The organism is Actinomadura sp. RB99 (assembly GCF_014706005.1).
In the GTDB taxonomy this organism is placed as follows: Bacteria; Actinomycetota; Actinomycetes; order Streptosporangiales; family Streptosporangiaceae; genus Spirillospora.
On the sequence record NZ_JABMCA010000016.1, the window covers coordinates 110,158 to 161,085 of the forward strand.

The following is a 50,928-nucleotide window of genomic DNA, read 5'->3' on the forward strand; positions in this document are numbered from 1 at the left end:
GGTGAACGGCATCTCCGCGCAGGACGCCGCGAAGCTGGGCGTCTGCTCCATCCCGGAGGGCCGGGGCGTGTTCCCGAACCTGACCGTCCGGGAGAACCTGTGGGCCGCGACCGGAACCGGCGCGAAGCTCGCCGACCTGGAGGAGAAGGCGTACGGCCGCTTCCCGATCCTCGGGAAGCGGCGGGACCAGCTCGCCGGGTCGATGTCCGGCGGCGAGCAGCAGATGCTCGCGCTGTCGCGGGCGCTCGGCACCGACCCCGCGGTGCTGCTGCTCGACGAGCTGTCCATGGGCCTCGCGCCCATGATCGTGACGCGGATGTACGAGACGGTCGCCGAGCTGGTCGAGGAGGGCCTGTCGGTGCTGGTGGCCGAGCAGTTCGCGCGCGCCGTGCTGCCGATCGCCGACACCGCGGCGCTGATGCTGAACGGGCGGGTCGTGGCGGCCGGCGCGCCCGCCGAGATCGAGGGCCGGATGGCCGGCGACTACCTGGGAGGTTGACGATGCTCACCGAGGAACGACGCGAGAAGTTCAAGGACGACGTGGCCCGGCAGAGGCTGAAGGCCGACGGCCCGCGCTTCGACGGGGCGCTCCGGATCGCCGGCGCGCTCGCGATGGTCGTCGGGGTGGTCGGCGCGTTCGTCGCCTACAACGTCTCGCTCGCGCAGGACGACATGCGCGACGTCGGGTCGCTGCAGACGCTCGCCACCGGCTTCCTGGCGGTGACGGTTCTCGGCGCCGCGCTGTACCTGGCGTCCGCCGTGACCCGCGTCCTGCGGCTGTGGCTGCTGCGGCAGCTGCTGGAGCAGCAGTCCCACACCGACCAGATCACCGCGGCGCTCGAATCGCGCTGAGGCCCGTCGCTCCCAGTCAGCGGGATGTCCGGAACGTCCGGGCATCCCGCTGATTAACGTCGAGGGGCACCCACCCGGGCCCGCGGCGACCCGCAAGACTCACCCAGGGAACTCGATGACCAAGGAAACCCCCGATGTGTTCACCCCGGCGAAGCTGGGGCCGATCACGCTGCGCAACCGCACCATCAAGGCGGCCACCTACGAGGGGCTGACCAGGAAGGGGCAGGTCACCGACGCGCTGATCGACTTCCACGTGCGGCACGCGCGCGGCGGCGTCGGGATGACGACCGTGGCGTACTGCGCGGTGGCGCCGGAGGGCCGGACCGACAGCCGGCAGATCCACTGGCGGGACGAGGCGATGCCCGGCCTGCGGAAGCTGACCGACGCCGTGCACGCCGAGGGAGCCGCCGTCCAGGCGCAGATCGGGCACGCCGGCCCCGTCGCCAACCCCAAGAGCAACAAGCTCCCCTCGCTCGCGCCGAGCCGCCACTTCCACCTGACGACGCAGACCGTCGCCAAGGCCGCCACGCACGCGGACATCGAGCGGGTCGTCGAGGCGCACGCCCGCGCGGGCCGGATGGCGATCGAGGCCGGGTTCGACTCGATCGAGATCCACATGGGGCACAACTACCTGACCAGCTCGTTCCTCAGCCCCAAGGTCAACCACCGCAAGGACGAGTACGGCGGGTCGCTGGAGAACCGCGCCCGGCTGGCCCGCGAGATCGGCCGCGCCGTCCGCGACGCCGTCGGCGACCGCATCGCGGTCACCGCGAAGCTGAACATGGACGACGGCGTGCCCGGCGGCTTCTGGATCGACGAGGCGATCCAGGTCGCGCGGTGGCTGGAGGCGGACGGCTCGGTCGACGCCCTCCAGATGACCGCCGGCAGCTCCCTCCTCAACCCCATGTACCTGTTCAAGGGCGACGCGCCGCTGCACGAGTTCGCCGCCGTCATGAAGCAGCCGACCAGGCTCGGCATCAAGCTGATCGGCAAGCACTTCCTGAAGTCCTACCCGTACCGGGACCTCTACCTGCTCAAGGACGCCCTGCAGATCCGCGCGGCGGTGAAGCTGCCGATGATCCTGCTCGGCGGCGTCACCGACCGCGCCGGCATGGACACCGCCATGGCGGAGGGCTTCCAGTTCGTCGCGATGGCCCGCGCGCTGCTGCGCGAGCCCGACCTGATCAACCGGATCAAGGACGAGCCCGCCACCGGGTCGCTGTGCATCCACTGCAACAAGTGCATGACGGCGATCTACGGCGGCACCCACTGCGTCCTGTCCACCGAGCCCGCCTGGGGAAGCGCGAGTGCGTGACGAGACGATCGCGGACCTGCTCCTGGAGAGGCTGGGCGACGAGCGGCCCGGCCTGCGCAGCCGCGAGCGGACGTGGACGTGGGACGGGGTCGTCAGGGAGAGCGCCGCGCGCGCGGCGCTGGCCCGGGGGCTGCGCCGGGACGGACCGTTCCACATCGGCGTGCTGCTCGACAACGTGCCCGAGTACGTCCTGTGGCTGGGCGCGGCGGCGCTGAGCGGCGCGACCATCGTCGGGATCAACCCGACCCGCACCGGCGCGTACCTGGAGCAGGAGGTCCGGCACACCGACCTCCAGCTGATCATCACCGACGCGGCCGGCGCGAAGCTGCTGGACGGCCTGGACGTCGGCGTCCCCCGCGACCGCTTTCTGCTGGTCGACGACCCCGGCTACGCGCCGCTCGTCGAGAGCCACGCCTGCGAGCCCGAACGCGACCCGGCGATCACCCCGAAGACGCAGATGCTGCTGCTGTTCACCTCCGGCACGACCGGGGCGTCCAAGGCGGCGCGCTGCTCGCAGGGGCGGCTCGCCGAGCTGGGCCGCGCCAACAGCGCCAAGTACGACATCAAGCGCGACGACATCAGCTACTGCCCGATGCCGCTGTTCCACGGGAACGCGCTGATGGCGCTGTGGGCGCCGTCGCTGGCCGCCGGCGCGTGCGTCGTGCTGACGCCGAAGTTCTCCGCGTCCGGGTTCCTGCCGGACGTCCGCTTCTACGGCGCGACGTTCTTCACCTACGTCGGCAAGGCGATCGGCTACATCCTCACGACGCCGGAGCGGCCGGACGACGCCGACAACACCCTCACGCACGGGTTCGGCACCGAGGCGTCGCCGGAGGACAAGGCCGCGTTCCTGCGCCGCTTCGGCGCGCGGCTCGTCGAGGGGTACGGGTCCAGCGAGGGCGCCGGGATGATCAAGCGAGTGCCGGACACCCCGCCGACCGCGTTCGGCGTCCCGATGCACGGCGGCGTCCGCATCGTGAACCCCGAGACCCGCGAGACGTGCGCCCGCGCCGTCCTGGACGGGCACGGCCGCGTCACCAACCCCGAGGAGGCGGTCGGCGAGATCGTCGACGTCGACGGCGCCGAGAAGTTCGAGGGCTACTACAAGAACCCCGAGGCCGACGCCGAGCGCGTCCGGCACGGCTGGTACTGGACGGGCGACCTCGGCTACATCGACGAGGCCGGGTTCCTGTACTTCGCGGGACGGTCCGGCGACTGGATCCGGGTCGACTCCGAGAACATCTCCGCGCTGCTCACCCAGACCGTCGTCCGCCGCCACCCGAAGATCGTGGACGCGGTCGCGTTCGGCGTCCCGGACCCGCGCTCCGGCGACCAGGTGATGGCCGCGATCGAGATCCCCGCCGACGTGGAGTTCGCCGACCTGGATTTCGCCGCGTTCCTCGCCGCCCAGGACGACCTCGGCACCAAGGGCGCGCCGCGCTTCGTCCGCGTCTCGCACGCGCTGCCGACGACCGGCTCCGGCAAGCTCAGCAAGAAGCAGCTGCAACTGGAGGGGTGGCGCACCACCGACCCCGTCTACCGGTGGGCCGGCCGCGGCGCGCCCGACTACCGTCCGATGACCGAGGCGGACAAGGCGGCGCTCCGCGCGGAGTTCGCCGCCAGCGGCCGCGAACGCTTCCTCCCCTGACCCGCCCCGACCCCCCGACCCCACCGGACACGACCCCACCGGACACGGCCGAACCGGCTCGACGACCACGAGAGGCGTACATGGATCTGCGTGAGTCCGCAGCGCATCAGGAACTGCGCGCGGAACTGAGGGCCTACTTCGCGGCCCTGCTGCCCCCGGACGTCCGCCGCCGGGCCGGCGAGGAGGGCGTCGGCGGCGGCACGTTCCGCGAGATCGTCAAGATGCTCGGCCAGGACGGCTGGCTCGGCTACGGCTGGCCCACCGAGTACGGCGGGCAGGGCAAGTCGATCGCCGAGCAGTACGTGTTCTTCGACGAGGTGCAGCGCGCGGGCCTGCCGTTCCCGTTCGTCACCGTGAACACGGTCGGCCCGACGCTGATGCGGTACGGGACCGAGGAGCAGAAGAAGAGGTTCCTGCCCGGCATCCTCGCGGGCGACATCGTCTTCGCGATCGGCTACTCCGAGCCCGACGCCGGCACCGACCTGGCCTCGCTGCGCACCAGGGCCGTCCTCGACGGGGACCACTACGTCGTCGACGGGAACAAGGTGTTCACCAGCGGCGCCAACACCGCCGACTACGTCTGGCTCGCCGCGCGGACGAACCCGGACGTGCCGAAGCACAAGGGCATCTCGATCCTCATCGTCCCGACCAGCGCGGACGGCTTCTCCTGGAGCCCGATCCAGACGGTCGGCGGGATGGTCGTGACCGCGACCTACTACAACGGCATCCGCGTCCCGGCGACCGAGGTCGTCGGGGAGGTCGACGGCGGCTGGCGGCTCATCACCACCCAGCTCAACCACGAGCGGATCGGGCTCGCCGCGCTCGGCGGCCGGATGATCCGGCTGTGGGAGGACGTCCGGGACTGGGCCCGCGAGAACGGCGTCATCGACCTGCCGTGGGTGCGCGCCGACCTCGCCCGCACCTACGCCCGGCTCGAGGCGATGCGGCTGATGAACTGGAAGATGACGATGGCGGTCGAGGCCGGGGAGCTGACCGGCGCGCAGGCCGGCGCGGCGAAGTCCTACGGCACCGAGACGCACATCTTCGTGCAGCGGACGCTGACCGGGATCCTCGGCGCGGCGGGCCGGATCCGTCCCGAGTCGCCGGGCGCGGTGCTGTTCGGGCAGATCGAGCAGCTGTCCCGGCAGGGCATCGTCAACACCTTCGGCGGCGGCGTCAACGAGGTGCTGCGCGACATGGTCGCCGTCCAGGGGCTCGGGCTGCCGAGGGTGAAGCGGGCATGAGCGGCGCCGGCGTGAGCGGGGACTACGAGGAGCGCCTCCAGGCATGGGTCGGGCGCGAGCTGGTCGCGCGGCGCCCCGGGCAGGACCCGGTCAACGTGCCGATGATCCGGCACTGGGTCGAGGCGATGGAGGACGCGAACCCGATCTACCTGGACGAGGACGCCGCGAAGGCCACCGGGCGCGACGGCGTCGTGGCGCCCGCGTCGATGGTCCAGGCATGGACGATGCGGGGCTACGCGGCGACCGTCCGCCCGCCGTCCGAGCCGAGCGGGTTCGACGAGCTGGTGGCGCTGCTCGCCGAGGGCGGCTACACCTCCGTCGTCGCGACGGACTCCGAGCTGGAGTTCGAGCGGGAGCTCGTCCCGGGCGACCACGTGTCCGTCGAGGAGCACGTCGAGTCGATCTCTCCGGAGAAGAGGACCGGTCTCGGGGCCGGGCGGTTCGTCAGCACGGTGAAGACGTACCGGGACGCGTCCGGCGAGGTCGTCGCGACGCAGCGGTGGCGGACGCTCCGGTTCCGCCCCGCCGAGAAGCCCGCCGAGCAGGCCGCCGAGAAGCCCGCCGAGCAGGCGGAGGAGAAGCCGAAGGCGCTGCGGCCGCGTCCCGCGATCAACCCCGACAACGCGTTCTGGTTCGAGGCCGCCCGCGAGCACCGCCTCGTCGTCCAGCGGTGCGCCGACTGCAAGTCGCTGCGGCACCCGCCCGGCCCCTGCTGCCCCCAATGCGGCTCGTTCGCGTGGGACACCGTCGAGTCGTCCGGCCGGGGCCACGTCTACACCTTCACGGTCAACCACCACCCGCGGCACCCCGCGTTCGACTACCCGCTCGTGGTCGCGGTGATCGAGCTCGCCGAGGGCACCCGCCTGATCGCGAACATGGCGGGCGTCGAGCCCGCGGACGTCGAGGTCGGCATGCCCGTCGTCCTCGACTGGATCGACCCCGACCCTGACCTTTCGCTGCCGGTGTTCCGCCCGGCCGCACACGAGGAGCGCTGATGGACTTCACCCTTGGCGAGGAGCTGGAAGCGGTCAGGGACCTGGCCCGGCAGATCTTCACCGACCACGCCACGCAGGAGCGGATCCGCGCCGCCGAGCGCTCCGGCACCGGCACCGACCAGGCGCTCTGGGGCGAGCTCGCGTCCGCCGGGCTGCTCGGCGTCGCGCTGCCCGAGGACGCGGGCGGCGCCGGCCTCGGCGTCGGCGCGCTGTGCGTCCTGCTGGAGGAGCAGGGCCGCGCCGTCGCGCCCGTCCCGCTGTGGCCGTCGCTCGCCGCCGCGCTCACCCTGGCCGCGCACAACACCTCCGGGCTGCTGGTGTCCGGCGTCGTCGACGGGACGGCCCGGCTGACGCTCGCGCTGGAGGAGTTCGCGCCCGCCGACCCGGCGGACCCGCGCTGCGAGGCCGCCCGCGACGGCGACGGATGGCGGCTCACCGGCACCAAGGCCGCCGTCCCCTACGCCGAAGGCGCCGACTTCATGCTCGTCGCCGCCCGCACCCCGGCCGGCCCCGGCCTGTTCCTCCTCGGCACCGGCGTCGACGGGGTGAGCTGGGAGCACGTCGACACCACCGCGCACGACGGCGCCGCCACCCTGACCCTCGACGGCGCGCCCGCGCAGCAGCTCCCCGCCGGGTCCCTCGGCACCGCGCTGCGGCTGTCGCGCGTCGCGCTCGCCGCCGTCCAGACCGGCGTCGCCGACGGCGCGCTCCGCCTCGCCGCCGACTACCTCTCCACCCGCGAGCAGTTCGGCCGCCCGCTCGGCACCTTCCAGGCCGCGCAGCACCAGCTCGCCGACTGCTACATCGAGATCGACGCGCTGCGCGTCTCCGTGTGGCACGCCGTGTCGCTGATCGACGCGGGCGAGGACGCCGACACCGCCGTCCTGGTCGCCAAGTGGTGGTCGGACGAGGGCGGGCTCAACGTCGTCCACCGCGTCCAGCACCTGCACGGCGGCATCGGCGTCGACGTCGACTACCCCGTCCACCGGCACTTCCTGTGGGGCAAGCAGATCTCCGGGATGCTCGGCGGCGCGTCCGCCGACCTCGAGGCCCTGGGCGCCGCCCTGTGAGCGCGACCGCGAGCCGGACCGCGAGCCGCGCCTACGACGAGGTCGCCGTCGGGGAGGAGCTGCCCGCGCTGCCGATCCCGCTGACCCGGACGATGATCGTCGCGACCGCCCTGGCGAGCCGCGACTACCAGGACGTCCACCACGACCCGGCGCTCGCCGAGGAGCGCGGCTCCAAGGACGTCTTCATGAACATCCTGACCACCAACGGGCTCGTCGACCGGTACGTCACCTCCTGGGCGGGACCCGCCGCCCGGGTGAAGGCGATCAGGATCCGGCTCGGCGCCCCCAACTACCCGGGCGACACCATGGTCCTCACCGGCACCGTCTCCGCCAAGCACGACGACGGCCACCGCGTCGAGATCGCCGTGCGCGGCGTCAACGCGATCGGCCCGCACGTCACCGGGACCGTCGTCGTCGAGCTTCCCGCCGGCCGAGAGCAGGGAGGCGCCGCGTGAGCGTCCTGCCCGGCGCCGCCGCGATCGCCGGCATCGGCGCCACCGAGTTCTCCAAGGAGTCCGGGCGCAGCGAGTTGCAGCTCGCCTGCGAGGCCGTCCTCGCCGCCATCACCGATGCCGGGCTCGAACCGTCCGACGTCGACGGCCTGGTCACCTTCACGGCCGACACCAGCAGCGAGATCCACATCGCGCGCAACCTCGGCATCGGCGAGCTGACGTTCTTCTCCCGCGTCGGGTACGGCGGCGGCGCCGCCTGCGGCACCGTCCAGCAGGCCGCGATGGCCGTCGCGACCGGCGTCGCCGACGTCGTCGTCTGCTACCGCGCGTTCAACGAGCGGTCCGGCGAGCGCTACGGCCTCGGCCAGGCGAACCGGCCGATGGACGTCAGCGCCGACCGCGCCGCCTACTCGTGGATGACCCCGTTCGGGCTGTCGACCCCGGCGCAGTGGGTCGCCATGTTCGCCACCCGCTACATGCACGAGTACGGCGCGACCAGCGAGGACTTCGGCCGCGTCGCCGTCGTCGACCGCGCGCACGCCGCCACCAACCCCAAGGCGTGGTTCCACGGGCGGCCCATCACCCTCGAAGAGCACCAGGCGTCCCGCTGGATCGCCGAACCCCTCCACCTGCTGGACTGCTGCCAGGAGAGCGACGGCGGCCAGGCCCTCGTCATCGTGTCCGCGCAGCGCGCCCGCGACCTCCCGCACCGTCCCGCCCTCATCTGGGGCGCCGCGCAGGGCTCGGGCAACGACCAGCACATGATGACGAGCTACTACCGCTCCGAGATCTCCGGCATCCCCGAGATGGGGCTCGTCGGACGCCAGCTCTACGCCCAGTCGAGCCTGACGCCCGCCGACATCCAGGCCGCGATCCTCTACGACCACTTCACGCCGCTCGTCCTCCCGCAGCTGGAGGAGCTCGGCTTCTGCGCCAGGGGCGAGGCCAAGGACTTCATCGCCGACGGCAACCTCGCGCTCACCGGCCGCCTGCCGTTCAACACCCACGGCGGCCAGCTCGGCGAGGCCTACATCCACGGCATGAACGGCATCGCCGAGGCCGTCCGGCTGGTGCGGGGCACCTCGGTGAACCAGCCGGGCGACGTCCACAACGTCCTGGTCACCGCCGGAACCGGCGTCCCGACCAGCGGCCTGATCCTGGGAGCGGACCAGTGAACGCCGGCGACTGGAAGGGCCGCGCCCTCGGCGCCCGCACCGTCGAGTACGACGAGACGCGCCCCATCCTCTACGCGCTCGCGGTCGGCGCGCACGCCACCGACCTCGACCTCGTCTTCGAGGAGAGGCTGCGGGTCCTGCCGACGTTCGCGCTGACGCTCGCGCAGTGGGCGCCCGACGCGCTCGGCTCCGCGGGCGCCTTCGACGTCCGGACGGCGGTGCACGGGACGCAGCGACTCCGCGTCCTCGCGCCCCTCCCGCGCGCGGGCGCCGTCGAGATGTCCGCGCACGTCTCCGACGTCTGGGACAAGGGCCGCGCGGCCGTCTTCGACGTCACCGTGACCAGTCCGTACTTCGAGGCGACGTGGTCGCTGTTCGCGCCCGGATCCGGCGGCTTCGGCGGCGAGCGGGGCCCGTCGGCGCGGCCCCGGCCGTCCGGGGCGCCGGACCTGTCCGTGCCCGTCCGGACGGACCCGGACCAGGCGGCGCTCTACCGGCTGCTGGGCGACCGGCACCACATGCACATCGACCCGGAGGCGGCCAAGGCCGCGGGCATGCCGCGGCCCTTCATGCACGGCCTGTGCACCCTGGCCGCCGTGACCCTGCCGCTGGCCGCCGCGGTCGGCGCCCACCCCGCCGACCTGGAGGAACTCGAAGCGCGCTTCGCCTCCCCGGTGTTCCCCGGCGACGAGCTCGCCGTCGAGGCGTGGAAGGACGGCGGCGCGACGGCCTTCGAAGCCTCCGTGGACGGCACCACGGTCCTGTCCGCCGCCCGGGCGGCCTTCACCGGGGCGCGTTAGGGTTCGAGGCGTGGTGAGGACGCGGATCGACGTCGGGCGGGTCCGGGCGGCTCGCGAGATGATCGATCCGGTCTTCCTCGACACGCCGCTGTACCGGTGCGAGGCGCTGGAGCCGGAGCTCGGGTGCGCGGTGAGCGTCAAGCTGGAGACCGCGAACCCGGTCCGCAGCTTCAAGGGGCGCGGCACCGAGGTGGTCGCGAGCCTGCTCGCCGGTCCCGGTCCCGGTCCCGGTCCCGGTGCCGGCGCGGGTTCGCGGGCCGCGGTGTGCGCCAGCGCGGGCAACCTCGGCCAGGCCCTCGCCTGGTCGGGCCGCCGCCGGGGGCTCGACGTCACCGTCGTCGCGTCCCGCTCCGCGCCCGCGGCCAAGCTCGACCGCATCCGCGCGCTGGGCGCCCGGCTGGAACTGGTGGACGGCGACTTCGAGGCGGCCCGCGAGCGTGCCGCCGACGTCGCGCGCCACGACGGCGTCCGGCTCGTCGAGGACAGCCTGGACATCGAGACCTGCGAGGGCGCGGCGACCATCGGCCTGGAGCTGGCGGACGCCGCGCCGGCGTTCGACGCCGTCCTCATCGCGCTCGGCGGCGGGGCGCTGGCCACCGGCGTGGGCCAGGTGCTCAAGGCCCTGGCGCCCGGCGTCGAGGTGATCTGCGTGCAGCCGCTGGGCGCGCCGGCGATGACGCTGTCGTGGCGCCGGGGACGCGTCGTCACCACCGGCCCGACCGACACGATCGCCGACGGCGTCGCGGGCCGGCGGCCCATCCCGGTCGTCCTGGACGACCTCCTCCAGGTCGCCGACGACGCCGTCCTGGTCCGTGAGGACTCGATCATCGCGGGCATGCGGATGCTCCTCGACCACGCGGGCCTGGTCGTCGAACCGTCGGCCGCGCTCGGCGTCGCGGCGGTCCTCGAAGACCGGGACCGCTTCGCCGGGCGGCGCGTGGCCACCATCGTGTGCGGCGGTAACGTCGACATGGACGCCTATCGCCGATGGGTCGGCATCGCTCCGGGCATCGCCTCCGGTCACGGGGCCTGAGGCGGGCGCCGGTCACGCCGGCTGCTCGTCCTCGGGCGCGAGCAGGGAGGCCAGCGCGGCGGCGGCTTCGAGGAGGGCTCTGGAGCGGGCGTCGATGGCCGCGTCACGGGCGTCGAAGGTGGCGGTCAGGTCGGCCCATCGCCGGGCGCGGCGCAGCTCCGGCATGAGGGCGCGGAGCGGGGCGATGCGGTGGCCGGCCAGGCGGAGCTGGTGGACGATCCGTGCGTCCCGGACGTCCGCGGGCGAGTACCTGCGCGCGCCGCTCGGACCGGTCCTGGCGGGGACGACGAGGCCCTCGGCGTCCCAGTGGCGCAGCGTGGACGTGCGGACGCCGAGGGCGGCGGCCAGCTCGGACACGGTCATCGCGTCGGACGGGCGGACGTCACCGATGGGCTCGGCCGTGATCGCCTCGGCGGCGTCCCGGGCGAGCGCGAGGTCCCGGCGCTCGGCGGCGAGGCGGGCGTGCGCCTCGTCCAGCAGAGCGAGCAGGCCGGAGCCGAGGTGGGCCTGCGCCGCGCGCATGATCGTCTTAGCCTCGACGGGGCCCGTGGCGGCGGCGAGGGCCCGGTAGGCGAGCGCGGACCGGACGTGGGCCTCGGTGTAGCGCCGGTAGCCCGAGGCGGTGCGCGACGCGGGCGGGAGCACGCCGTCGCGTTCGAGGTTGCGCACCTGCTGGACGGAGCACCCCGCGCGGCGGGCGACGTCGACCGTGCGCAGCGAGTTGCGACTTCTCACGGCGCGGCCTCGTGCTTTCCGTGTCGAAGTCTCCACAAGCACATGAATGTAACGCTAGAAGGCATGAGCATCGAGGAGATCATCGAGTTCGTCCGCGGCCTCGGAGGCGTGCTGGTCCTCCAACCCGGGCAGGACGACGGTTCGCCCGAGATCGCGTGGGGCGACGCGTTCTTCTACTACGCGCCGGACGGGGCCGTCCCGAAGGCGACGCAGCCGTTCGCGACGGTCGTGACGAAGGACTATCCGGGCGACGAGGAGTCGCGGCTGGACCGGCCCGGCGCGTTCCGGGTGAACATCGCCGCCGGTAAAGACGCCTTCGCGCGGTGGACGGCGCAGGGCCCCGGCGATCCGAGCGCGGCGGACGTCCTGCAGGCGCACCCCGTCTACGCGGACGCGGGCTGGCTCGCCGTAGTGAATCCGGGACCGGCGACCGGAGAGGCGATGCGGGAGCTGCTCCGCACCGCGCACGGCCAGGCCCGCCGCCGCTACGAGAGGCGCTCCGCCCTCCGCCGGCCGTAAGCGGGGCGAGCGGCGCGGTCAGTGGCGGCGGGTGAGGAACAGGTGGAGGAGGCAGAGGACGGCTAGGGCGGTGCAGGCGGCGAGGGCCGCCGTGGCGCCGTGGGGGAGGAGGACGCCGCCGAGGACGGTGCCGGCTCCGATGCCGGCGTAAAGGGCGGAGGCGTTCAGCCCGACGACGACGGCGGTCTCTTGCGGGGCGGCGTTGATGAGGCGGACCTGCTGGGCCGGGGTCTGGAACCAGGTGGTGGCGCCCCAGGCGATCATCAGGAGCGCGGTGACCGGGAGCCATGACGTGCCCGTCGCGGACGCGCAGGTGAGCAGGGCCAGGGTCGCGGCGAGGGCGGTGTAGCCGGCGGCCTGGACGCGGAGGGGGCCGTGGCGGTCGACGCGCGCCCCCGCCACCAGGTTGCCGGCGACGGCCCCGGCGCCGTAGAGGAACAGCAGCCAGGGCTCCGCGCTCCCGCCGGCGCCGAGTGCCCGCATGATGGGGACGGCGTAGGCGTACAGCCCGTAACCGGCGGCCATGCCGAGGACGGTGAGCGGCAGGACGGCGACGACGCCGGGGTGGCGCAGCGCGGCGAGCCGCCGGCGGAGCGGGATGCGGGGGCCGCCGGGGAGCGCGGGCATCGCGCGGAGCACGCCCGCGGCGGCGACCGCGCACAGGGCCGCGACGAGGGCGAGCGCGGCGTGCCAGTCGAGGGTCCGGGCGGCGAGGCTGCCGAGGGGGACGCCCAGGGCGGTGGCGACGGTGAGGCCGCCGATGACGACGGCCAGGGCGCGGGCGCGCTGGGCGGGGGCGACGAGCGAGGCGGCGACCGCTCCGGCGTTGGGGGTGAAGGCCGCCGCGCCGGCCGCGGCGACGACGCGCGACACCATGAGGGCCGTGAAGTCCGGCGCGAGCGCGGAGCCGAGGTTGGCGGCGGCCAGCACGGCGAGCGCGGCGACGAGCAGGGCGCGGCGGGGGACGCGGGCGAGGACGGTCGCGAGCACGGGGGACAGCACGGCGTAGGTGATCGCGAAGGCGGTGGCGGACTGCCCGGCGGTGCCTTCGGAGACGTGCAGCGAGGACGCCATGTCGGGCAGGAAGCCGGCGACCACGTAGGCGTCGGTCCCGACGGCGAAGGTGCCGAGCCCGAGGATCAGCGTGGATCCGAGCCCGCGCGGGGCGGGGTCCGCGGCCGGTGCGGACCGCGCCTCCCTCTGTCGATGTATCGGGGTATTCAATGTCCCTGTTTCCTCTCCAGAGAAGCCCAGGCCATGCGGCGGTCGGTGCGGTGGTCGGTCGGCGGGGGCGGTCGGTCGGCGGGGCGGTCAGTCGGTGAGGCGGCCGTAGTTGCGCCGGGTGCGGGCGCCGCCGTCGGGGGCGCGGTCCATCAGGTCGGCGATGGTGGTGCCGGCCAGTTCGCGGCGCCACGCCAGTTCGGCGCGGCGCATCAGGGCGGAGATGCCGCAGGGGGCGTCGAACTCGCGGCCGGCGTCACGGCCGCCGATCCCGCGCTGCCGGATCTCGGTGCAGCGGAACGCCTCGAGCGGCCCTTCGAGGGCGGTGACGACCTCCATCACCGAGATCCTCCCGGGCGGGCGGGCGAGCGACCAGCCGCCGCGCACGCCCGGCGCCGAGGTCAGGATCCCGGCGCGGGCGAGCGGCTGGAGGCGCTTCTTCAGGTACTCCTGCGGCAGGTCGAACCAGGCGGCCAGCCGCCGGATCGACACCGGCGCGCGGTCGTCCAGCCAGCCGAGCGTCACGCAGCAGTGCAGTCCCCACTCGACGCCCTCGCCCATCCTCATGAACCGGGACTATACATGTCCCCGTTTAGGCGGCGAGGCCCAGGGAGGCGATCAGGTCGCGCATCTCGTCCCGGTAGACGGCCGCCGGGTCTTGCACGAGCGGGCGGAGGTGTCCGTAGATCTCCAGCGCCATCAGCCCGTGCATCCGCCCCCACACCCGCAGGGTCAGCGCGAGCGCCTCGGGCGGCAGTTCGGGGAAGTCCTCCCGCACGTGGCCGACGAGCCCGGGGTCGAAGTCGTCCCAGGCGTAGCGGCGGCCGTCCGCCTGGAGCGCGGCGGCGGCCGGCCAAGCGGCGGCGACGAGGCCGACGAGGCCGGTGCAGGCGCGCAGCTCGGCGGCCTTGCCGGGGCCGTCGCCCGGCGCCTGGTACCCGGGCACCGGGTCGCCGTAGATCAGCCGGAAGCCCTCCGGGTTGGCCACCGCCCACTCCCGCATGGCCTGCGCCCAGGCCAGGATCCGGCCGCCCGGGTCGGACTCCGGGACGGCGTCGCGGGCGGCCTCGGCGGTGTCCACCGCCGCGCCGTACACGTCGCCGATCAGCGTCGTGACCAGGTCGTCGCGGGTGGCGAAGTAGCTGTAGATCGCGCCGGCCGTCATGCCCATCTCGCGGGCGATGGCGCGCAGCGAGATCGCGTCCGGGCCGCCCCCCGCCAGCAGCTTGAGCGCGATCGCCTTGATCTCGTCGCTGGTCTGCGCGCGCAGCCGGGCGCGGCGGCTCGGGGTCGGGTCGTTCACGCTTGACACTCTACAGCGTTGGACTACTGTACGGCGTGCTCTAACTGAACGGCGTGTAGTAAATCAACGGCATGTAGGAGATGGCATGGAAGGGCACCGGCCACGGCTCGCGCTGCTGGCATTGACGCAGCTCATCGTGGCTCTCGACTACAACATCGTGTACGTGGCGCTGCCCGGCATCGGGTCCGCGCTCGGCTTCGGCCCGTCATCCGTCCAGTGGGTGGTCAGCGCCTACTCGGTCGGGCTCGGCGGGCTCCTGCTGTTCGGCGGGCGGGCCGTGGACCGGCTCGGCGCCCGCCGGATGTTCATGACCGGCCTCGCGCTGTACGGCGCCGCCTCGCTCGCGGGCGGCCTGGCGTCCGGTGCGGGGACGCTCGTCGCCGCCCGCGCGGTGCAGGGCGCGGGCGGCGCCCTGCTGACGCCCGCGACGCTCGCCCTCATCTACCGCGGATTCGCCGAGGGCCCCGCGCGCAACAAGGCGCTCGGCGCCTGGGGGATGGCGGGCAGCGCGGGGCTCGCCGCCGGGTCCCTGCTGGGCGGCGTCCTGACCCACTACCTGGGCTGGGAGTGGGTGTTCTTCGTCAACGTGCCGCTGGCGCTCGGCTGCGCCCTCGCGGCGCCGCGGCTGCTGCCCGCCGACCCGGCCCGCGCGCCCGGCTCGTTCGACGTGCCGGGCGCGGTGCTCGCCACCGCGGGATCGGCGCTGCTGGTGTTCGGGCTGGCGAGCGGCCCGGACGCCGGATGGGCGTCCCCGCGCGGCGCCGGGTCGCTGGCCGCCGGCGCCGTCCTGTTCGCGGTGCTGCTCGCGGTGGAGGCCCGCACCCGCGACCCGCTCATCCCGCTGCGGCTGGCGCGCGGCCGCGGCCTCGCCACCACCATGGTCGTGATCGCCGTCTTCCAGGGCACGCTCGGCGGCGGCTACTACATCCTGACCTCCTACCTGCAGCCCGTCCTCGGCTACAGCTCGCTGGAGGCGGGGCTGACGTTCCTGCCGCTGACGCTGGTCTGCATGCTCGCCGCGCTCAAGGCCACCCCGGTGCTGCTCGGACGCTGGGGGATCCGCACCACGCTCGCCGTCTCGACGATCGGCACGGGCGCGGGCATCGCCGCGATGGTCGCCGGCACCACGGCCGGCGGCGGCTTCTGGACGCTGCTGCCCGGCAGCGTCGTCTGGGGCCTGTTCGGCGGCGTCGCGTTCGTGACGCTGTTCGCCTCCGCCGGCGCGGGCGTCCCGCCGGAGCAGCAGGGCGTCGCGTCCGGGCTGGCCAGCAGTGCCAAGGAGATCGGCGGCGCCCTCGGGCTGGCGGCGTTCGTCGCGATCGCCAACGGCCCGGGCGACCTCCTGCACGGCCTGCACGCCGCCGGCTGGGCCGCCGCGGCCGCCACCGTCGCGGGCGGCCTGATCGCCTTCGTCCTCGAACCCGCCCGTCCCGAGGTCCGGGACGGGGAGTCCACCTCTCTCGAAGGAGCCCTCCGATGACCGCGACCGACCTGATCAACGCCTACCTCGACATCTGGAACGAGCGGGACGCCGCCGCCCGGGAGTCGCTCATGGGATCCGTCCTCACCCACGACGCGCTCTACAGCGACCCCGACTACGCGGGCCTGCGCGGGCACGCGGAACTGTCGGAGGCGATCGGGCGCGCCCAGGCGAACTTCGGCGACCTGCGCTTCGCGCTCGGCGACGTGATCGGCGTCCACCACGACCGGGCGCTGTTCACCTGGCGGCTGGGCGAGGCCGCGACCGGCTACGACGTCGTCGAGTTCGACGGCGACCGCATCCGCGGCGTCGTCGGGTTCTTCGGATGACCGGAGACCGCTGCTGCGAGTACGGCGCCGTCGACCTGGGCGCGCTGTGACGTGCGGCCGGGGCCGTCCCCCGTGGGACCGGCCCCGGCCGGACGCGCGGGTCAGGGGAGGGTGGACAGGTCGATCGTCGACACCGCCGCGGCGTCGTGGCGGATCGTGTACCGCCCGCCGGCCAGCGACGGCAGGTCGGCCAGCGGGACGAGGTGCGGGAAGTCGGCGGTCGCCACGCGGACGCGGAGGCGGTGGCCCGCCGGGACGGTGGCGAACGCCGGCCGGATCTCGATGTCGTACCGGGTCACCGCCCCGGGCACGACCGGCCGCCGCGCCGCGCGGGTGAGCGGGTGGTACGGGTACACCCAGCCGCCGGACGCGCCCCTCCAGCTGCGCTTCCCGTCGACCGCGCGCATCGAGCCCATGAGCGCGCCGCCGCTGAGGTCGGTGGACGTCCCGTCGGGCGCGACGTCCTCCAGGGTGAGCGCCCACAGCGTCTCCGGGCGGGTGGACGCGGCGCGCAGCGTCACGCCGATCGGCCCGGCGAGTCTCAGCGGCGCGGCCAGCGCCGGTGACGTGTAGGTGGTCTCGCCGGGCCCCCTGACGGGTTCGCGCTGGGAGCCCGTGCAGGGCGAGGCGACGCCCGCACCGGCGAAGAGCTGCGACAGCAGCCCGGCGGCGAACTGGTCGGTGGACCGGGTGCACGGGTTCGACAGGCCGGTGAACGCGATGGGGTCGGCGGGTTCGGCGCCGGTCGGCCGCGCGGAGGTCAGGCGTCCCTGGGAGTGCAGGTACATCCGGGTCGGGCGCGCCTGCGCGAGGGGGTAGTCGGCGGTGTCGTAGCGCCGTCCGCCGGGCTCGATCACGTGGAGGGGAGTGGCGGTGGAGACGGTGCCGCGTCCCTTCAGCCAGTGGTCGAACCAGGCGAGCTGGATCGCGTCGAGGTCCTGCCCGCTGCCCATGTCGCCGTGCGTCCACGGGCCGTAGAGCAGCTGGTACTTGTCGGAGACGGGCTGGCCGGGCGTCATCGGCGCGGTCACCGGACGGCCCGCCGCCGCGTTCTGCAGCCCGCTGTAGAGCAGCGGTTCGCCGCGCTGGAAGACGTCGTAGAGCCCGCCGACGAGATGGACCGCGACGCCGTTGGCGACGATCCTGCGGAGGACGCTCTCGGGCGCCCGCTCCTTCCACCAGGCGTTGTCGTACCTGCGCGGGCCGTTGGTGAGCATGTCGCGCGCGATCGTCAGCTCGAACGGCCCGGCCTGCATGAGGTGCTCGTAGGCGAGGACGAGCGCGGCCGCCGGATCCTTGGGCAGCTCCACGAACGGCGTGGTGACCCGGGTGACCCCGTAGCCGAAGACCAGGCCGAGCGGCGACTCGACGTTGAGCGCGCCGCCGCTGACGAACAGGTCGCGGTACGGGTCGGCGGACGCCGCCATCGGGAAGATCGCCTTGAGCGGGGAGTGCGGGCCGACGGCGGCGGCGGTGAACAGCTGGTCGATCGCCAGGTACGACAGGCCGAGCATGCCGACCTCGCCGCTGGAGTTCGGCAGCCGCGCCGCCCAGTTCACGATCTGCGCGCCGGCCTGCGCCTCGGACGGCTCGAACAGGTCGAACCTCCCCTGCGAGCCGCCCGTCCCGGGGACGTCCACGACGAGTCCCAGGTAGCCGCGTTCGATGAGGTACGGGTTGAGCCCGCCGGTGCCGGGCGAGCCGGTCTCCGCCGACGGCGTCTTGCCGTACGGGGTGAACCCGATGATGACCGGGAACGGGCCGCGCGCCGGTTTCCCGGTGGCGCGGTCGGTGGGCACGTGCAGGTCGGCGCGCAGCAGCGTCCCGTCCTTGAGCTTCAGCGCGAGGTTGCGCCGCACGGCGATGCCGTAGGGCGCCGCCGGCGCGGGCGCCGCCGAGGCGGGGACGGCGAGCGCGGCGAGGACCAGGATCAGCGAGCACGCGGCTGCGAGACGGCGCATGGCGCGACTCCCGGGGTCGGAGGTGCTTGGGCGGGACGCTAACAACCCGCGCGCCCGCCGGGAACCCCAAACGAACAAAAATGTTTATTTGATGTCCTACCCGCCGGCCGCGCGAGCGTCTCGCGGGGTACCGGTGAGCGGGACGGTGTGGCGGATCCGGGGTGACCGGGGCCACCATGGGCTCTCATGGGCGAACTGACGATTCCGGCGGTGTTGGCACGGGCGGCGGAGGCGTTTCCGGACGCCGAGGCCGTGGTGGACGGGGACGTCCGCGTGACGTTCGCGGAGCTGCGGGACCGGGTGCGGGAGGCGACGGCCGCGTTCGCCGGCGCCGGGATCGAGCCGGGCGACCGGATCGCGATCTGGGCGCCGAACGGGCTGCCGTGGATCGTCACCGTCCTCGGCGCCATGGGCGCGGGCGCGACGCTCGTCCCGCTCAACACCCGGTACAAGGGCGACGAGGCGCGCTGGCCGCTGACCCGCGCCCGCGTGAGGATGCTGTTCGTCGCCGACGGCTTCCTCGGCATCGACTACCCCGGCATGCTCGGCGTCGACGCGACCGGCGCCTACCCCGGCCTGCCCGACCTGAAGGCCGTCGTCACGTTCAACGGCGAGGAGCGGCCGGGCGTGACGTCCTGGGCCGGGTTCGCCGGCAAGGCCGTCCCGCTCGCGGAGGCGGACGCGCGGGCCGCCGCCGTCCGCCCCGGCGACGTCGCCGACATCCTGTTCACGTCCGGGACGACCGGCAAGCCCAAGGGCGTGATGTGCACGCACGAGCAGAACGTCCGGACGTTCGAGGCGTGGGCCGCGCGGACCGGCGTGCACGCCGGCGACCGCTACCTCATCGTGAACCCGATGTTCCACTCGTTCGGCTACAAGGCCGGCGTGATCGCGTGCGTGCTGAAGGGCGCCACGATGGTGCTCCAGCCGGTGTTCGAGGTGGCGGAGACGCTGCGGATCATCGAGGCGGAGCGGATCACGGTGCTGCCCGGCCCGCCGACGATCTACACCTCGCTGCTGGACGCGCCGGGCCGCGCCGAGCGCGACCTGTCCTCGCTGCGGCTCGCGGTGACCGGCGCCGCCGACGTGCCCGTCGCGCTCGTCCGGCGGATCCGCGAGGAGCTGTTCCCGCAGGTCATCACCGCCTACGGGCTGACGGAGTGCTCCGGCACGGTGTCCGCCTGCTCGCTGGACGACGATGACGAGACGATCGCGACGACGTGCGGCCGGGCCATCGACGACGTCGAGGTGAAGATCGTCGACGACCGGGGCGAGCCGGTGCCGGCCGGTACCGACGGGGAGATCCTCGTCCGCGGCTACAACGTGATGAGCGGCTACCTCGACGACCCGGAGGCGACCGCCGAGACCATCCGGGACGGCTGGCTCGACACCGGCGACCGGGGCCGCCTGGACGAGCGCGGCAACCTGTCCATCACCGGCCGGTCCAAGGAGATGTTCGTCGTCGGCGGGTTCAACGTGTACCCGGCGGAGGTCGAGGACGTCCTCGCCCGGCACGCCGCGGTCGCCGAGTCCGGCGTCGTCGGCGTCCCGGACGCCCGGATGGGCGAGGTCGGCCGCGCCTACGTCCGGCTCCGCCCCGGCCGCACCGCGACCGCGGACGAGCTGATCGCGCACTGCCGGGAGCGGCTCGCGAACTTCAAGGTCCCCAAGGAGGTCGTCTTCGTGGACGACCTCCCCAAGACCGCCTCCGGCAAGGTCCGCCGCGTCGAGCTCAAGGAGCAGGCCGGCGCCTGACCCGTTCACCTGCGGCGGGTCGCTGTTCACGGTGCCTCCCGTGAAAGGCGACCCGCCGCGGGCCGAACGTCAGAGGGCGGCGACGACGCGGGCGCGGTGCTCGGAGGGGGTGCCCCAGGCCGAGTACAGGGCGCGGGCCTTGCGGATCCACAGGGACGGGTCGTACTCGTCGGTGTAGCCGATGGCGGCGTGCACCTGCAGCGCCGTCTTCGCCGCGAGGTACGACGCGTCGGACGCGGCGACCTTCGCGGCCGACGCGTCCCGCGCGAAGTCGCCCGTCCCGTACGACAGGGCCGCGCCGTAGACGAGCGGCCGCGCGAACTCCAGCTCCACCATCGCGGTGGCGAGGTGGTGCTTGACGGACTGGTACTCGCCGATCGGGCGCCCGAACTGCTGCCGGGTCTTCGCGTACTCCACCGACACGTCCAGCAGGGCGCGGCCGAGGCCGACCTGCTGCGCGGCGCACAGCAGCACGCCGAGGTCGGTGCGGCCGGACGGCGCGCTGTCCACCCGGAACAGGCGGCGGGCCGGGTCGAGGGACGCGACGCGCCCGCCGGCCCGCACGGCGGTCCCGTCGGCGGCGACGACCAGGTCCGCGACGTCGGCGTCCAGCGCGTGCGGGACGGCGACCGACACCAGCGCCTCGCCCTCGGCGATCCTCGCCAGCAGGTCCCCGTCGCCCAGGAACTCGGCCGCGGCGAGCGTCTCGACGTACGGGCCGGGCGCGGCGGCGCGCCCCAGCTCCTCCATCGCGACGGCCAGCTCGACGGGGAGCAGCCCGGCGCCGCCGTGCTCCTCCGGGACGGCCAGCGCGAACACGCCCGCCTCGGCGGCCTGCGACCACAGCGCCCGGCCCGGCGCCGCGTCGCCCGCCGCCCATGCGCGGACGGCCTTCGCGGTTTGCGCGCCGGCCAGCAGCCGGCGCAGCGTCTCGCCGAACATCCGCTGCTCGGCGGAGAGGACGAACTTCACCGGGACCCCCTCGGGAGGCCGAGCAGCCGCTCGGCGATCACGTTGCGCTGGATCTCGTTGGTGCCCGCGTAGATCGGGCCGGCCAGGGAGAACACGTAGCCCTCCAGCCAGTCGGAGTCGAGCTCGCCGTCCGGGCCGAGCAGGTCCAGCGCGGTCTCGTGCAGCGCCACGTCCAGCTCCGACCAGAAGATCTTGTTGAGGCTGGACTCCGCGCCGATGTCGTCGTCCCGGGAGATCGTCTCGAAGCCCTTCAGCCGGTACGCGCGGGACCGGATCCACGCGTCCGCGACCCGGTCGCGCAGCGCCGTGTCGGACGGGTCGGCGCGCTCCTTCCACAGCTCGACGAGCCGCTCGGTCGCGGCGGTGAACCGGCCGGGGCTGCGCAGCGTGAGCCCGCGCTCGTTGCCCGCGGTGCTCATCGCGACCCGCCAGCCGTCGCCGGGCGCGCCGATGACGTCCTCGTCCGGGACGAACACCCCGTCCAGGAACAGCTCGGCGAAGGCCGGCTTGCCGTCCAGCCGGCCGATCGGGCGGACCGTCACGCCCTCGGCGTCCAGCGGGAACATCAGGTACGTCAGGCCCTTGTGCCGCGACGACTCGGGGTCGGAGCGGAACAGGCCGAAGCCCCGGTCGGCGAACGCGGCGCGCGAGCTCCACGTCTTCTGGCCGTTCAGCAGCCACCCGCCGTCGGTGCGGGTCGCGGTGGAGCGCAGCGCGGCGAGGTCGCTGCCCGCGCCGGGCTCCGACCACGCCTGCGCCCAGATCACCTCGCCCGCGGCCATCGGCGGCAGCACCCGCGCGAGCTGCTCGGGCGTGCCGTGCTTGAGCAGCGTCGGCGCCAGCAGGTTGATGCCGTTCTGGCTGACCCGGCCCGGCGCGTTCGCCGCGTAGTACTCCTCCTCGAAGATCAGCCACTGGAGGACGGAGACGCCGCGCCCGCCGTACTCCTCCGGCCACGACACGACGCCGAGCCGCGCCCCGCCCAGCCGCCGCTCCCACTCCCGGTGGAGCGCGAAGCCCTCCTCGGTCTCCAGCGACGGCAGCGGCTCGGCCGGCACGTTCGCGCGCAGCCAGCCGCGTACCTCGGCGCGGAACGCCTCGTCCGCCGCCCCGAATTCAAGATCCATGCGGTGCCTCCCTCATGCTCCTGGCGTCCTGCCCGCCCAGCGAGTCGCCGCCGGTCTCCGCGTTGTGCGCGTGGGCGAGATGGTGCAGGCCGAACACCGCGTCCATGCCCGCGTGCATGCCCTGGAGGTCCTCGGCCTGGTTCACGGCCTTCTTGGTGAGCGCGAGGCCCATCCGGGGCATCGCGGCGATCCGCCCCGCGAGCGCGAGGGTCTCCTCCTCCAGCGCGTCGCGCGCGACGACCCGGTTGACCCAGCCCAGCTCGTACGCGCGGGACGCGGGCATCCGGTCGCCGGTGTAGAGGAACTCCTTGGCGACGCGCGGCGGCATCACCCACGGGTGCGCGAAGTACTCCACGCCCGGGATGCCCATCCGGACGACCGGGTCGGCGAAGAACGCGTCGTCCGACGCCACGATCAGGTCGCACACCCAGGCCAGCATCAGCCCGCCCGCCACGCACGCGCCCTGCACCGACGCGATCATCGGCTTCGGGATCTCCCGCCAGCGGCGGCACATCCCGAGGTACACCTCCGACTCGCGGGCGAACCGGCTCTCCGCGCCCGCCTTGCCGACGTGGTCCCACCACATCCCCGCGCGGCGCGGGAACGTCGCGTCGGCGTCCCGTCCCGGGGTGCCGATGTCGTGCCCGGCGGAGAAGTGCGGCCCCGCCCCGGCCAGCACGATCACCGCGACGCCGTCGTCCTCGGCGGCGCGGTAGAACGCCTCGTCGAGGGCGTACGTCATGGCGGAGTTCTGCGCGTTGCGGTACTCCGGCCGGTTCATCGTGACGACCGCGACGGCGCCGCGCCGCTCGTACTCGACGACCACGTCGCCTCCCTTCTTTCTAACAACTGTTTGGTAGAGTAGCCGCCGCCGTCCACCGCCCCCGCCATCGCCTCCCGTCCAACGGGATGCGCGCCCCGCCCGCGGTCGGGTGCCGCCGAATCCCGTTCCGGCGGGATCCGGTAAGAAGGGGCCGTGCCCGCACTGAGACTGGACGCGGCGGCGCTGCCGCCCGAGCTGGACGAGCTGCGCCGGGACGTCCGCGCGTTCCTCGCCGAGGAGACCGCCGCCGGGCGGATCGCCCCGCACGCCGACAACTGGCTGGCGGGCTGGGATCCCGCGTTCAGCCGGCGGCTCGGCGAGCGCGGCTGGATCGGCATGACGTTCCCCCGCGAGTACGGCGGGAGCGGGGCCGGGTCCCTCGCCCGGTTCGTCGTCACCGAGGAGCTGCTCGCGGCCGGCGCGCCGGTCGCCGCGCACTGGATCGCCGACCGGCAGTCCGGGCCGTCGCTGCTCACGTTCGGCACCGAGGAGCAGCGCCGCGCCTACCTGCCCGGCATCGCGCGCGGCGAGATCCACTTCGCGATCGGCATGTCCGAACCCGACTCCGGCTCCGACCTCGCGTCCGTCCGGACCCGGGCCGAGCGCGCCGACGGCGGCTGGACCGTCAACGGCGCCAAGGTGTGGACGAGCGGCGCCCACCTCGCGCACGCGATGATCGCGCTGGTCCGGACGGGACCGCCCGGGCCGAGCCGGCACGAGGGCCTCACCCAGCTGATCGTCGACCTCGGCGCGCCCGGCCTGGAGATCCGCCCGATCCGGCTGCTGACCGGCGAGCACCACTTCAACGAGGTCGTCCTCACCGACGTGTTCGTGCCGGACGACCGCGTGCTCGGCACGGTCGGCGACGGCTGGCGGCAGGTGACCGGCGAGCTGGCGTTCGAGCGCAGCGGCCCCGAGCGGATCCTCAGCACGTTCCCGCTGCTCGCGGCCGTCGCCGGACGGCTCGCCGAGCGCGGCGCCGACGCCGGCGACCGGGCCCGGATCGGGATGGTCGTCGCGCGGCTGTGGGCGCTGCGGCGGATGTCCCTCGCGGTCGCGGCGCGGCTCGCCGCCGGGGACGCCCCCGCCACCGAGGCCGCCGCCGTCAAGGACCTCGGCACCCGGTTCGAGGGCGCGCTGATCGAGACGGTCCGCCTGCTCGCCCGGGCCGAGCCCGACCTCGCGTCGTCCGATCCGCTCGCGCACCTGCTGGCGCGGTCCGTCCTGCACAGCCCCGGGTTCACGCTCCGGGGCGGGACCAACGAGATCCTGCGCGGCGTCGTCGCCAAGTCGGTGCTGCCGAAGGGGGAGACCCGGTGAACGACATCGTCCGGGACCTGGCCGAGACCGTGGACGCGGTGTGCGCCCGCCACGCCGACCCCGGCGAGGGCTGGAACCCGCGCCTCTGGGACGAGCTGGAGCGGGTCGGCGTGACGCTGCTGCCCGTCCCCGAGGAGCGCGGCGGCGCCGGGGCCGACCTCGCCACCACCGCCGAGGTGCTGCGGGTGCTGGGCCGGCGCGCGGCGGCCGTCCCGATGGTGGAGACCGCGCTGCTAGCCGGATGGCTGCTCGCCGCCGCAGGCGCGGACGTCCCGTCCGGGCCGCTGACCGCCGCCGTCGCGGGACCGGACGTCGCGCTCAGGCAGGACGACGGCGCGCGGACGCTGACCGGCACGCTGCCGCGCGTCCCGTGGGCGCGGCACGCGGAGGGCATCGCGGTCCTGGTCGCGGAGCATGTCGCGTTCGTCCCGCGCGGCGGCTACGAGGTCGACGAAGGTGCGAACCTCGCGGGCGAACCGCGCGACACCGTCCACCTGCACGGCGCCGCTCCCGCCCGGGTGCTCGCCTCGGCGGCGACCGCGCAGGCGTTCCGGGAGCGCGGCGCGCTCGGCCGCGCGGCGCTCATGGCCGGGGCGATGGAGACGGCCACCGACCTCGCGGTCCGGTACGCGGGCGAGCGCGTCCAGTTCGGCCGTCCGCTGGCGCGGTTCCAGGCCGTCCAGCAGCATCTCGCCGAGATGGCGGGCGAGACGCTGATGGCGACCGTCGCGGCGCAGGCCGCGGCCGCCGAGGGCACCGGCTTCGCGATCGCGGCGGCGAAGGCGGCGGCGAGCGAGGCCGCCGGGACGGTGTGCCGCCTCGCCCACCAGGTCCACGGCGCGATCGGGTTCACCGACGAGCACGGCCTCCGGCACGCCACCACCCGGCTGTGGGCGTGGCGCGACGAGTGCGGCAACGAGGCCGAATGGGGCGAGGCCCTCGGCGCCCGCGCCGTCGACGCGGGCACCGGAGGGCTCTGGGCCCTGATCACGGCGGGCGGCGACCTCTAGGGACGCGGCCCGGCGTCAGTCCGTCCGCGGCGCGGTACCGGGGGCGGCCGCTTCGCGGAGCGCCGCCGCCGTCCGGTCGAGCGCGCGTTCCCGGGCGTCGCCGGCCTCCGCCGCCGCGTCCGGGCGCATCCCGCGCAGCAGCAGCTTGATGGTGAGGACGGTGAGCGGCAGGCCGGACCGCTCCGTCGCGCCGGCGGCCCGCTCCATCGCGGCCTCCCGCTGGCCCGCGGCGATGGTCGCGTGGACGAGGACGGCCGCGAGCGACTCGGGGGGCTCCCCGGCGTCGACGTCGCCGCGCCGCTGCCCGGCCTCCAGCACCTCCGCCAGCGCGAGGACCGGGTTCGGGACGTCCTCGCCGAGGTGGTCCGACAGCCGCTCGGGCTGGTTGGCGATCCCGCGCATGATCGCGTCGCGCAGCGGGCCGGGCGCGGGCGCGGCGCGGCGCAGCGCCGTGAACGCGTCGCCGACGATGGCGCCGGTGCCCGACCCGGCGGCGAGGCCCGTGCGGCAGGCGTCCGCGAACGCGGCGCAGGTGACGATCGCGGCCTCCAGCACCACGTCGTCCTTGCTGGGGAAGTAGGTGAAGAACGTCCCCCAGCTCACGCCGGCCGCGGCCACGATGTCCTCGATCCGGGCGGCCTCGACCCCGGACCGCTCGAACTCGGCGATCGCCGCCTCGTAGACGCGGCGGCGCGTCTCGATGGCGCGGGCCTGGCGGGGACGGCGGGCGGTCGGCATGGAGAGGACCTCTGGTGCGGCGGGCCGGACGGTCCTATTCTGCCAAAGTTGATGCGCATCAACTTTTGGAGGTCGACGTGGACAGGGCAGGGCTCACGGAACGGCTCGCCGGGTCCGGCCGGGTGCGCGCGCTGCGGATGCTCTGGGGCGCGGGCAAGGGCTGGGCGGCCGCCGTCGCCCTGCTGGTCGTGGCGAACGCGGTGCTGCCGAACGCGAGCCTCGTCGCGCTCGGCTACGCGGCCGGGCGCATCCCGGCGGCCGCCGCCGCGCACCTGCACGGCGCCGCCGGGCGCGCCCTCGCCGGCGCGCTGCTCGCCGCCGGCCTGCTCTACGCGGCGACCCTCCTCACCGGCCCGTACCAGGAGTGGCTGAGCGCCTGCGTGAAGGCGCGCCTCGTGGACGACCTGCAGAGCCGGCTCATGGCCGCCGTCAGCGGCCCGGTGGGCGTCGCGCACCTGGAGGACCCGGAGATCCGGGACCGGCTGGAACTGGCCCGCGGCACGCTGACCGGCCACGTCCCGGCGGACGCGCCGGTCGCGCTCGCCGCCGCCGCGGGCTCCCGGCTCGCCGGGATCGGTGCGTGCGCCGTCCTCGCCACGTTCCGGTGGTGGCTCGGGCTCGCGCTGCTCGCGGTGTGGCTGCTGATCCGGCGCCCGCTGCGGAAGATCATCCTCGCCCAGATCGTCGGGTTCCGGACGAAGGCCGAGGTGCTGCGGCGCGCCTGGTACTTCCTCTACCTGGCGATCCGCCCGACCGCCGCGAAGGAGCTGCGCGTCTTCGGGCTCGGCGACTGGACGGTCGAGCGGTACCGCGAGCACTGGGCGGCGGGCATGGCGACGACCCGGGAGAGCTACGCCCGCCTCGCTCGCCGCGCCTACCTGCTCGCCGGCGCCGTGCTCGCCGCCTACCTCGTCGCGTGCGGCACGCTCGCGTACGCGGCGCTGCACCACCAGATCGGCTTGCGGGAGCTGTCGGTCATGCTGCCGCTGCTGCCCGCCACGATGTACGCGGGCACCGTCACCACGAGCGACATCTCCGCCGAGTGGATGGTCTCGGCGCTGCCCGACCAGGCCGCGCTGGAGGCGCGCCTGCGCGACGCCCGCGAGGAGCTCGACGGCGGCCGGGACCCGGCCGGGCTCCCCGAGCACGGGATCCGGCTGGACGGCGTCCGCTTCGCCTACCCCGGCGGCGACCCGGTGCTCGACGGACTCGACCTGGAGATCCCGGCGGGACGCTCCACCGCGATCGTCGGCGCGAACGGCGCCGGCAAGACCACGCTGGTCAAGCTGCTCGCCCGCATGCACGACCCGACCGGCGGGACGATCGCCGTGGACGGCGTCCCGCTCCGCGACCTCGACGCGGCGCGCTGGCAGCGCCGGTTCGCCGCCGTGTACCAGGACTTCGACCGCTACCCGCTGTCCCTCGCCGAGAACGTCGCGCTCGGCGCCGTCGAGCACCTCGACGACGCCGCCGGACGCGACCGCGCCGCCGCCCGCGCCGGGGCGCTCGACCTCGCCGCGGAGGTCGGCTGGGACACCGTCCTGTCCCGCCGCTACGAGGGCGGGACCGACCTGTCCGGCGGCCAGTGGCAGCGCGTCGCGCTCGCCCGCGCGCTGTTCGCCGTCGAGCACGGCGCGACGGTGCTCGTCCTCGACGAGCCCACGGCCTGGCTGGACGTCCGGGCCGAGGCCGCCTTCTACGACCGGTTCCTCGACCTCACGCGCGGCCTGACGTCCATCGTCATCTCGCACCGCTTCTCGACCGTGCGGCGCGCCGACCGGATCTGCGTGCTGGACGGCGGCCGCCTCGCCGAGCAGGGCACGCACGACGAGCTGATGGCGCTCGACGGGATCTACGCGGAGATGTTCCGCCTCCAGGCCGCCCGGTTCCGCGACGACGGCGACGACGGCGACGACGGTGACGACCGCGCCGAGGGCGCCGAGGGGGAAGAAGCATGACGAGGGTCCGCCGCACGTTCCGCGTCCTGGTCTCCGACGGGTTCCGCGCAGCGCCGCGCCCCATGGCCGTCGCCGCGCTCACCGTCCTCGCGACCGCGCTCACCCAGATCACCTACCCGCTCGGCATCCGCACGATGGTCGACGCGCTGCCCCGGCACGACGTCCCCGCGGGGATCGCCGGGACCGTCACCGTCGCCGTCCTGTTCACCCTGTCCTGGACGCTGATGATCGTGTCCGCCGGCCGGCTGACGGCGCTGACCGACGAGGTGTCGGTGTGGCTGTCGGCCCGGATCGCCGCGCTCGTCAACGCCGTCCCCGGCCTGGAGCACTTCGAGCGCCCCGACTACCTCACCGAGCTGGAACGGCTCGAACAGCGCCGCCCGATGCTCGCGTCCGGGCCCCGGCAGGCGCTCACGCTCGCGTCCGTCGCCGTCCGGACGATCGGGATCGCCGTCCTGCTCGCGACCGTCTACCCGCCGCTCGCGCTGCTGCCCCTCGCCGGGCTGCCCCCGTACCTCGCCGACAAGCGGTCCGTCGCGCTGCGCGAGCGCGCCGACGCCGCCGTCGCGGACCGGCGGCGCCTCGCCGGTGAGCTGTTCGAGCTGGCCGCCACCGCCGGGCCCGCCAAGGAGCTGCGGACGTACGGGCTCGGCGCGGAGCTGCGCGCCCGGCACGACCGGCTCACCGCCGCCGCGCGCCGCGCCACCGTCCGCGCCGCGTCCGCCGGCGCGCTGTGGAGCGCCCTCGGCTGGTTCCTGTACGCCGCCGCGTTCTCCGGCGCGATCGCGCTCATCGCCGTCCGGGCCGCGCGGGGCGACGCGTCGGCGGGACAGGTCGTCCTCGCGGTCAGCCTGCTGCGGCGCGCGCAGCTCACGGTGTCGCAGGCGTCCAACGCCATCGGGCAGGTCGTCACCACGGCGTCCGCCGCGCAGAGCCTGCTGTGGCTGGAGGACCACGCGGCCGCGCAGCGCTCCGGCGGCGCGCCCGCCCCCGACCGCCTCGACCACGGCATCACGCTGCAGGACGTCGCGTTCGCCTACCCGGGCACCGACGTCCCGGTCCTGCGCGGGGTGGACCTCGTCCTGCCCGCCGGCGGCACCGTCGCGCTGATCGGGGAGAACGGCGCGGGCAAGACGACGCTGGTCAAGCTGCTGACCGGCCTGTACCCGCCGACGAGCGGGCGGATCCTGCTGGACGGCGCCGACCTGGCGGACGTCGACCGGACCGCGTGGCGCGCTCGCACGTCCGCCGCCTTCCAGGACTTCGTGAAGTGGAACCTGCGCGCGGGCGAGGCCGTCGGCATCGGCGACCTGCCGCGCCTCGACGACGAGGACGCCCTGCGCACCGCCCTCGATCGGGCCGCCGGGACGAGCGTCATCGACGAGCTGCCGTCCGGCCTCGACACCCCGCTCGGGAAGTCGTTCCAGGGCGGCGCGGACCTGTCCGGCGGCCAGTGGCAGAAGCTCGCCCTCGGCCGCGCGATGATGCGCGACCACCCGCTGCTGCTGGTCCTGGACGAGCCGACCGCGAGCCTCGACGCGCCCACCGAGGACGCCCTGTTCCGCCGCTACCTGGACGCCGCGCGCCGCACCGCCGCCGGCACCGGCGCGATCACGATCCTGGTGTCGCACCGGTTCTCGACCGTCCGGATGGCCGACCTCATCGTCGTCATGGACGGCGGGCGGGTCGTCCAGGCCGGCGACCACGCCACGCTCCTCGCCGAAGGCGGGCTCTACGCCGAGCTGTTCGAACTCCAGGCCCGCGCGTATCTCTGAGGCCGTCGCCAGGCGCCGTCGCCAGCGGCCGTCTCAAGGCGCCGTCTCTAGGGGAGGCGGACGCCGACGAGCTTGGTGAGGAGCCGGTCGACCTGCTCCTCCAGCGGCTCCCACGGCAGGTCGGGCTGGTTGACGCGCATCGACACCGCGCCGTGCACGGCCGCCCGCAGGTCGAGCGAGACGGACGCCGCGTCGCCGGCGGGGGCGAGGCCCGCGTCCATGCAGCGCTGGACGGCCTCCGTGGTGCGCTTGCCCAGCTCCATCTTGAACGACATGTCGCACCGCTGGTTGACGGCGCTCTCGTGCAGCACCTTGTAGAGGCCGGGGTGGTCGTGTGACCAGCTGCCCATGACCTGCACGCGCGCGCGCAGCCCGCCCACCGGGTCGCCGGCCGCCGCCTCGGCCTCGTCGCTCGCCCGGACGAGGTCGGCGTGGCTGCTGCGCATCGCCGCGAGGACCAGCGCGTCCCGGTCGGCGAAGTGCAGGTAGACCGACGTCGCCGCGATGCCGATCTCGCGGGCCACCGCGCGCAGCGAGAGCGCCTCGTCGTCGCCCAGCTCCTCCAGGAGCCGCAGCGCGGTCGCCACGATCTCCTCGCGCAGCCGTTCGCCCTGGCCGCGCCGGTTCCGCCCGCGGGAGGGCGATGCCGTTCCCATGCGGGCATTCTAATGCGACGGCTCTTGCGCTACAGTCGTAGCGCTACAGCTGTTCAGTCAACGAAGGGCTCCGCCGTGACCACCACCGCCCACCACGAGGCGACGATCGCCGAGCAGGAAGCGAACAAGGCGACCGTCCTGGCCTTCTACGAGGCCGGGCTCAACCGCAAGGACTTCGACGCCGCCGCCCGGCTGATCGGGGACCGCTACGTCCAGCACAACCCGCGCATCGCCGACGGCATCGAGGGCTTCCGCGGCTTCGTCGAGGGCATCCGGGCCGAGTTCCCCGACCTGCGCGCCGAGGTCAAGGGCCTGTACGCGGACGGCGACCGCGTCATCGCGCACGTCCACGGGATCCGCGTGCCCGGCCAGGCGGGCACCGCGATCGTCGACATCTTCCGGTTCGAGAACGGCCGGATCGTCGAGCACTGGGACGTGATGCAGCCGATCCCGGACACCGCCGCCAACTCCAACGGCATGTTCTGAGGCGGCCGTGACCACGGAAACGGTTCCCGGAGAGCGGGAGGGCGCGGCGCGGACCGCGCCCGCCCCGCGGCGCTGGTGGGCGCTGGCCGCCGTCGCCACCGCCCAGCTCATGATCGGCATCGACATGACGATCATGAACATCGCGCTGCCGTCGCTGCAGCGCTCCCTGCACCTGTCCGACCCGGACCGGCAGTGGGTGATCACCGTCTACGCGCTCGCCTACGGCGGCCTGCTGCTCCTCGGCGGCCGGCTGTCGGACCTGATCGGCCGCCGCCGCGCGCTGCTGGTCGGGCTGACCGGGTTCGCGCTGGCGTCCGCGCTCGGCGGCGCGGCGCCCGGCCCGGCCCTGCTGCTCACCGCGCGGGCCGCCCAGGGCGCCTTCGGTGCCCTGCTCACCCCGTCGGTCCTCGCGACGCTGGCCGCGTCCTTCCCGGCCCCGGCCGAGCGCGGCCGGGCGTTCGGGATCTACGGGACGGTGATGGGCAGCTCGTCCGGGCTCGGCGTCGTGCTCGGCGGCGTCCTCACCGACTACCTCGACTGGCGCTGGTGCATGTTCGTGAACGTGCCGATCGCGGTCGCCGCCGGGGCCGGGGTGCTCTACGCGGTCCGCGCGGTGCCGCGCACGCCGGGCGTGAAGGTCGACGCCGTCGGGGCGCTGCTCGCCACCGCGGGACTGATGAGCCTGGTCCTCGGCTTCGCGCGGGCCGAACCGGACGGCTGGGGCGCCGCGACGACCGTCGGGCCGCTGGCCGCCGGCGTCGCGCTGCTGGCGGCGTTCGCGTGGGCGCAGACCCGGGTGTCCGGGCCGCTGCTGCCGCCGCGGGTCGTCCTCGACCGGCGGCGCGGCGGCTCGTACCTGGCGGTCCTCGGCCTGTCGGTCGGGATGTTCGCCGCGCTGTTCTTCCTCACCTTCTACCTGCAGAACGTCCTCGGGTACCCGCCGGTGCGGGCGGGCGTCGCGTTCCTGCCGCTCACCGCCGGGCTGATGATCGGCGTCCGGTGCGTGAGCCCCCTGCTCGTCCGCGCGCCGGTGCGGGCGCTGCTGGCCCCGGGCCTGCTGGTGATCGCCGCCGGGCTCGCGCTGCTCGGGACCGTCCGCGTCGACGGCGGCTACTGGACGCACGTGCTGCCGGTGTTCCTGCTGGTGGGCCTCGGCACCGGGTGGGTGCTCGTCACCGCCAACAGCACGGCCACGCTCGGCGCGGGACCCGACACGGCCGTGGCGGGCGCGACCGTCATGACGTCGCAGCAGATCGGCGCGTCCCTCGGCACCGCCCTGCTCAGCACCGTCGCGGGGACGGCCGCCGCGCACTACCTGCGGGCCCATCCGGGCGAGGCGGGGCGCGCGGCGGTGCACGGCTTCGACGTCGCGAGCCTCGGCGCGGCCGGCGCGCTGTGCGCCGTCGCGGCGGTGGTGTTCCTCATCACCGGCCGGGCGGCCGCCGCCCGGCCGTCATGAGGTCTCCTCCTCCTCTTCCTCGTCGTACTCCTCGTCGTGGACGGCGCCGGACAGGCCGTAGCGCTCCTGGTCGGAGGGGCGCGGGGCCTCCGGCCCGTCCCGGCCGAGCCGCAGCATCCGCGAGATGCGGACGGTGCGGAACTCGCGCCCCGCCGCCGTGAACGCGTGCCCGGTCGCCGCCTCGATCTGCTCGGCGGCCCGGTCCCACTCCGCCAGCTCGGCCGGCTCGGGCGGGTCGCCCTGGAACTCGCGCAGCCGCGGCAGCAGGTCGCCGAAGTAGCGGGCCAGCCGGTGCCGCGTCTCCTCCGGGTCGTCGCCGCCGGTCAGCGGCGCCCACCCGTTCTCCTTGACCTCGACCGCGATGAACGTGGGCGGCAGCAGCACCACGCCCGGATGCGTCCGCACCGCGTGCTGCGCCTCGGTCAGCACCGTCGCCGGGACGGAACCCGGCACCGGCATGAAGCCGACCAGGTTCAGCCTCAGCTGCGCCTCCCACTGGCCGGCCGGCGCCGCCGGCTCCAGCAGGTGGCCGCGGAGCATCCCGTCGCCGCAGGTGCCGGGCGTGTCGGTCGGCCGGGGCGGCTCCATCACCCGGTCGCCGAGCAGCGTGTACTTCTCCACCCGGATGATCCGGTAGCGCCGGTCGCCGATCTCCCACTCGTCCTTCGGGAGCTGGTCGCCCTCCTCGGGGTCGAGCCGGCCCGCCGCCGCGAGCATCGCCCGCGCGACGCCGGGCGGGTGGCCGCCGTCCGCCGCGTCCCGCCGCAGGTCGGCGGCCAGGCCGTAGCGGGCGGCGGACGGGTCGGTCGCGCCGAGGCAGCCGATGCGCCACTCCGCGCCGGTCTGCACCGCGTACCCGAAGTCGGGCGACCCGGCCGGGAGGAGCTTGGGGAAGGCGAGGATCGCGTCGCCGATCTCGCGGTCCCGCACGGCCGCGACGGGATCGAGGGAGGCGACCAGGTTGATGTGGTCGTACCCCTGCATCAACGGGAACGTCATGCCCTCATAGTCGGTTTCCGTGCGGCGGCCCGCAGGCGAATCCGCGGAACCGGACCCCCGCTGACGTGCGACTTCTCCCGATCGGCGGCTTATGTCCGGCAGATGATGCGGCGCCGCGGGGCCCGCACCGCCGCGGCCGGACACGGCTCGCGCGACCGCCGCCGTCCGGGGGAGGCCGCGTCTAGACTGGTGGCCGGATCGACACCGGGGGATGAGGCGATGGTCCCGGATGCCCGCGACACGGCTCGGACCGGCTCGGCTTGGACCGGCACGGCCCTGGCCGACTCGGCGCTGTTCGGCGCACTGGTCACCGAGGTGCCCTTCGGCGTCGCGTTCCTCGACGCCCGGCTGCGCCTGCGCCGGGCGAACGAGGCGCTGCGCGCGCTGCTGCGCGGCGGCGGCGCCGGCGGCCGCAACGGCGTGAACCCCGTCGGGCGGCGGCTCGCCGAGGTGCTGGACGGCGAGTTCGCGGCCGTCCTCGAACCGGCGCTGCGGGGCGTCCTGGACGACGGCCGTCCCGTCACCGGCCTGGAGGTCCGCGCGCCCGCACCCGCCGGCCCCGCGCCCGGCACGCCCGGAGCCGCCGTGCCCGACGCCGCCGCGCCGGACGCCTACGGCGAGCGGGTCTGGGTCTGCGCGTGCCTGCCGGTGCGCGGCCCCGGCGGCGCGATGCTCGGCGCGGCGCTGATCGTCCAGGACGAGACGGTCCGCCGCGCGGTCGAGGACGCCATCACCCGCCGCACCGAGCGGTACCGGTCGCTGGTCGAGGCGACGACCCCGGTGGTGTGGACGACCGCGGCGGACGGCGCCGCCGGCGAGGACGCGCCGCACTGGCGCGCCGTCACCGGCCAGACCCCCGAGGCGTACGCGCGGGGCGGCTGGATCGCCGCCGTGCATCCCGAGGACTACGACCGCGTCGCCGCCGAGTGGCGCGCCTGCATGCGCGACGGGCGCGTGCTGGAGGTCGACTGCCGCGTCCTCACCGCGTCCGGCGGGCGCCGGCACTTCGAGGTGCGGGCCGTCCCGATCCGCCGGGACGGCGCGGTGATCGAGTGGGTGTGCGCCGGGACCGACGTCACCGGCCGCCGCGACGCCGAGGAGATGCGCGGCAGGCTCACCGGCCAGCTCTCGGCCGCCGCGCTGCGCACCGCCCGGCTCCAGCAGGCCACCTCGATGCTCGCCGAGGCGCTGACCGTCGGCGAGGTCGTGCGGGTCATCGTGGAGGTCGGCCAGTCCGCGGTCGGCGTCGACCACTGCACGGTCGCGCTCCTGGACGAGGGCCGGACGCGGCTCACCCCGGTCGCCCCCGCCGACGACCCGTCCGGCGCGGACGCGGACTCCGGGCCGGACGGCTCGGACGCCTGGCCGGACAGCCTCGCCGTCGCGGAGCCGGGCGTGATGTCGGCCGCCGCGCGCGACGGCCGCCCGTTCGTCGCCGAGAACCCCGAGGAGCTGCGCCGGCAGCTGGGCGAGGCCGCCGCGGCGGCGGAGCGGCGGCGCGGCCCCGGCGAGCAGGCGTGGGTGGCGCTGCCGCTGCTGGCGGCGGGCGCGCCCATCGGGGTGCTGCGGTTCGCCTTCACCCGGACCCGGTTCCTCACCGAGGACGAGCAGGTGTTCCTGGAGGCGCTGGCGGGGCAGTGCGCGCTCGCGGTGGAGCGGGCGCTGCTGTTCGAGCGCGAGCACCGCACCGCCGAGCAGCTGCAGCGCAGCCTGCTGCCGGGCGACCTGCCGAGCTCCCCGGAGCTGCGGATGGCCGCGCGCTACGACCCGGTGACCCGGCACGTGCAGGTCGGCGGCGACTGGTACGACGTGTTCAAGCTGCCCGGCGGCCGGCTCGCCGTGGTCGTCGGCGACGTCATGGGCAAGGGCGTGCTGGCCGCCGCGATCATGGGCCGGGTGCGCAACGCGCTGCGCGCGCTCGCGCTCACCGACCCGCGGCCCGCCGCCGTCCTGTCCGGCCTGGACCGGCTGTTCAGCGCCACCGAGGACGCCGAGCAGTTCACCACCGTCGCCTACCTGGTGATCGACCCGTCCACCGGGCAGGGCCTGTACACCAGCGCCGGGCACCCGCCGCCGCTGCTGCTGCCCGCCGGCGCGCCGCCGGGCCTCAGCGACGTCGAGGCGGGCACCCCGCTGGGCTGGCCGAGCCACCGGCAGCAGGCGAGCTTCTCGCTGGCGCCGGGCGACACCGTCGTGCTGTACTCCGACGGGCTGGTGGAGAACCGCAGGCGCGGCGTCGACACCGGGCTCGGCGACCTGGTCGCGGCCGCGGCGGAGCTGCCGCCGGGCGCCGCCGCCGACCCGGGACGGCTCGTCGACCACCTGGTCGCCCGGCTGCTCGCCGGGTACGAGCAGTCCGACGACGTGACGCTGCTCGCGCTGCACGTTCCGGCATCGGGGGAGTAGGGCGGCCCGGCATGCCGGGTACGACCCTGCTTGGGGAGGCACCATGGAAATCGAGATGATCGTCGAGATCCCGCGCGGATCACGCAACAAGTACGAGATGGACCACCGGCTCGGGCGCATCCGCCTGGACCGGATGCTGTTCACCTCCACGCAGTACCCGGTGGACTACGGCTACGTGCCCGACACGCTCGCCGAGGACGGCGACCCGCTGGACGCGATGGTCCTGCTGGAGGAGCCCACGTTCCCCGGCTGCCAGGTGTCGGTCCGCAGCGTCGGGGTGTTCTGGATGCACGACGGCGGCCTGCCCGACGCCAAGATCCTCACGGTGCCGGCGCGGGACGTCCGCTACGAGTCGGTCCGCGACCTGAGCGATGTGCCGAACCACTTCCTGGACGAGATCGCGCACTTCTTCGACATCTACAAGAACCTGGAGCCCGGCAAGGACACCGACGTGCGCGGCTGGCAGGACCGCCTCGTCGCCGACCGGGAGATCGGCGACTCCATCGAGCGCGCCGCCGACGCCCACCTCGCCGGATCGCGCTAGCCGGGGCGCCGCGACGTGCGGTGCCCGGAGGCCGGGTGTGCGGTGCCCGGTGGCGTCGGTTCCGCGGCGATGTCACGATCCGGGCGGGCGTCCCGTCCTCGGTGGTGAGGGCGGGCGCGCGTGCCCGGCCGTGAAAGGCTGAACGATCATGTCTGATGTCTTCGAGGAGCACCGCAACCTGCTGTTCGCGGTGGCCTACCGGATGCTCGGCACCGCCGCGGACGCGGAGGACGCCGTCCAGGACGCGTGGATCCGCTGGTCCGCCGCCGACCGCTCCGACGTCCAGGACCCCAAGGCCTACCTCGTCCGGATCACCACGAACGTGGCGCTGGACCGGCTGCGGTCGGCGCGCGCGCAGCGCGAGACCTATGTCGGCCCGTGGCTGCCCGAGCCGATGCTGACCTCCCCGGACGTCGCGGCGGAGGGCGCCGAGCTGTCGGAGTCGGTGTCGATGGCGATGCTGGTCGTGCTGGAGACCCTCAGCCCGCTGGAACGCGCCGTGTTCGTGCTGAAGGAGGTGTTCGGCTACCCGTACGCGGAGATCGCGCGGGCGCTGGACCGCACGGAGACGTCGGTGCGGCAGCTCGGCACCCGGGCGCGCAAGCACGTCGAGGCGCGCCGCCCCCGGTTCGAGGCGGGCGGCGCCGAGCGGCGCGCCGCGACGGAGCGGTTCCTCGACGCGGTCGTCGGCGGGGACATCAACCGGCTCATGGAGACCCTCGCCCCGGACGTGACGCTGTGGACCGACGGCGGCGGCAAGGTCCAGGCGCCGCGGAAGATCGTGCACGGCGCGGACCTCATCGCCCGGTTCTTCGCGAACATCGCCACCCGCCCCTACGAGGGCGTCGCCCCCGAGGACTGGCGGCTGCGGCAGGTCGAGATCAACGGCGGGCCGGCCGTGGTCGTGGACGGCCCGGACGGGCCGATCAGCGTGATCAGCGCCACCGTCGGCGACGACGGGCGCGTCCGGGACATCCAGCTGGTGGCGAATCCGGACAAGCTCCGCGCGATCGCGGAGGGCCGCACGCTGCCGATGTGACGGGGACCCGCCGGCGGCTACTCGTCGACCCTGCGGCGCCTGCCGCCGAACATCCTCGGCGGCGGGCCCGCGGTGGTCGCCGGGGTCGGCACCGGACGCACCGTCGCGTACGCCTCCGGGTCCGGGTCGTCGACCGCGTCCACCGGGGTCAGCCGGATGATCCACGACTCGGCCGCCCAGGTCTCCGCCTGCCCCTCGTGGGTCCGGGCGTTCAGCCGCTCCTTGACCAGCAGCGGCACGACCTCGTCCCACAGCTCGCCGCCGGGCTCGACCCGCTCGCAGCCGGCGGTGAACGCGACCAGCCGGCCGCCCTTGTCCTTGCTGCGCAGGATCACCGTGACCCGCTCGGCGTCCGGCAGGCCCGGCAGCGGCTGCTCGCCCTCGCCGCCGGTCAGCACGTACGCCGACCCGTCGTGCCACACGTGCCACGCGGCGCGCGGCTGCGGCAGGCCGGGCAGGTCGAGCCAGAGCAGCCCCGACCTCTTCGCCGCCTCTTCGACCAGCGCGCGGTTCAGCTCACCCACGCCGAAAGCGTCTCATACGCGCTGGATAGCATCCGCCTCATGCGGTCTCGACGTACCACCCTCGCGGTCCCCGGCAGCAATCCCCGCTTCATCGAGAAGGCGCAGGGGCTCCCCGCCGACGAGATCTTCCTCGACCTGGAGGACGCGGTCGCGCCGTCCGCCAAGGAGGGCGCGCGCAAGACCGTCGTCGCCGCGCTCAACGACGGCGACTGGACGGGCAAGACCCGCGTGGTGCGGATCAACGACCTGGAGACCCACTGGGCGTACCGGGACGTGATCGAGGTCGTCGAGGGCGCGGGCGCGAACCTCGACGCGATCATGCTGCCGAAGGCGTCGGACGCCTCGCACGTGCGCTGGCTCGACCGGCTCCTCACCCAGATCGAGCGGGCGATGGGGTTCGAGGCGGGCCGCATCGGCATCGAGGCGCAGATCGAGGACGCCAAGGGCATGGTGAACATCGACGAGATCGCCGCGTCGTCGCCGCGGCTGGAGGCGCTGGTGTTCGGCCCCGGCGACCTGATGGCCTCGATCAACATGAGGACGCTGGTGGTGGGGGAGCAGCCGCCCGGGTACACCGAGGGCGACGCCTACCACTACATCCTGATGCGGATCCTCATGGCCGCGCGCGCCAACGACCTGCAGGCCATCGACGGGCCGTACTTCAACGTCCGGGACGTCGACGCGTTCACCCGGGTCGCGAAGCGCTCGGCCGCGCTCGGGTTCGACGGCAAGTGGGTGCTGCACCCGGCGCAGATCGACGCGGGGAATGCGGTGTTCTCCCCGTCGCAGGAGGACTACGACCACGCCGAGCTGATCCTGGACGCCTACGAGCACTACGTCACCGTGGAGGGGCGCGGCGCCGCCACGCTCGGGGACGAGATGATCGACGAGGCGTCCCGGAAGATGGCGCTCGTCGTCGCGGCGAAGGGGCGCGCCGCCGGGATGGCCCGGACCAAGCGCTTCGACGCCCCGGCGACCTGACGGGACGTACCATTCGTCCCACATGGGAGAACCGTCGCGGGGAGAGGACCAGGTGCCGATGGCAGGGGACGAGAACGGCTGGGCCCCGCTCGATCCCGGTATGTCGGACGGGTCCGAGGGGGTGCCGGAGCCGCAGGCCCCCGCGCCCGCGCCGCCCGCGATCGGCCCGCCTGTGCCGCCCGGCCCGCCCGGCCCGACCACGGATGGGCTGCCCGCGCCGACCGGTTGGACATGGCCCGCCGACCAGGGCGCCCAGCCCCAGCCGACGGCCCAGCCCCAGCCGATGGCCCAGCCCTATCCGGGCCAGTACGGCGCCGGCCCGTACCCACCGGCGTACGGCGCGCCCTACGGCCCCTACGCCGCGCAGGGGTTCACCGGGTACGGGCCGCCGCGCCCGAAGGGGCCGTGGACGGCCGCGCCGCCGCCCGGCACCCCGTTCCACCGGATGGCGCGGACGCCGCTGCACCGCTGGTGGCGGCCGCTCGTGGGCAGCGCGGCGATCATTGTCGCGGGCATGGCGCTGGCGATCGGCATGATGATCATCGGGATCGTGGTGCGGGTCATCGCGACCGGCGACGCGCCCGACGCCACCGGGAGCGGCGCCGACACGATCTTCGGGAACCCGACCGCCGACCTGGCGTTCAACCTGGCCGTCATCGCGGTCTTCCTGCCGATGGCGCTGCTGGCCGCGTGGCTCGTGCAGCGGCGCAGGCCCGGCACCCTCGCGTCCGTCGCGGGCCGGGTGCGCTGGCGCTGGCTGCTCACCTGCTGCGGCCTCGCCGTCGGGTTCTGCGTGCTGTCGTACGCGTCGTCGATCGTCGCGAGCGCGTTCCTCCCGGACGACTCGTCCGGCGGCGAGCACTGGGTCGGCTGGGGCCGGTTCGCGCCCGCCGCCCTCGTGATCGTCCTGCTGGTGCCGCTCCAGTCGTCGGCGGAGGAGGTCGTCTTCCGCGGCTGGCTGCTGCAGGCCGTGGGCGCCTGCACGCTGGAGACCCGCACCGGGCGGGTCGGGCGCGCGTTCAGCGCCGTGTTCCGCACCCCGTGGCCCGGGATCGTCATCGGGTCGGCCGCGTTCACGTCCCTGCACGGCTACACCGGCTGGGGCATCCTCGACATCTTCGTGTTCGGCGCGGTCGCGGCCTGGCTCGCGACGCGGACGGGCGGGCTGGAGTCCGGCATCGCCCTGCACGTGTTCAACAACCTGCTGGCGTTCCTCGGCCCGGCCGCCGTGGGGAAGCTCGACATCGATCAGGGGTCCGTGCCGTGGCAGGCCGTCGCCGCCGACGTAGCGCCGATGCTGCTGTACGCGGCGGTCGTCGTCTGGCTGGCGCGCCGCAAGAGGATCCAGACCGTGACGGCGGCCCCGGCCGAAGACCCGGGGCCCGGCGCGGTCCCGCAGGACGCCGAGCCCGCGTTCGTCTCACGGCCCCAGTAGGCCCCACGACTCCAGGGCCTCGACCAGGCCGTCCGTCAGCGGCAGCTCCCGCAGCTCCGCCGCGGTGACCCAGCGGGCGTCGGCGGCGTCGTCCCCGGCACGCAGGACGCCGCCCACCGCCCGGGCCTCGTAGTCGTGGATCTCGTAGACGACGCCTCCGGGGCCGGGACGCTCCACCGACCCGGCGAGCGCGCCCGCCACCACGTCCAGGCCCGTCTCCTCCTTCAGCTCCCGGACCAGCGCGGCGGCGTCGTCCTCGCCCGGCTCGACCCGTCCGCCGGGCACCGACCACAGGCCGGCGCCCGGCGGCCGACCGCGCCTCACCAGCAACAGCCGCCCGCTCCCGTCCCTTACGATCCCCCCGACGCAGCGCACCCTCATGTCACCATTTTGACGCGCCTTGCCCGGTCCGCTACCTCGGGGAACTTGACGGCGGCGGGAATCGGCGCGCAGGGTGGGTAGTCATGAGGTCGGAGCCCACATGCCCGCGATGCGCGGGCCCGGTGAGCGCGCCGGGCCTCTGGTCGAGCGACTGGAGCTGCGGCGTGCACGGCGCCGTACTACCCCGCCAGCCGTCCAAGCGCCCCGGCCCGGACGGGCTGGCGGCCGTGCTCCAGGACGCCAGGGTCCCGGTCTGGACGCCCTGGCCCCTTCCGCCGGCCTGGCTCGTCACCGGCTTCTGCGCGGTGGGCGACGAGCGTTCGGGCGCCCGGGCGACGGCCGTCGCGCTGTCCGGGCCGGGCCTGCTCAGCGGCCCGGCCGACCTGGTGCTGATCGCCGAGGAGCCCGGCATCGGGCTCGGCGGCCACTACGCCGGGCTGGACGGCGGCGACCCCGGCCCGGGGTTCGACGGCAGCCCGCCCGACGCCAAGATCGACATCAGCGGGCCCGCCGCGACCTGCGGCCACTCGGTGCCGATGTGGGTCGTCGGCAGCCGGCCCGACCGGGCCGTCTACGTCGGCGAGGCGATGGGCGACTGGCTGTGGGCGGTGCTGTGGCCCGCCGAGGCCGGCGTGCTGATGCTGGAGCGGCAGAACCTCCTCGACCTGCGCGAACCCGGCATGGACCTGGACCTTCCCTACGGCGCCTACAGTCCCCGGCTCGACGAGTAGGCGGACGGCCGCCCGCCCGCCGGGCCGGCGGCTGTTAGAAAGGGCGCATGCGCATCGACCTGCACAGCCACAGCGACGTCTCCGACGGGACGCGCCCGCCGTCCGAGGTCGTCCGGCGGGCCCGCGCGAACGGCGTGGACGTCGTCGCGCTGACCGACCACGACACGGTCGCCGGCTGGGACGAGGCCGCCGCCGCGCTGCCGGACGGGCTGACGCTCGTCCCCGGCGTCGAGCTGTCGTGCAAGCACGACGGGCGCAGCCTGCACCTGCTCGGGTACCTGTTCGACCCGTCCGAGCCCGCCCTCGCCGCCGAGCTGGCCCGGATCCGCGACGACCGCGTCATCAGGGCGCGGACGATGGTGGAGCGGCTGCGGGAGCTGGGCGCGGACGTGACCTGGGAGCGGGTCCGCGCGCTGGCGCGCGGCGAGGCGGTCGGCCGCCCGCACATCGCGCGCGCCATGGTCGAGGCGGGCGTCGTCGCGTCCCCGGACGAGGCGTTCACCCGCGACTGGATCGCCGAGGGCGGCCGCGCGCACGCCGACCGGTACGCGCTCGACCCGGCGCGGGCGATCCGGCTCGTCGGGGCGGCCGGCGGGGTGTGCGTGCTCGCCCATCCGCGGACCCGGCGCGGCGGCTACGTCTTCTCCGACGAGGTGATCGCGAGCCTCGCCGCCGCCGGCCTCGCCGGGATCGAGGTCGACCACCCCGACCAGGACGCGGGGGAACGCGCCGCGCTGCGCGGCCTCGCCCGCGACCTCGGCCTGGCCGCCACCGGCTCCAGCGACGACCACGGTGCCCTGACCGGCGACCGCCTCGGCGCGGAGACCACCGCCCCGGACGCCTACGCCGCCCTCGTCGCCGCGTCCACCGGCTCGGCGCCCGTCTCTTCGCCCGTCTCCGCGGGCGCTGACGCGGTGTCTTCGGGCACTGGAGCGGTGCCGCCCGGAACCGCCCCGGAAGCACGGTAGGGTGCCAGCGTGGACGCGCGCATCGAACAGGTGACGACGTCGGGGAAGCTCACCCTCGACGACACCGAGTACGACGTCGAGAACAACACCTACATCGTCGGCGACGACGACGAGGTCATCGTGATCGACCCGGCCTTCGACGCCGAGGCCATCCTCAAGGAGGTCGGCGAACGCGAGGTCATGGCCGTCCTGCTCACCGACGGCAACGAGCACCGCCTCGAGGTGGTGCTGGAGGTGGCCGCCGCCGGCGAGGAGGACGAGGAGAACTGGGCCCCGATCGCGCTGCACCGCGGCGACCGGGTGCTGTGGCGGGACTACTTCGGCCGCCTCGCCCGCGAGGAGAAGGACGAGGACGACGCCAAGGCGCTGCGCTCCCTCGAACCGGACATCTGGCTGGAGGATGGCGGCATCTTCGAGATCGCCGACTCCCAGCTGGAGGTGCTGCACACCCCCGGCCACACGCCCGGCAGCGTCAGCGTGATCAGCGAGCAGCTCGGCGTGCTGTTCTCGGGCGACACCCTGCACCGCGGCCGCCCCGGCTCGATCGGCGGCGTGTACGACGAGCTCGGCAAGCAGCTGAACTCGATCGGCGCGCTGCTCACCCCGCTGCCGAAGGACCTGCGGATCCTGCCCGGCCAGGGCGAGGAGACGACGGTCGGCGACGAGGACGCCCGCTGGGAGACCTGGGGTTCGCTCGCCCGCGAGCAGGACGACGACTGATCCGGTGGCCGGGGCCGAGCAGCTGGGCTTCGACGGCATGCCCCAGCGGCTGTACGCGTGCACGCCGTCCCGGCTGAACACCTGGCTGGACTGCCCCCGCCGGTACCGGATGACCTACCTGGACCGTCCGATGCCGCCGAAGGGCCCGCCGTGGGCGCACAACAGCGTCGGCGCGGCCGTGCACAACGCGCTCGCCGGCTGGTGGCGGCTGCCGCCCGCCGAGCGGACCCCGGAGGCCGCCGGCACCCTGCTGGCGCGCGGCTGGCTGACCGACGGGTTCCGGGACGAGGCGCAGTCCGCGCGGTGGCGCGAGCGCGCCCGCGAGATGACCGAGCGGTACGCGGCGGGCCTCGACCCGGCGGACGAGCCGGTCGGCGTCGAGCGCACCGTCGCGGCCCGCACCGACCGCATCGCCGTGTCCGGCCGCATCGACCGGCTCGACGCCCGCGGCTCGGAGCTCGTCGTCGTCGACTACAAGACGGGCCGGCACGTGCAGACCGCCGACGACGCGCGCGGCTCGCTCGCGCTGGCGATCTACGCGGTCGCCGCGTCCCGCGTGCTGCGCCGCCCGTGCCACCGCGTCGAGCTGCACCACCTGCCGTCCGGCGAGGTCGCGGTCTGGGAGCACACCGACGAGTCGCTGCAGCGGCACATCAGGCGGGCCGAGCAGATCGCGGCGGAGGCGTCCGCCGCCGACGACGCGTACCGGGCGCGCGTCCCCGCCCCGCGTCGCGGCGAGAACGCCCGGACCCGCGTCGGCGCGCAGAGCCGCGACACCGGACCGGGCCGCGACGCGCCGCCGGTCGACCACGCACCGTTCGACGAGCAGTTCCCGCCGCGTCCCGGCCGGCTGTGCTCGTGGTGCGACTTCGCCCGCCACTGCCCCGAAGGCCGCGAGGCCGCCCCTCGCAAGGAGCCGTGGGCGGCCCTCGGCGAAGACGCCTGATCAGGCGGCGGTCAGGGCCTTCCGGGACTTCCAGCGGCGCGGGTCGCGGAGGCCGTAGAGTCCGCGGCTGACGTCGTAGCCCTCGGCGGCGAGGTTCTGCCGGGCGCGTTCGAGCATCTCGCGGGTGGGCTTGGCGAACGCGTAGTCGTGCAGCTTCTCCGGCACCGAGTTCATCGCGAGGCGGAACGAGCGGAGCGCGGCGGTGACGGCGGGCTGCGGGACCTCGGGAAGCGCCCCGTACATCTTGCGGGCCCAGTCGGGCAGCGAGTAGTAGCAGAGCGCGCCGAAGGGGAAGTAGCCCGGCTTTCCAGGGGCGAGGAACTTCAGGTTCTCCGGCATCGTGGGCCACATCAGGAACCTGACGGTGGCCGCCGCCTCCTCGGTGACGCGCAGGTGCGGGCGCATGCTCGCGAGGTACTGCTCCATCTCCGCGACGCTGCCCGGGACGTCCTCGGCGTGCAGCCCGACGTAGGCGGCGGTGCTGCGCTGCTCGTGCAGGTACCGGTCGGCCATGGCGTCGGTGAGCAGGAGACCGGCGCGGCGGGCGACCTGGAGGTAGGAGTAGACCTCGGCGCAGTGCACCCAGAGCAGCAGCTCGGGCTGGTCGAGGCGCTCCTTCTTCCCGGTGTCGTGGTTGAGGATCCGCAGGCTGCGGTGGATGTCGCGGACCTTCCGGGCCAGCGCGTCGATCTCCTCGCGGGTGCCGAACGTGGCGACGCCGACGAAGTCGGCCGTGCGCTGGAGCCGGCCGAAGGGGTCCTCCTGGAAGTTGGAGTTCTGCCAGACGCCCCACATGGCCATCGGGTGCAGGGCCTGCAGCATGAGGCTGCGCACCCCGCCGACCCACATGGACCGGTCGATGTGGACCCGCCAGGTCACGCTCTCGGGGGGCTGGACGGTCGCGGACATTCCCACCTCACCAGACGTCGTGCGACAAACCGATGTAAGTGTCTCATTACCCGGCCATGGCCGCGACACCGGTCCCGGTGTCGCGTCCCGTTCGAGGTGACGCGGTCGAGTGTCGCCGGATCCCGATCGAGATATGCATAAAGGCTCTATATAAAGCTGCTATGCTTCACCCATGAGTCGCCAAGGCGCCGCGCACGACGCTTCCGATGCCATCGGGTCGGCCCTCTACGATCTGGCCACCAGGGCCGTGAGACGCCTTCCCCGCGACATGAGCCTGACGTCCGCCGCCACCCTGGCCACCCTGGACAAGACCGGCCCGCGACGGATCACCGATCTGGCGGCGGCCGAGGGCGTCACCCAGCCCGCGATGACCGTCGTGGTCCGGGTGATGGAGAAGTCCGGGCTGGTCGAGCGGACGGGCGATCCGTCCGACAGGCGGGTGACGCTGGTGCGCCTGACCGAGGCCGGCGCGTCGTACGTCCGGACACGGCGCCAGGCGGGCGTCGACGCGTACGCGCGGCTGATCGACGGACTCACCGGTGACGAGGTCGAGGCCCTGGCAGCGGCCCTCCCGGCGCTGCTGCATCTGGCAGAGCTCGAAAGCCACGCCCGAGAGGAGTCGGACCGGTGACCGCGGCCCCGGGTCACGACCGGCCCATGAGCACAGCCCCGGCGCGTTCCGAGGCACGCCTGCTGGTCCCCGCCCTGATGTTCATCGCCCTGGTCGTGGCGGCGGTCGGCAGCCTCGGGACGCCGCTCATCACCAGCGTGGCGACCACGTTCCACGTCTCCCTCGACAGCGCGCAGTGGACGCTGACCATCGCCCTGCTCAGCGGCGCCGTCGCCACGCCCGTCCTCGGCCGGCTCGGCGCCGGTCCGCACCGGCGGGCCACGATCCTCGCCACGCTGGCGATCGTCGTCGTCGGCAGCGCGCTCACCGTGCTGCCGCTGCCGTTCGCCTGCCTGCTCGCCGGCAGAGCGGCCCAAGGCACCGGACTCGGCCTCACGGCGCTGATGATGGGCGTGGCCCGCGACCATCTCCCCGAGCGGCGCGGCGCGGCCACGATCGCCCTGATCTCGGTGGTCTCCATCATCGGGGCCGGCGTCGGCTACCCGCTGGCCGCGCTGCTCGCCGAGTTCGGCGGACTGCGGGCCGCCTACGGCCTCGGCCTGCTCGTCACCGCCGTCGCGTTCCTGACCGCTTGGCGCTCCGTGCCCGCGGCTCCCGAAGGCCGCTCCGCTCACGTGAACGTGGCCGGTGCGCTCGTCCTGGCGGGTGGACTGCTCCTCGTCCTGTTCCTCGCCGGCGAGAGCAGCCTGTGGAGCCGGCACCTCGCCGTGGCGGTGACCCTCGCCGTCGCCGCCGTGCTCCTGCTGTGCGTCTGGACCGCCTCCGAGCTGCGCAGCACGACGCCTCTGGTCGACGTCCGGGCGGTGCGGCACCCGGCGGTCGCCGGGGCGAACATCGCCATGTTCGTCGGCGGGAGCGGCATGTACCTGCTGCTCACGCTCATCACCCGCTACGCCCAGACGCCGCACGGCGCCGGCTACGGGTTCGGGCTGAGCACCTTCGTAGCGGGGCTGGTCCTCATCCCCTTCTCCGTGCTGGGGTTCGTCGCCGGCAAGCTCACGCCCCGGGTCCGCGAACGGATCGACGGCCCCCTGCTCCTGGCCGGCAGCGCCGCCATCGTCGGCGGCGGGTTCGTCCTGTTCGCGGCGGCCCGGTCCAATCTGGCCGAACTGCTCGTGGCCATGGGCGTGCTGGGGTTCGGCGTCGGCAGCTTCTCGGCCGCCATGCCCGGCGTCATCCTGGCCGTCACGCCCAAGAGCGAGACGTCGAGCGCCATGAGCTTCAACTACGTCGTCCGCAGCGTCGGGTACTCCTTGGGCAGCGCCATCGGCGGTCTGGTGCTGGCCGCCGGCACCGGCACCGGCCGCGTCTTCCCGAACGACGGCGCCTACACCACCGCCGCGCTGGTAGGCGTCGCCGCGATGGCGATCACGACGATGACCAGCCTCGTCCTCGCCCGCCGACGCTCAGCCGAGACGGATCCGATCGCGGATCCGGCCGGTTGACCGAAGCCGTCCGAACACAGGAGGTCACCATGGCCAAGGGCTACTGGGTCAGCGTCTACCGCACCATCGCCGACCCCGAGAAGCTCGCCGCCTACAACAAGCTGGCCGGTCCGGCCGTCAGGGCCGCGGGCGGGCGGGTGCTCGCCCGCGACGGCCGGGTCGTCGCGCACGACGCCGGAATCGCCGAGCGCACCATCCTGATCGAGTTCGACAGCTTCGAACAGGCGGTCGCCGCACGCGCGAGTGCGGCCTACCAGGAGGCGCTGGCCGCACTCGCCGACGGCGTCGAGCGCGACTTCCGCATCATCGAAGGTCTCGACTGACGACCGATGCCGGGCCGGGTTCCGTGGGACGCGACACCTGGCGCGGTCCCGGCCCCGGTACCGGTCCGTTCGAGCGCCGGGTCTTCTTGGTCAGCCCTTGATCTGCGTCCAGGCCTGCGTCCAGCGCGCGTAGTCGACGCAGTCGTTGCCGCGGTCGTCCCCGCAGTCCTTCACCGGCGTGCGCCAGAACGCCAGCCGCTTGTAGAAGGCGGGATCGCCGACGTGGTACGTGGAGCAGAAGCCCTTCGCGGTGTACGCGCACGCCTTCGGGTTGGCCGGCGCCTCACCGAAGTACTGCGCGACCTGCGCCTGCACCCTCGGCTTGATGATCCAGTTCATCCACTTGTACATGCACGCGGGATGCTGCGCCTTCGACGAGATCATCCACGTGTCGGACCAGCCGGTGGCGCCCTCCGTCGGGATCGTGGTCGCGACCGGTGACCGCTGGTCCATCGCCAGGTTCGCGGTCACCTGCCACGCGGTGCCCGCGTAGTTGTCGGCGCTCTTGAACGACTGGAGCTCGTCGAGGTAGTTCGCCCAGTACTGGTTCACGTTCGGCCGCTGCTGCTTCAGCAGGTCGATCGCCGCGCCGAACTGCTTCTCGTCCAGCTCGTACACGTTCTTGATCTTCAGGTCCGGGCGGTGCGCCTTCAGGTACAGCGCGGCGTCGGCGATGTAGATGGGGGAGTCGTAGGCGACGACGTGCCCCGACGCCGGGGAGTCCTTCCTCCACACGACGTCCCAGGACGTGGGGCGCTGCGCCAGCTTGTCCGTCCGGTACATCAGCATGTTGGCGCCGTAGCCGTGCGGGACGCCGTACATCCGCCCGTCCACCGAGTTGTACGGCTGGTTCTTCAGGAACCCGGCGATGTCGCCGTACCCGCTGAGCAGCCGCGTGTTGACCGGCGCGACCGTCCCGCCGTAGACGAGCCGCAGCGACGCGTCGCCGGACGCGGACACGCCGTCGTACTTGCCCGTCTGCATCAGCGCGACCATCGAGTCGGACGTGTCGGCCACCTTCGCCTCGACGCGGCATCCGGTCGCCTTGGTGAACGGGGTGACCCAGTCGACCTTCGGGTCGTTCGACCCGTTCTCGGCGTAGCCCGCCCAGACGACCAGGTCGAGCCGGCCCTCCGAGGCGCCGATCTCCTGCTGCGTCGGGATGTCCGGCGGCGGTGCCGCGCCGGTCGAGCCGCCGCCGCACCCGGCGGTCAGGGCGGCCACCACGAGCGCGGCCGCCGCGAGCGGGCGCCGCACCCGGTGCGCGTGGTTCGGGGTGTTCGCCATCACGCTGAGAGATCGTAGGGCTATTTTTGGTCACGTGCGCACACAAAATGTGATGATCTGGAAACTGTCGACACACGGCGCGGGATCGCCCTAGGCTTCCGTCCGTTCCGCGGCGACCTCCCCGGTTCCGCTCGAACCTTGTGGGTTCCGCCCGGACCTTGTCGGCCCCCACCTGCCCCCACGAGCGAAAGTCGTCACCGAAGTGCCAAAACGAGGCCGCTCCTCGGACCCCGCCGCCGGCCACCGTCGGGTCCCCAAGGCGTCGCGGTTCCGGTCCATCCGGTTCAAGGTCGTCCTGATGGTGACCGTCTCGGTCGTCTCGCTCGGCGTGCTCTGGGCCTTCGCCGCGAGCATCGCGCTCGGCCAGGGCCTCAACCTCCGGCACGTCGAGACCGTCCAGGACCACTTCGGCTACCCGTCCGGCGCGCTCGGCAGCGCCCTGCAGAACGAGCGCCGGCTGTCGATGGTGTACCTCGGCAGCCGCACCGACGGGGACCGCGCCGCGATGGAGTCGGGGCGGCTCGTCACCGACCGGCAGGCCGAGCTGTTCCGCCGCCTCGTCCAGGACCCCGGCGCCCGCGGCGCCGCGCCCGCGCAGGCCCGCCGGCTCGCCGACCGGATCGGCGGCGAGCTCGCCGCGCTCGGCACCGGGCGGCGCGCCATCGACGCCGGCGCCACCGGCCGCGCCAAGGCGTTCGCCGACTACACCGCCCTGCTGTCGGACGTCGGGTCGCTGCAGGGCTCCCTCGCCACCCTCGACAACTCCGAGGTCGCCAAGGACGCCCGCAACGAGGCGTCGCTGTCGCGGGCCCGCGAGACCCTCGCCGAGGAGGACGCCGTCCTCGCCGGCGCGCTCGCCGCCGGGCGGATGACGCCCGCCGAGCACGCCCAGTTCGTCAAGCTCGTCGGCACCCAGCGCGCCCTGTACGGGTTCGCCTCGTCCGAGCTGCGCGCCGACGACCAGTCCTACTACCAGCGCGTCACCGGCATGCCGGAGTACGCCCGGCTCCGCGCGCTGGAGGACCGGTTCGTCGCGTCCCGCACGCTCGTCCGGCCGTCCACCGACTCCGGGACGCTGTGGAAGACCACCGCCGACTCCAACCTCACCCGGCTGCGCGGCCTGGAGCTGTCGGTGGCCGCGGGCGCCGAGCAGCGCGCCAAGCCGATCTCCGACGGCATCATCACCCGGGTCGTGCTGGCCGGCGTCCTCGGCCTCCTCGCCGTCGTCGCGTCCCTGGTCATCGCGGTGTGGGTGGCGCGGTCCGTGATCCGCGAGCTGGCCCGGCTGCGCCGCGAGGCCATCGACCTCGCCGACGTCCGGCTGCCCGGCGTGATCCGCCGGCTGCGCCGCGGCGAGGAGGTCGACGTGGCCGCCGAGGCGCCGCCGCTGGCGTTCGGCACCCGCGAGATCGACCAGGTCGGCGAGGCGTTCAACGCCGCCCGCCGCACCGCCATCCAGGGCGCGGTGGAGGAGGCGACGCTGCGCCGCAACGTCAGCGACGTCTTCGTCAACCTCGCCCGCCGCAGCCAGACGCTGCTGCACCGCCAGCTCAAGCTGCTCGACTCGATGGAGCGGCGCATCGAGGTCCCCGACGACCTGGAGGATCTGTTCCGGGTCGACCACCTCGCCACCCGCATGCGCCGGCACGCGGAGGGCCTCATCATCCTGTCCGGGCAGGCGCCCGGCCGCGGCTGGCGCAGCCCCGTCGCGATCGTCGACGTCGCCCGCGCCGCCGCGTCCGAGGTCGAGGACTACACCCGCGTCAACGTCGCGCCGATGACCCGCGCCGCGATCGTCGGGCCCGCCGTCGCCGACGTCATCCACCTGCTCGCCGAGCTGATCGAGAACGCCACCGCGTTCTCGCCGCCGCACACCACCGTGCAGGTGCACGGGCAGGCCGTCTCGCACGGCTTCACCCTGGAGGTCGAGGACCGCGGGCTCAGCATGGACGAGCCGAGCCTCGCCGCGGCCAACGAGCGGCTCGCCAGCGGCGGCGAGTTCGACCTGTCCGACGCCTCGCAGCTCGGTCTGTTCGTCGTCGGCCGGCTCGCCCGCCGGCACGGCGTCAAGGTCACCCTGCGGACCTCCCCGTACGGCGGCATGACCGCGATCGTGCTGCTGCCCGAGGACCTCGTCGTCCGCGCCGACGCCGAGGCGCTGGAGGCGCCGCCCGCGCTCACCACCCGCCGCGCCGAGGACGCCCTCGTCCCGGTCGGTGCCGTCGTCGGCCGCCGTCCGGACGGCCCCGACGACGACGGGCCCGGCGGCGCCGTGCTGCGCCTCCCGGCCGGACGGCACGCCGCGGCGCCGCGCCCGGAACCCGCCGAGGCCCGTCCCGCGGAGCCGCTCGCCCGCCCGCCGAGGTTCGGCGACGACCCGCTCGGCCCGCTCGCCGAAGACCCCTTCGGCGACGACCCGCTCGGCGCGGGCCCGGGCGGCGGCGCGGC

The 50,928-nt window shown here is 74.5% G+C and carries 49 protein-coding genes (1 of these 49 only partly in view); 34 read left to right on the forward strand and 15 right to left on the reverse strand.

All coding sequences use genetic code 11. The features are described from left to right. The 11 genes from amrb99_RS17375 to amrb99_RS17425 form a co-directional block, all read left to right on the forward strand. A protein-coding gene (locus amrb99_RS17375) for an ABC transporter ATP-binding protein (RefSeq protein WP_190857026.1) crosses the window boundary here: on the forward strand, positions 1-499 show its 3' portion. Its footprint begins 221 nt before the window's first position; 499 of the gene's 720 nt are visible here — the last part of the coding sequence; its start codon lies off the left edge, out of view; it ends in the stop codon at positions 497-499. A 2-nt stretch (positions 500-501) separates the two neighbouring features. Beyond that, the gene (locus tag amrb99_RS17380) at positions 502-852 is read left to right on the forward strand and encodes a hypothetical protein (RefSeq protein WP_190857027.1); all 351 of its coding nucleotides are present in this window, start codon (positions 502-504) and stop codon (positions 850-852) included. Between the two features lie 115 nt (positions 853-967). Then, positions 968-2,167 carry an NADH:flavin oxidoreductase gene (locus amrb99_RS17385; protein WP_190857028.1) on the forward strand — a complete coding sequence of 400 codons (1,200 nt, stop codon included), beginning with the start codon at positions 968-970 and terminating at the stop codon, positions 2,165-2,167. Then, positions 2,160-3,815 (forward strand): AMP-binding protein, encoded by a 1,656-nt coding sequence (locus amrb99_RS17390; RefSeq protein WP_190857029.1) that lies wholly within the window; start codon positions 2,160-2,162, stop codon positions 3,813-3,815. Before amrb99_RS17385 ends, amrb99_RS17390 begins: the two co-directional genes overlap by 8 nt. Before the next feature lie 80 nt (positions 3,816-3,895). Next, positions 3,896-5,059, forward strand: a complete 1,164-nt coding sequence (locus amrb99_RS17395) for an acyl-CoA dehydrogenase family protein (protein ID WP_190857030.1) — start codon at positions 3,896-3,898, stop codon at positions 5,057-5,059. Beyond that, positions 5,056-6,054 carry a bifunctional MaoC family dehydratase N-terminal/OB-fold nucleic acid binding domain-containing protein gene (locus amrb99_RS17400; protein ID WP_190857031.1) on the forward strand — a complete coding sequence of 333 codons (999 nt, stop codon included), beginning with the start codon at positions 5,056-5,058 and terminating at the stop codon, positions 6,052-6,054. The genes amrb99_RS17395 and amrb99_RS17400 overlap by 4 nt, the downstream gene beginning before the upstream one ends. After that, positions 6,054-7,124 (forward strand): acyl-CoA dehydrogenase family protein, encoded by a 1,071-nt coding sequence (locus amrb99_RS17405; protein ID WP_190857032.1) that lies wholly within the window; start codon positions 6,054-6,056, stop codon positions 7,122-7,124. Before amrb99_RS17400 ends, amrb99_RS17405 begins: the two co-directional genes overlap by 1 nt. Further along, positions 7,121-7,579 (forward strand): MaoC family dehydratase, encoded by a 459-nt coding sequence (locus tag amrb99_RS17410; protein ID WP_347256719.1) that lies wholly within the window; start codon positions 7,121-7,123, stop codon positions 7,577-7,579. The genes amrb99_RS17405 and amrb99_RS17410 overlap by 4 nt, the downstream gene beginning before the upstream one ends. Further along, positions 7,576-8,751, forward strand: a complete 1,176-nt coding sequence (locus amrb99_RS17415; protein WP_190857033.1) for a lipid-transfer protein — start codon at positions 7,576-7,578, stop codon at positions 8,749-8,751. Before amrb99_RS17410 ends, amrb99_RS17415 begins: the two co-directional genes overlap by 4 nt. Next, entirely contained in the window at positions 8,748-9,551 is an 804-nt protein-coding gene (locus amrb99_RS53180; RefSeq protein ID WP_190857034.1) for a MaoC/PaaZ C-terminal domain-containing protein, read from the forward strand. Before amrb99_RS17415 ends, amrb99_RS53180 begins: the two co-directional genes overlap by 4 nt. Before the next feature lie 10 nt (positions 9,552-9,561). Beyond that, positions 9,562-10,584, forward strand: a complete 1,023-nt coding sequence (locus amrb99_RS17425; protein ID WP_190857035.1) for a pyridoxal-phosphate dependent enzyme — start codon at positions 9,562-9,564, stop codon at positions 10,582-10,584. A gap of 12 nt (positions 10,585-10,596) precedes the next feature. Here amrb99_RS17425 and amrb99_RS17430 read toward each other — a convergent pair whose 3' ends face one another. Continuing rightward, on the reverse strand, positions 10,597-11,319 hold the full coding sequence (locus amrb99_RS17430) for a MerR family transcriptional regulator (RefSeq protein ID WP_347256720.1): 723 nt from the start codon (positions 11,317-11,319) through the stop codon (positions 10,597-10,599). Between the two features lie 63 nt (positions 11,320-11,382). Between amrb99_RS17430 and amrb99_RS17435 the strand changes: the two genes are divergently transcribed. Further along, positions 11,383-11,838 (forward strand): DUF6194 family protein, encoded by a 456-nt coding sequence (locus amrb99_RS17435; RefSeq protein WP_190857036.1) that lies wholly within the window; start codon positions 11,383-11,385, stop codon positions 11,836-11,838. A gap of 18 nt (positions 11,839-11,856) precedes the next feature. Here the strand turns inward: amrb99_RS17435 and amrb99_RS17440 are convergent, their stop codons facing one another. The 3 genes from amrb99_RS17440 to amrb99_RS17450 form a co-directional block, all read right to left on the reverse strand. Continuing rightward, positions 11,857-13,062, reverse strand: a complete 1,206-nt coding sequence (locus amrb99_RS17440) for an MFS transporter (protein WP_194736916.1) — start codon at positions 13,060-13,062, stop codon at positions 11,857-11,859. Positions 13,063-13,149: 87 nt separating this feature from the next. After that, positions 13,150-13,626, reverse strand: coding sequence for an Rrf2 family transcriptional regulator (locus amrb99_RS17445; protein ID WP_190857037.1), 477 nt, complete (start codon positions 13,624-13,626; stop codon positions 13,150-13,152). A 25-nt stretch (positions 13,627-13,651) separates the two neighbouring features. After that, positions 13,652-14,362 carry a WHG domain-containing protein gene (locus tag amrb99_RS17450; protein WP_190857038.1) on the reverse strand — a complete coding sequence of 237 codons (711 nt, stop codon included), beginning with the start codon at positions 14,360-14,362 and terminating at the stop codon, positions 13,652-13,654. Positions 14,363-14,447: 85 nt separating this feature from the next. Here amrb99_RS17450 and amrb99_RS17455 point away from each other — a divergent pair, with 85 nt between their 5' ends. Both amrb99_RS17455 and amrb99_RS17460 read left to right on the forward strand, forming a co-directional pair. Continuing rightward, complete coding sequence (locus tag amrb99_RS17455) at positions 14,448-15,842, forward strand: MFS transporter (RefSeq protein WP_190857039.1); 1,395 nt, start codon at positions 14,448-14,450, stop codon at positions 15,840-15,842. Further along, positions 15,839-16,171, forward strand: a complete 333-nt coding sequence (locus amrb99_RS17460) for a nuclear transport factor 2 family protein (protein WP_190857040.1) — start codon at positions 15,839-15,841, stop codon at positions 16,169-16,171. The genes amrb99_RS17455 and amrb99_RS17460 overlap by 4 nt, the downstream gene beginning before the upstream one ends. 101 nt (positions 16,172-16,272) lie before the next feature. Here amrb99_RS17460 and amrb99_RS17465 read toward each other — a convergent pair whose 3' ends face one another. After that, positions 16,273-18,132 carry a CocE/NonD family hydrolase gene (locus amrb99_RS17465; RefSeq protein WP_190857041.1) on the reverse strand — a complete coding sequence of 620 codons (1,860 nt, stop codon included), beginning with the start codon at positions 18,130-18,132 and terminating at the stop codon, positions 16,273-16,275. A gap of 186 nt (positions 18,133-18,318) precedes the next feature. On the opposite strand from amrb99_RS17465, the gene amrb99_RS17470 reads away from it, so the two are divergent. Further along, positions 18,319-19,887, forward strand: coding sequence for a FadD3 family acyl-CoA ligase (locus amrb99_RS17470; RefSeq protein ID WP_190857042.1), 1,569 nt, complete (start codon positions 18,319-18,321; stop codon positions 19,885-19,887). 69 nt (positions 19,888-19,956) lie between these two features. Here the strand turns inward: amrb99_RS17470 and amrb99_RS17475 are convergent, their stop codons facing one another. Genes amrb99_RS17475 through amrb99_RS17485 form a run of 3 tightly spaced genes read right to left on the reverse strand, consistent with a single transcriptional unit; the run spans position 19,957 to position 22,812 of the window. Then, entirely contained in the window at positions 19,957-20,859 is a 903-nt protein-coding gene (locus amrb99_RS17475) for an acyl-CoA dehydrogenase family protein (protein ID WP_190857043.1), read from the reverse strand. Continuing rightward, positions 20,856-21,986, reverse strand: a complete 1,131-nt coding sequence (locus amrb99_RS17480; protein ID WP_190857044.1) for an acyl-CoA dehydrogenase family protein — start codon at positions 21,984-21,986, stop codon at positions 20,856-20,858. The genes amrb99_RS17475 and amrb99_RS17480 overlap by 4 nt, the downstream gene beginning before the upstream one ends. Then, positions 21,976-22,812: an enoyl-CoA hydratase gene (locus amrb99_RS17485; RefSeq protein WP_347256721.1), complete on the reverse strand. Its 837-nt coding sequence runs from the start codon at positions 22,810-22,812 to the stop codon at positions 21,976-21,978. Before amrb99_RS17485 ends, amrb99_RS17480 begins: the two co-directional genes overlap by 11 nt. Positions 22,813-22,962: 150 nt before the next feature. Between amrb99_RS17485 and amrb99_RS17490 the strand changes: the two genes are divergently transcribed. Both amrb99_RS17490 and amrb99_RS17495 read left to right on the forward strand, forming a co-directional pair. After that, complete coding sequence (locus amrb99_RS17490) at positions 22,963-24,129, forward strand: acyl-CoA dehydrogenase family protein (RefSeq protein ID WP_190857045.1); 1,167 nt, start codon at positions 22,963-22,965, stop codon at positions 24,127-24,129. After that, complete coding sequence (locus amrb99_RS17495; RefSeq protein WP_190857046.1) at positions 24,126-25,139, forward strand: acyl-CoA dehydrogenase family protein; 1,014 nt, start codon at positions 24,126-24,128, stop codon at positions 25,137-25,139. Before amrb99_RS17490 ends, amrb99_RS17495 begins: the two co-directional genes overlap by 4 nt. Before the next feature lie 15 nt (positions 25,140-25,154). Here amrb99_RS17495 and amrb99_RS17500 read toward each other — a convergent pair whose 3' ends face one another. After that, the gene (locus amrb99_RS17500) at positions 25,155-25,877 is read right to left on the reverse strand and encodes a TetR/AcrR family transcriptional regulator (RefSeq protein ID WP_190857047.1); all 723 of its coding nucleotides are present in this window, start codon (positions 25,875-25,877) and stop codon (positions 25,155-25,157) included. A gap of 77 nt (positions 25,878-25,954) precedes the next feature. Here amrb99_RS17500 and amrb99_RS53185 point away from each other — a divergent pair, with 77 nt between their 5' ends. Then, on the forward strand, positions 25,955-27,835 hold the full coding sequence (locus tag amrb99_RS53185) for an ABC transporter ATP-binding protein (RefSeq protein WP_190857048.1): 1,881 nt from the start codon (positions 25,955-25,957) through the stop codon (positions 27,833-27,835). Further along, a complete protein-coding gene (locus tag amrb99_RS17510) occupies positions 27,832-29,610 on the forward strand; it encodes an ABC transporter ATP-binding protein (protein WP_190857049.1) in 1,779 nt (592 codons plus the stop codon). The genes amrb99_RS53185 and amrb99_RS17510 overlap by 4 nt, the downstream gene beginning before the upstream one ends. Before the next feature lie 47 nt (positions 29,611-29,657). On the opposite strand, the gene amrb99_RS17515 is transcribed toward amrb99_RS17510, so the two are convergent. Continuing rightward, positions 29,658-30,266, reverse strand: coding sequence for a TetR/AcrR family transcriptional regulator (locus amrb99_RS17515; protein WP_190857050.1), 609 nt, complete (start codon positions 30,264-30,266; stop codon positions 29,658-29,660). A 75-nt stretch (positions 30,267-30,341) separates the two neighbouring features. On the opposite strand from amrb99_RS17515, the gene amrb99_RS17520 reads away from it, so the two are divergent. Next, complete coding sequence (locus tag amrb99_RS17520; protein WP_206699977.1) at positions 30,342-30,752, forward strand: ester cyclase; 411 nt, start codon at positions 30,342-30,344, stop codon at positions 30,750-30,752. Between the two features lie 7 nt (positions 30,753-30,759). After that, positions 30,760-32,211 (forward strand): MFS transporter, encoded by a 1,452-nt coding sequence (locus amrb99_RS17525; protein WP_347256722.1) that lies wholly within the window; start codon positions 30,760-30,762, stop codon positions 32,209-32,211. On the opposite strand, the gene amrb99_RS17530 is transcribed toward amrb99_RS17525, so the two are convergent. Beyond that, complete coding sequence (locus tag amrb99_RS17530; protein WP_190857052.1) at positions 32,206-33,210, reverse strand: DUF5954 family protein; 1,005 nt, start codon at positions 33,208-33,210, stop codon at positions 32,206-32,208. The two genes, amrb99_RS17525 and amrb99_RS17530, sit on opposite strands and share 6 nt — an antisense overlap. A gap of 219 nt (positions 33,211-33,429) precedes the next feature. Between amrb99_RS17530 and amrb99_RS17535 the strand changes: the two genes are divergently transcribed. The 3 genes from amrb99_RS17535 to amrb99_RS17545 all read left to right on the forward strand — a co-directional run bounded on the left by amrb99_RS17535 (position 33,430) and on the right by amrb99_RS17545 (position 37,199). Beyond that, a complete protein-coding gene (locus amrb99_RS17535) occupies positions 33,430-35,616 on the forward strand; it encodes a SpoIIE family protein phosphatase (RefSeq protein ID WP_190857053.1) in 2,187 nt (728 codons plus the stop codon). Between the two features lie 43 nt (positions 35,617-35,659). Next, positions 35,660-36,160 carry an inorganic diphosphatase gene (locus amrb99_RS17540; protein WP_190857054.1) on the forward strand — a complete coding sequence of 167 codons (501 nt, stop codon included), beginning with the start codon at positions 35,660-35,662 and terminating at the stop codon, positions 36,158-36,160. 148 nt (positions 36,161-36,308) lie between these two features. Beyond that, positions 36,309-37,199 (forward strand): RNA polymerase sigma-70 factor, encoded by an 891-nt coding sequence (locus amrb99_RS17545; RefSeq protein ID WP_190857055.1) that lies wholly within the window; start codon positions 36,309-36,311, stop codon positions 37,197-37,199. Positions 37,200-37,216: 17 nt separating this feature from the next. On the opposite strand, the gene amrb99_RS17550 is transcribed toward amrb99_RS17545, so the two are convergent. Further along, the gene (locus amrb99_RS17550) at positions 37,217-37,723 is read right to left on the reverse strand and encodes a hypothetical protein (RefSeq protein WP_190857056.1); all 507 of its coding nucleotides are present in this window, start codon (positions 37,721-37,723) and stop codon (positions 37,217-37,219) included. A 39-nt stretch (positions 37,724-37,762) separates the two neighbouring features. On the opposite strand from amrb99_RS17550, the gene amrb99_RS17555 reads away from it, so the two are divergent. Then, positions 37,763-38,704, forward strand: a complete 942-nt coding sequence (locus amrb99_RS17555; protein WP_190857057.1) for a CoA ester lyase — start codon at positions 37,763-37,765, stop codon at positions 38,702-38,704. Between the two features lie 22 nt (positions 38,705-38,726). Next, a complete protein-coding gene (locus amrb99_RS17560; RefSeq protein WP_190857058.1) occupies positions 38,727-40,139 on the forward strand; it encodes a CPBP family intramembrane glutamic endopeptidase in 1,413 nt (470 codons plus the stop codon). Here amrb99_RS17560 and amrb99_RS17565 read toward each other — a convergent pair. Then, a complete protein-coding gene (locus tag amrb99_RS17565; protein WP_190857059.1) occupies positions 40,125-40,520 on the reverse strand; it encodes an NUDIX domain-containing protein in 396 nt (131 codons plus the stop codon). The two genes, amrb99_RS17560 and amrb99_RS17565, sit on opposite strands and share 15 nt — an antisense overlap. 83 nt (positions 40,521-40,603) lie before the next feature. On the opposite strand from amrb99_RS17565, the gene amrb99_RS17570 reads away from it, so the two are divergent. From amrb99_RS17570 to amrb99_RS17585, 4 genes are read left to right on the forward strand one after another with little or no spacing between them, the layout of a single operon-like run. Continuing rightward, a complete protein-coding gene (locus amrb99_RS17570) occupies positions 40,604-41,251 on the forward strand; it encodes a DUF6758 family protein (RefSeq protein ID WP_190857060.1) in 648 nt (215 codons plus the stop codon). Positions 41,252-41,298: 47 nt separating this feature from the next. After that, positions 41,299-42,219: a PHP domain-containing protein gene (locus tag amrb99_RS17575; RefSeq protein WP_190857061.1), complete on the forward strand. Its 921-nt coding sequence runs from the start codon at positions 41,299-41,301 to the stop codon at positions 42,217-42,219. Between the two features lie 9 nt (positions 42,220-42,228). Next, complete coding sequence (locus tag amrb99_RS17580; protein WP_190857062.1) at positions 42,229-42,939, forward strand: MBL fold metallo-hydrolase; 711 nt, start codon at positions 42,229-42,231, stop codon at positions 42,937-42,939. 4 nt (positions 42,940-42,943) lie between these two features. Then, the gene (locus tag amrb99_RS17585) at positions 42,944-43,885 is read left to right on the forward strand and encodes a PD-(D/E)XK nuclease family protein (RefSeq protein ID WP_347256723.1); all 942 of its coding nucleotides are present in this window, start codon (positions 42,944-42,946) and stop codon (positions 43,883-43,885) included. On the opposite strand, the gene amrb99_RS17590 is transcribed toward amrb99_RS17585, so the two are convergent. Then, entirely contained in the window at positions 43,886-44,794 is a 909-nt protein-coding gene (locus amrb99_RS17590) for an oxygenase MpaB family protein (RefSeq protein ID WP_190857063.1), read from the reverse strand. Positions 44,795-44,966: 172 nt separating this feature from the next. Here amrb99_RS17590 and amrb99_RS17595 point away from each other — a divergent pair, with 172 nt between their 5' ends. From amrb99_RS17595 to amrb99_RS17605, 3 genes are read left to right on the forward strand one after another with little or no spacing between them, the layout of a single operon-like run. Next, the gene (locus amrb99_RS17595) at positions 44,967-45,425 is read left to right on the forward strand and encodes a MarR family transcriptional regulator (RefSeq protein ID WP_241755631.1); all 459 of its coding nucleotides are present in this window, start codon (positions 44,967-44,969) and stop codon (positions 45,423-45,425) included. 26 nt (positions 45,426-45,451) lie between these two features. Next, positions 45,452-46,870: an MFS transporter gene (locus amrb99_RS17600; protein ID WP_190857064.1), complete on the forward strand. Its 1,419-nt coding sequence runs from the start codon at positions 45,452-45,454 to the stop codon at positions 46,868-46,870. Positions 46,871-46,899: 29 nt separating this feature from the next. Next, a complete protein-coding gene (locus amrb99_RS17605; RefSeq protein WP_190857065.1) occupies positions 46,900-47,193 on the forward strand; it encodes a DUF1330 domain-containing protein in 294 nt (97 codons plus the stop codon). 90 nt (positions 47,194-47,283) lie between these two features. On the opposite strand, the gene amrb99_RS17610 is transcribed toward amrb99_RS17605, so the two are convergent. Next, the gene (locus amrb99_RS17610) at positions 47,284-48,480 is read right to left on the reverse strand and encodes an extracellular solute-binding protein (RefSeq protein WP_190857076.1); all 1,197 of its coding nucleotides are present in this window, start codon (positions 48,478-48,480) and stop codon (positions 47,284-47,286) included. Between the two features lie 298 nt (positions 48,481-48,778). Here amrb99_RS17610 and amrb99_RS17615 point away from each other — a divergent pair. After that, positions 48,779-50,928, forward strand: a 2,150-nt coding sequence (locus amrb99_RS17615) for a nitrate- and nitrite sensing domain-containing protein (RefSeq protein WP_190857066.1), incomplete at its 3' end; no start/stop codon positions are given.

Coding starts and splice junctions, on each gene's coding strand:
- amrb99_RS17570 (WP_190857060.1), top strand. CDS start 40,604: ATGAGGTCGGAGCCCACATGCCCGCGATGCGCGGGCCCGGTGAGCGCG.
- amrb99_RS17435 (WP_190857036.1), top strand. CDS start 11,383: ATGAGCATCGAGGAGATCATCGAGTTCGTCCGCGGCCTCGGAGGCGTG.
- amrb99_RS17560 (WP_190857058.1), top strand. CDS start 38,727: ATGGGAGAACCGTCGCGGGGAGAGGACCAGGTGCCGATGGCAGGGGAC.
- amrb99_RS17555 (WP_190857057.1), top strand. CDS start 37,763: ATGCGGTCTCGACGTACCACCCTCGCGGTCCCCGGCAGCAATCCCCGC.
- amrb99_RS17545 (WP_190857055.1), top strand. CDS start 36,309: ATGTCTGATGTCTTCGAGGAGCACCGCAACCTGCTGTTCGCGGTGGCC.
- amrb99_RS17590 (WP_190857063.1), bottom strand. CDS start 44,794: ATGTCCGCGACCGTCCAGCCCCCCGAGAGCGTGACCTGGCGGGTCCAC.
- amrb99_RS17515 (WP_190857050.1), bottom strand. CDS start 30,266: ATGGGAACGGCATCGCCCTCCCGCGGGCGGAACCGGCGCGGCCAGGGC.
- amrb99_RS17380 (WP_190857027.1), top strand. CDS start 502: ATGCTCACCGAGGAACGACGCGAGAAGTTCAAGGACGACGTGGCCCGG.
- amrb99_RS17535 (WP_190857053.1), top strand. CDS start 33,430: ATGGTCCCGGATGCCCGCGACACGGCTCGGACCGGCTCGGCTTGGACC.
- amrb99_RS17600 (WP_190857064.1), top strand. CDS start 45,452: ATGAGCACAGCCCCGGCGCGTTCCGAGGCACGCCTGCTGGTCCCCGCC.
- amrb99_RS17465 (WP_190857041.1), bottom strand. CDS start 18,132: ATGCGCCGTCTCGCAGCCGCGTGCTCGCTGATCCTGGTCCTCGCCGCG.
- amrb99_RS17405 (WP_190857032.1), top strand. CDS start 6,054: ATGGACTTCACCCTTGGCGAGGAGCTGGAAGCGGTCAGGGACCTGGCC.
- amrb99_RS17385 (WP_190857028.1), top strand. CDS start 968: ATGACCAAGGAAACCCCCGATGTGTTCACCCCGGCGAAGCTGGGGCCG.
- amrb99_RS17395 (WP_190857030.1), top strand. CDS start 3,896: ATGGATCTGCGTGAGTCCGCAGCGCATCAGGAACTGCGCGCGGAACTG.
- amrb99_RS17610 (WP_190857076.1), bottom strand. CDS start 48,480: ATGGCGAACACCCCGAACCACGCGCACCGGGTGCGGCGCCCGCTCGCG.
- amrb99_RS17565 (WP_190857059.1), bottom strand. CDS start 40,520: ATGAGGGTGCGCTGCGTCGGGGGGATCGTAAGGGACGGGAGCGGGCGG.
- amrb99_RS17575 (WP_190857061.1), top strand. CDS start 41,299: ATGCGCATCGACCTGCACAGCCACAGCGACGTCTCCGACGGGACGCGC.
- amrb99_RS17605 (WP_190857065.1), top strand. CDS start 46,900: ATGGCCAAGGGCTACTGGGTCAGCGTCTACCGCACCATCGCCGACCCC.
- amrb99_RS17595 (WP_241755631.1), top strand. CDS start 44,967: ATGAGTCGCCAAGGCGCCGCGCACGACGCTTCCGATGCCATCGGGTCG.
- amrb99_RS17400 (WP_190857031.1), top strand. CDS start 5,056: ATGAGCGGCGCCGGCGTGAGCGGGGACTACGAGGAGCGCCTCCAGGCA.
- amrb99_RS17500 (WP_190857047.1), bottom strand. CDS start 25,877: ATGCCGACCGCCCGCCGTCCCCGCCAGGCCCGCGCCATCGAGACGCGC.
- amrb99_RS17445 (WP_190857037.1), bottom strand. CDS start 13,626: ATGAGGATGGGCGAGGGCGTCGAGTGGGGACTGCACTGCTGCGTGACG.
- amrb99_RS17510 (WP_190857049.1), top strand. CDS start 27,832: ATGACGAGGGTCCGCCGCACGTTCCGCGTCCTGGTCTCCGACGGGTTC.
- amrb99_RS17460 (WP_190857040.1), top strand. CDS start 15,839: ATGACCGCGACCGACCTGATCAACGCCTACCTCGACATCTGGAACGAG.
- amrb99_RS17480 (WP_190857044.1), bottom strand. CDS start 21,986: ATGGATCTTGAATTCGGGGCGGCGGACGAGGCGTTCCGCGCCGAGGTA.
- amrb99_RS17530 (WP_190857052.1), bottom strand. CDS start 33,210: ATGACGTTCCCGTTGATGCAGGGGTACGACCACATCAACCTGGTCGCC.
- amrb99_RS17540 (WP_190857054.1), top strand. CDS start 35,660: ATGGAAATCGAGATGATCGTCGAGATCCCGCGCGGATCACGCAACAAG.
- amrb99_RS17455 (WP_190857039.1), top strand. CDS start 14,448: ATGGAAGGGCACCGGCCACGGCTCGCGCTGCTGGCATTGACGCAGCTC.
- amrb99_RS17470 (WP_190857042.1), top strand. CDS start 18,319: ATGGGCGAACTGACGATTCCGGCGGTGTTGGCACGGGCGGCGGAGGCG.